This window comes from Buttiauxella sp. AC038 (genome assembly GCF_979253565.1).
The window spans coordinates 1,670,023-1,727,693 of record NZ_CEEDCQ010000001.1; the positions used below are offsets into that span (position 1 = coordinate 1,670,023).

46 protein-coding genes, 5 pseudogenes and 1 riboswitch (2 of these 52 only partly in view) are annotated in these 57,671 nt (G+C 49.6%); of the genes and pseudogenes, 34 read left to right on the plus strand and 17 right to left on the minus strand.

From position 1 onward, the window contains the following. Positions 1–1,037, plus strand: the 3' portion of a protein-coding gene (locus tag AC0IXI_RS08000) for a PQQ-dependent sugar dehydrogenase (protein WP_471682204.1). Its footprint begins 82 nt before the window's first position; the window shows 1,037 of its 1,119 coding nt (coding positions 83–1,119); its start codon lies beyond the left edge, outside the window; it ends in the stop codon at positions 1,035–1,037. Positions 1,038–1,041: 4 nt separating this feature from the next. Here AC0IXI_RS08000 and AC0IXI_RS08005 read toward each other — a convergent pair whose 3' ends face one another. Continuing rightward, a complete protein-coding gene (locus AC0IXI_RS08005; protein ID WP_471682205.1) occupies positions 1,042–1,668 on the minus strand; it encodes a glutathione S-transferase family protein in 627 nt (208 codons plus the stop codon). 249 nt (positions 1,669–1,917) lie between these two features. On the opposite strand from AC0IXI_RS08005, the gene dacC reads away from it, so the two are divergent. Continuing rightward, on the plus strand, positions 1,918–3,120 hold the full coding sequence (gene dacC / locus AC0IXI_RS08010) for a serine-type D-Ala-D-Ala carboxypeptidase (protein WP_134185293.1): 1,203 nt from the start codon (positions 1,918–1,920) through the stop codon (positions 3,118–3,120). Between the two features lie 135 nt (positions 3,121–3,255). Here dacC and deoR read toward each other — a convergent pair whose 3' ends face one another. After that, positions 3,256–4,020: a DNA-binding transcriptional repressor DeoR gene (gene deoR, locus AC0IXI_RS08015; protein ID WP_134185295.1), complete on the minus strand. Its 765-nt coding sequence runs from the start codon at positions 4,018–4,020 to the stop codon at positions 3,256–3,258. A gap of 71 nt (positions 4,021–4,091) precedes the next feature. After that, positions 4,092–4,700 (minus strand): undecaprenyl-diphosphate phosphatase, encoded by a 609-nt coding sequence (gene ybjG, locus AC0IXI_RS08020; RefSeq protein WP_471682206.1) that lies wholly within the window; start codon positions 4,698–4,700, stop codon positions 4,092–4,094. A gap of 199 nt (positions 4,701–4,899) precedes the next feature. Between ybjG and AC0IXI_RS08025 the strand changes: the two genes are divergently transcribed. Beyond that, positions 4,900–6,120, plus strand: a complete 1,221-nt coding sequence (locus tag AC0IXI_RS08025; protein ID WP_471682207.1) for an MdfA family multidrug efflux MFS transporter — start codon at positions 4,900–4,902, stop codon at positions 6,118–6,120. 82 nt (positions 6,121–6,202) lie between these two features. Here AC0IXI_RS08025 and AC0IXI_RS08030 read toward each other — a convergent pair. From AC0IXI_RS08030 to metG, 4 genes and pseudogenes are all read right to left on the minus strand, one after another. Next, positions 6,203–6,925, minus strand: a pseudogene (locus AC0IXI_RS08030) (ABC transporter ATP-binding protein); the annotation flags it as partial. A 59-nt stretch (positions 6,926–6,984) separates the two neighbouring features. Continuing rightward, a complete protein-coding gene (locus AC0IXI_RS08035) occupies positions 6,985–7,581 on the minus strand; it encodes a carbohydrate ABC transporter permease (RefSeq protein WP_424221299.1) in 597 nt (198 codons plus the stop codon). Between the two features lie 204 nt (positions 7,582–7,785). Further along, positions 7,786–8,721, minus strand: coding sequence for a TauD/TfdA dioxygenase family protein (locus AC0IXI_RS08040; RefSeq protein ID WP_471682208.1), 936 nt, complete (start codon positions 8,719–8,721; stop codon positions 7,786–7,788). A 329-nt stretch (positions 8,722–9,050) separates the two neighbouring features. Beyond that, positions 9,051–11,093, minus strand: a complete 2,043-nt coding sequence (gene metG, locus AC0IXI_RS08045) for a methionine--tRNA ligase (RefSeq protein ID WP_471683212.1) — start codon at positions 11,091–11,093, stop codon at positions 9,051–9,053. A gap of 155 nt (positions 11,094–11,248) precedes the next feature. Between metG and apbC the strand changes: the two genes are divergently transcribed. From apbC to AC0IXI_RS08065, 4 genes and pseudogenes are all read left to right on the plus strand, one after another. Continuing rightward, positions 11,249–12,361, plus strand: coding sequence for an iron-sulfur cluster carrier protein ApbC (apbC, locus tag AC0IXI_RS08050; protein ID WP_064512392.1), 1,113 nt, complete (start codon positions 11,249–11,251; stop codon positions 12,359–12,361). 173 nt (positions 12,362–12,534) lie between these two features. Further along, a pseudogene (locus tag AC0IXI_RS08055) lies at positions 12,535–12,636 on the plus strand (hypothetical protein); the annotation flags it as partial. Then, positions 12,635–12,790, plus strand: a pseudogene (locus AC0IXI_RS08060) (LytTR family transcriptional regulator DNA-binding domain-containing protein); the annotation flags it as partial. The pseudogenes AC0IXI_RS08055 and AC0IXI_RS08060, both read left to right, overlap by 2 nt. A 351-nt stretch (positions 12,791–13,141) precedes the next feature. Continuing rightward, positions 13,142–13,612 (plus strand): YehS family protein, encoded by a 471-nt coding sequence (locus AC0IXI_RS08065; RefSeq protein ID WP_064512387.1) that lies wholly within the window; start codon positions 13,142–13,144, stop codon positions 13,610–13,612. Positions 13,613–13,656: 44 nt separating this feature from the next. Here the strand turns inward: AC0IXI_RS08065 and AC0IXI_RS08070 are convergent, their stop codons facing one another. Next, positions 13,657–14,625 (minus strand): XdhC family protein, encoded by a 969-nt coding sequence (locus AC0IXI_RS08070; RefSeq protein WP_471682209.1) that lies wholly within the window; start codon positions 14,623–14,625, stop codon positions 13,657–13,659. 2 nt (positions 14,626–14,627) lie between these two features. Next, positions 14,628–15,200 (minus strand): nucleotidyltransferase family protein, encoded by a 573-nt coding sequence (locus tag AC0IXI_RS08075; RefSeq protein WP_471683213.1) that lies wholly within the window; start codon positions 15,198–15,200, stop codon positions 14,628–14,630. 202 nt (positions 15,201–15,402) lie between these two features. On the opposite strand from AC0IXI_RS08075, the gene AC0IXI_RS08080 reads away from it, so the two are divergent. The 4 genes and pseudogenes from AC0IXI_RS08080 to AC0IXI_RS08095 all read left to right on the plus strand — a co-directional run bounded on the left by AC0IXI_RS08080 (position 15,403) and on the right by AC0IXI_RS08095 (position 21,267). Continuing rightward, positions 15,403–18,192, plus strand: a complete 2,790-nt coding sequence (locus tag AC0IXI_RS08080; protein ID WP_413498618.1) for a xanthine dehydrogenase family protein molybdopterin-binding subunit — start codon at positions 15,403–15,405, stop codon at positions 18,190–18,192. Next, positions 18,189–18,743 (plus strand): (2Fe-2S)-binding protein, encoded by a 555-nt coding sequence (locus AC0IXI_RS08085; RefSeq protein ID WP_471682210.1) that lies wholly within the window; start codon positions 18,189–18,191, stop codon positions 18,741–18,743. Before AC0IXI_RS08080 ends, AC0IXI_RS08085 begins: the two co-directional genes overlap by 4 nt. Further along, positions 18,740–19,981, plus strand: a complete 1,242-nt coding sequence (locus AC0IXI_RS08090) for a cytochrome c (RefSeq protein WP_134185319.1) — start codon at positions 18,740–18,742, stop codon at positions 19,979–19,981. Before AC0IXI_RS08085 ends, AC0IXI_RS08090 begins: the two co-directional genes overlap by 4 nt. A 490-nt stretch (positions 19,982–20,471) precedes the next feature. Next, positions 20,472–21,267 (plus strand): annotated as a pseudogene (locus tag AC0IXI_RS08095) (carbon starvation CstA family protein). 96 nt (positions 21,268–21,363) lie between these two features. Here the strand turns inward: AC0IXI_RS08095 and AC0IXI_RS08100 are convergent. Together AC0IXI_RS08100 and AC0IXI_RS08105 are read right to left on the minus strand one after the other, a co-directional pair. After that, the gene (locus tag AC0IXI_RS08100; RefSeq protein WP_208326145.1) at positions 21,364–21,852 is read right to left on the minus strand and encodes a hypothetical protein; all 489 of its coding nucleotides are present in this window, start codon (positions 21,850–21,852) and stop codon (positions 21,364–21,366) included. 239 nt (positions 21,853–22,091) lie between these two features. Then, entirely contained in the window at positions 22,092–24,503 is a 2,412-nt protein-coding gene (locus tag AC0IXI_RS08105; protein WP_471682211.1) for a DUF3772 domain-containing protein, read from the minus strand. Between the two features lie 438 nt (positions 24,504–24,941). On the opposite strand from AC0IXI_RS08105, the gene fimA reads away from it, so the two are divergent. From fimA to sfmF, 5 genes and pseudogenes are all read left to right on the plus strand, one after another. Continuing rightward, a complete protein-coding gene (gene fimA / locus AC0IXI_RS08110) occupies positions 24,942–25,493 on the plus strand; it encodes a type 1 fimbrial major subunit FimA (RefSeq protein ID WP_154155513.1) in 552 nt (183 codons plus the stop codon). Between the two features lie 116 nt (positions 25,494–25,609). Beyond that, positions 25,610–26,305 (plus strand): type 1 fimbria chaperone FimC, encoded by a 696-nt coding sequence (gene fimC / locus AC0IXI_RS08115; RefSeq protein ID WP_134185325.1) that lies wholly within the window; start codon positions 25,610–25,612, stop codon positions 26,303–26,305. Positions 26,306–26,384: 79 nt separating this feature from the next. Then, positions 26,385–28,907: pseudogene (locus AC0IXI_RS08120) on the plus strand (fimbrial biogenesis usher protein); the annotation flags it as partial. Positions 28,908–28,924: 17 nt separating this feature from the next. Beyond that, on the plus strand, positions 28,925–29,929 hold the full coding sequence (gene fimH, locus AC0IXI_RS08125) for a type 1 fimbria D-mannose specific adhesin FimH (protein WP_134185329.1): 1,005 nt from the start codon (positions 28,925–28,927) through the stop codon (positions 29,927–29,929). Further along, entirely contained in the window at positions 29,922–30,440 is a 519-nt protein-coding gene (gene sfmF, locus AC0IXI_RS08130; RefSeq protein ID WP_064512363.1) for a fimbria assembly protein, read from the plus strand. Before fimH ends, sfmF begins: the two co-directional genes overlap by 8 nt. Positions 30,441–30,523: 83 nt before the next feature. Here the strand turns inward: sfmF and fimZ are convergent, their stop codons facing one another. From fimZ to AC0IXI_RS08155, 5 genes are all read right to left on the minus strand, one after another. Then, a complete protein-coding gene (fimZ, locus tag AC0IXI_RS08135) occupies positions 30,524–31,156 on the minus strand; it encodes a fimbria biosynthesis transcriptional regulator FimZ (RefSeq protein ID WP_134185331.1) in 633 nt (210 codons plus the stop codon). Positions 31,157–31,749: 593 nt separating this feature from the next. Then, entirely contained in the window at positions 31,750–32,496 is a 747-nt protein-coding gene (locus AC0IXI_RS08140) for a LuxR C-terminal-related transcriptional regulator (protein WP_471682212.1), read from the minus strand. A 322-nt stretch (positions 32,497–32,818) separates the two neighbouring features. Then, positions 32,819–34,258: a GGDEF domain-containing protein gene (locus tag AC0IXI_RS08145; protein WP_471682213.1), complete on the minus strand. Its 1,440-nt coding sequence runs from the start codon at positions 34,256–34,258 to the stop codon at positions 32,819–32,821. Positions 34,259–34,324: 66 nt separating this feature from the next. Further along, complete coding sequence (locus AC0IXI_RS08150; protein ID WP_471682214.1) at positions 34,325–36,631, minus strand: bifunctional diguanylate cyclase/phosphodiesterase; 2,307 nt, start codon at positions 36,629–36,631, stop codon at positions 34,325–34,327. Between the two features lie 376 nt (positions 36,632–37,007). After that, entirely contained in the window at positions 37,008–37,958 is a 951-nt protein-coding gene (locus AC0IXI_RS08155; RefSeq protein WP_471682215.1) for a transporter substrate-binding domain-containing protein, read from the minus strand. A 470-nt stretch (positions 37,959–38,428) separates the two neighbouring features. Beyond that, a riboswitch (TPP riboswitch) is annotated at positions 38,429–38,525 on the plus strand. Between the two features lie 36 nt (positions 38,526–38,561). Between AC0IXI_RS08155 and thiM the strand changes: the two genes are divergently transcribed. The 17 genes from thiM (at position 38,562) to AC0IXI_RS08240 (ending at position 55,580) form a co-directional block, all read left to right on the plus strand. Then, complete coding sequence (gene thiM, locus AC0IXI_RS08160) at positions 38,562–39,350, plus strand: hydroxyethylthiazole kinase (protein WP_471682216.1); 789 nt, start codon at positions 38,562–38,564, stop codon at positions 39,348–39,350. Continuing rightward, positions 39,347–40,156, plus strand: a complete 810-nt coding sequence (gene thiD, locus AC0IXI_RS08165; RefSeq protein WP_471682217.1) for a bifunctional hydroxymethylpyrimidine kinase/phosphomethylpyrimidine kinase — start codon at positions 39,347–39,349, stop codon at positions 40,154–40,156. Before thiM ends, thiD begins: the two co-directional genes overlap by 4 nt. Positions 40,157–40,334: 178 nt before the next feature. After that, complete coding sequence (gene fbaB, locus AC0IXI_RS08170; protein WP_064512351.1) at positions 40,335–41,387, plus strand: class I fructose-bisphosphate aldolase; 1,053 nt, start codon at positions 40,335–40,337, stop codon at positions 41,385–41,387. A 236-nt stretch (positions 41,388–41,623) separates the two neighbouring features. Further along, positions 41,624–42,778, plus strand: a complete 1,155-nt coding sequence (locus tag AC0IXI_RS08175) for a mandelate racemase family protein (protein ID WP_064512349.1) — start codon at positions 41,624–41,626, stop codon at positions 42,776–42,778. Positions 42,779–42,848: 70 nt separating this feature from the next. After that, the gene (locus AC0IXI_RS08180; protein WP_413498607.1) at positions 42,849–44,483 is read left to right on the plus strand and encodes an ABC transporter substrate-binding protein; all 1,635 of its coding nucleotides are present in this window, start codon (positions 42,849–42,851) and stop codon (positions 44,481–44,483) included. Next, positions 44,480–45,517, plus strand: coding sequence for an ABC transporter permease (locus AC0IXI_RS08185; protein ID WP_064512345.1), 1,038 nt, complete (start codon positions 44,480–44,482; stop codon positions 45,515–45,517). Before AC0IXI_RS08180 ends, AC0IXI_RS08185 begins: the two co-directional genes overlap by 4 nt. Then, positions 45,514–46,419 (plus strand): ABC transporter permease, encoded by a 906-nt coding sequence (locus AC0IXI_RS08190; RefSeq protein ID WP_064512343.1) that lies wholly within the window; start codon positions 45,514–45,516, stop codon positions 46,417–46,419. The genes AC0IXI_RS08185 and AC0IXI_RS08190 overlap by 4 nt, the downstream gene beginning before the upstream one ends. Continuing rightward, the gene (locus AC0IXI_RS08195) at positions 46,391–47,257 is read left to right on the plus strand and encodes an ABC transporter ATP-binding protein (RefSeq protein WP_471682218.1); all 867 of its coding nucleotides are present in this window, start codon (positions 46,391–46,393) and stop codon (positions 47,255–47,257) included. Before AC0IXI_RS08190 ends, AC0IXI_RS08195 begins: the two co-directional genes overlap by 29 nt. A 19-nt stretch (positions 47,258–47,276) precedes the next feature. Continuing rightward, a complete protein-coding gene (locus AC0IXI_RS08200; protein WP_134185607.1) occupies positions 47,277–48,050 on the plus strand; it encodes an ABC transporter ATP-binding protein in 774 nt (257 codons plus the stop codon). Between the two features lie 386 nt (positions 48,051–48,436). Continuing rightward, positions 48,437–48,973 (plus strand): fimbrial protein, encoded by a 537-nt coding sequence (locus AC0IXI_RS08205; RefSeq protein ID WP_134185350.1) that lies wholly within the window; start codon positions 48,437–48,439, stop codon positions 48,971–48,973. A 25-nt stretch (positions 48,974–48,998) separates the two neighbouring features. Beyond that, on the plus strand, positions 48,999–49,703 hold the full coding sequence (locus tag AC0IXI_RS08210) for a fimbrial biogenesis chaperone (protein ID WP_471682219.1): 705 nt from the start codon (positions 48,999–49,001) through the stop codon (positions 49,701–49,703). Between the two features lie 27 nt (positions 49,704–49,730). Further along, positions 49,731–52,250, plus strand: a complete 2,520-nt coding sequence (locus tag AC0IXI_RS08215; RefSeq protein ID WP_413498604.1) for a fimbria/pilus outer membrane usher protein — start codon at positions 49,731–49,733, stop codon at positions 52,248–52,250. Positions 52,251–52,262: 12 nt separating this feature from the next. Beyond that, positions 52,263–53,609: a fimbrial protein gene (locus AC0IXI_RS08220; protein ID WP_471682220.1), complete on the plus strand. Its 1,347-nt coding sequence runs from the start codon at positions 52,263–52,265 to the stop codon at positions 53,607–53,609. Then, complete coding sequence (locus AC0IXI_RS08225) at positions 53,581–54,282, plus strand: fimbrial biogenesis chaperone (RefSeq protein WP_134185356.1); 702 nt, start codon at positions 53,581–53,583, stop codon at positions 54,280–54,282. The genes AC0IXI_RS08220 and AC0IXI_RS08225 overlap by 29 nt, the downstream gene beginning before the upstream one ends. Before the next feature lie 53 nt (positions 54,283–54,335). Further along, complete coding sequence (locus AC0IXI_RS08230) at positions 54,336–54,791, plus strand: winged helix-turn-helix domain-containing protein (RefSeq protein ID WP_471682221.1); 456 nt, start codon at positions 54,336–54,338, stop codon at positions 54,789–54,791. A gap of 56 nt (positions 54,792–54,847) precedes the next feature. Then, the gene (locus tag AC0IXI_RS08235) at positions 54,848–55,123 is read left to right on the plus strand and encodes a hypothetical protein (protein ID WP_471682222.1); all 276 of its coding nucleotides are present in this window, start codon (positions 54,848–54,850) and stop codon (positions 55,121–55,123) included. Then, positions 55,113–55,580, plus strand: a complete 468-nt coding sequence (locus AC0IXI_RS08240; protein ID WP_471682223.1) for a hypothetical protein — start codon at positions 55,113–55,115, stop codon at positions 55,578–55,580. Before AC0IXI_RS08235 ends, AC0IXI_RS08240 begins: the two co-directional genes overlap by 11 nt. Positions 55,581–55,584: 4 nt before the next feature. Here the strand turns inward: AC0IXI_RS08240 and yegS are convergent, their stop codons facing one another. Next, positions 55,585–56,484, minus strand: a complete 900-nt coding sequence (gene yegS / locus AC0IXI_RS08245; protein ID WP_471682224.1) for a lipid kinase YegS — start codon at positions 56,482–56,484, stop codon at positions 55,585–55,587. A 230-nt stretch (positions 56,485–56,714) separates the two neighbouring features. Here yegS and AC0IXI_RS08250 point away from each other — a divergent pair, with 230 nt between their 5' ends. After that, positions 56,715–57,671, plus strand: the 5' portion of a protein-coding gene (locus AC0IXI_RS08250) for a threonine aldolase family protein (RefSeq protein WP_083962901.1). 153 nt of this gene lie beyond the right edge of the window; the window shows 957 of its 1,110 coding nt (coding positions 1–957); it begins with the start codon at positions 56,715–56,717; the stop codon falls past the right edge of the window.

Here is a 57,671-nt window from a genome sequence, read left to right on the forward strand (position 1 = left end):
TTGAGGTGTTACAAAGCAAGCTCGACCACCCATGGTCTTTAGCTTTTTTGCCTGACAACAAAGGGATGCTTATCACACTGCGTGATGGGCAATTGCGCCGTTGGCAGCCGGGTGAAGGGCTGAGTGACCCGATTGTTGGTGTGCCGAAAGTCTGGGCGCATGGACAGGGCGGGTTACTGGATGTGGTTCTGGCACCGGACTTTGAAAAAAGTCGCCGCATCTGGCTGAGTTTTGCCGAAGGCAACAGTGAAGACAAGGCGGGTACTGCCGTGGGTTATGGCACGTTGAGTAGCAATATGCAGCGGCTGGAGAATTTCAAAGTGGTCTTCCGCCAGGCGCCAAAACTCTCAACCGGCAACCATTTTGGCGGGCGCATGGCATTTGATGGCAAAGGCTATCTGTTTATCGCGCTCGGTGAAAATAACCAGCGCTCTACCGCACAGGATCTGGATAAGCTGCAAGGTAAAGTGGTGCGCCTGACGCAAGACGGAGAGGTGCCGCAGGACAATCCATTTGCAGGTAAGCAGGGTGCTCGTAGCGAAATTTGGTCTTACGGGCACCGTAACCCACAAGGGCTGACGTTTAACCCCGCCAATGGCGAGCTGTGGCTTAATGAGCATGGCCCACGTGGGGGCGATGAAGTCAACGTATCTCAGCCCGGTAAAAACTACGGTTGGCCGCTGGCAACCTGGGGCATTAATTACAGTGGTTTGCCGATCCCTGAAGCGAAAGGCGAAATTGTGGCAGGCACTGAACAGCCTGTTTATTACTGGAAGGTTTCCCCGGCGGTGAGCGGCATGGCGTTTTACAACGGCGACAAATTCCCGCAGTGGAAAGGGAAGCTATTTATTGGGGCGCTAAAAGAGAAAAACTTGATTGAGCTGACGCTTGCGGGCGATAAGGTCACGGATCAGAAGCGGTTGCTGGACGACCACGGGGCGCGTATTCGTGATGTACGCGTCGGCCCGGACGGCTATCTTTATGTCCTGACCGACGAATCTGACGGGCAATTACTAAAAATTAGCCCATCAGCCTAAGGTATTAACTTAGCGGAATCATCACGACTTTCTTGAATGCCGGGCGCTGGGTCAATTGCTGATACCAACGTTGCAGATTGGGAAAGTCATTCCATTGGATGTCGAGATTAAGAAGGTTGTAAATGCTCGGGCCAAGCGCAATATCGCCGGTACCGAACTCATCACCACCTAACCACGGCTGCTTCGCCAGTTCGGCATCAACCATGGCAAACAGCGTGTTGCACTGCGCGATGCTATCGACTACCAATTTTTCATCGCGTAATTCAGGCGCTGTTCGTACCAGGCTGAAAAACACGCCGCGATGTGGGCCTGCGAGGGCGGTTCCTGCCCAGTCCATCCACTTTTCACCGTGTGCTCGGGCGGCGGGTTCAGCAACCCACAACGACTCTTTACCATATTGCGCAGCCAAATAACGCACGATGGTATTGGATTCCCACAACGTCAGATTGGTTGCATCATCATGAATGCAGGGCACCAACGCATTAGGATTCATCGCCAGATATTCAGCATCATGCGTTTTACCAAATTTCCCGCCAGCAGGAATTGAGTGATACTCCACGCCTAACTCTTCCAGGCACCACAGCACTTTCTTCACATTAGTCGAATTGTCTCGGCCCCAAACAGTGATCATTTTGTTTCCTCATTCGTTGGTTTCCTCCTCAGTATGCCGTGCGCTGGTGAAGAAAACAGCACGTGAGTTAAACGGCAGGTAAAAAACTCGTCAACGTGGCGGCAAGTCACGCAGTTATCGAATAAACTTAAAAAACTTTACCAACACTATGTTTCATTATGTGGTTTCGCAAGTTAGCTTACTGGCAACTTGAACGATTGAGTAACGGCGTGCGTCGTGACTTTTTTAGAATGGATACTGGGTGGTGTTATGAAAACTTTGCAAATCCCTGCTTCGCTACGAGCATTACTGGCAGGTACAACCCTGCTGTTGATAGCCGCGCCTGCGGTTAGTGCAGAACAGACTGCTGATGCACCGCAAGTTGATGCTAAAGCCTGGATCTTAATGGATTATGCCAGCGGCAAAGTTCTGGCCGAAGGCAATGCCGATCTACAACTGGATCCGGCGAGTCTGACTAAACTGATGACCAGTTATGTGGTTGGGCAGGCTATCAAGGCTGATAAGATCAAGCTTACCGATATGGTCACAATTGGCAAAGATGCCTGGGCCACCGGCAACCCGGCGCTGCGCGGTTCGTCGCTGATGTTCTTAAAACCAGGCGACAAAGTCTCGGTTGAAGATTTGAATAAAGGCGTAATCATCCAGTCAGGCAACGATGCCAGCATTGCAATTGCCGATTATGTGGCAGGTAGTCAGGATTCTTTCGTCAGTTTGATGAACAACTATGCGCAAAAACTGAATCTGACCAACACTACCTTTAAGACCGTTCACGGCCTCGACGCACCTGGGCAATTCAGTACCGCACGTGATATGGCGCTGCTGGGCAGGGCTTTGATTCATGACGTGCCGGAAGAGTACGCCATCCATAAAGAGAAAGAGTTCACCTTTAACAACATCAAGCAGCCGAACCGTAACCGCTTGCTGTGGAGCTCCAATCTTAACGTTGACGGGATGAAAACCGGCACCACAGAAGGCGCAGGCTATAACCTGGTCGCATCGGCAACGTCTGGCGATATGCGTTTGATTTCCGTGGTGTTAGGCACCAAAACCGATCGAGTTCGTTTCAATGAAAGTGAAAAGTTGCTGACGTGGGGTTTCCGCTTCTTTGAAACCGTTACACCGATTAAACCGGATGCCACTTTTGTGACTCAACGCGTGTGGTTTGGGGATAAAAGCGAAGTGAATTTGGGGGCCGGGGAAGGTGGCTCTGTCACTATTCCACGTGGCCAGTTGAAGAATCTGAAAGCGAGTTTCTCGCTGACCCAACCGCAGCTTACCGCGCCGCTTAAGAAAGGCCAGGTGGTTGGCACCATCGATTTCCAGCTTAATGGTAAATCAATTGAGCAGCGCCCTCTGATGGTGATGGAAGCAGTCGAAGAGGGTGGTTTCTTTAGTCGGATGTGGGATTTTGTGTTGATGAAGTTTCATTCTTGGTTCGGCAGCTGGTTCTAATACCCTTCATATTTTGAGTTGCAGGGGTGTTGGCTACGGCCATTCACCCCAGTCACTTACTTATGTAAGCTCCTGGGGATTCACGTCCTTGCCGCCTACCTGCAATCTCAAACTATTTTGGGTATAGCTTATTTATTACCACTCGAGATGAATATTCTCCGACGCGGCAAATTCAACAAACGCCGCATCAGGCTCTTCGTTACTGATAATCAAATCAAAAGCAGCAAGTGGTCCCATACAGGCTGAGCGCACTTTGCCAAATTTACTGCTGTCCACGACCAGCACACGCTGTTGCGCCATCGCTAATGCCCAATTTTTTACTGGCAGTTCATCGAGATTAAAACAGGTTGCCCCGTGACGGGTGTGAATGCCTGCCGCCGAGAAGAAGGCGATATCCGGGCAAAAATTGTTCAGGCACTCCTGGAAGTTAATCGGCTTGAAAATCGCATTGCTGGAATGAAACTCACCTCCGCTCAAAATCACCCGGCAGCCTGGTTTATCTTGTAGCGCCAGGAAGGTGTTTAACGAGTAACACACCCCGGTAAATTGCAGCTCATCGTCCAGCGCTTCAATGATGTATGGGGTGGTGGTACCGCAGTCAAAAAATACCGTCTGATGTGGGCGAACCATTGCTGCTGCAAGGCGCGCAGCATGGCGCTTTTCGTCAATGCGGCGGGTTTTCTGATCGCTTAACAAATAATGGTTGGCGGTGACACTACGTGGCTCGAGCACCACATAGCCGCCCAATAACACCACGGGACCGGATTCACTGTTGAGGTCGCGGCGAATGGTCATTTCAGAGACACCGAGTAGCGCCGAAGCCTCTTTAAGATGAATTTTGTCGCTGCGTTTAAGCGCCTGAATGAGGCGGTTGATGCGTTCGTCGCGCCGGGTTTCCATGATGCCCTCTGAATATGAAAAACCCGGCATCGCCGGGTTTCGATTAACGCATCTTACCTTTGCAAAAACAGTTAGTCACGCACCCAGCCTTTGCGGATAGGCAGGGCAAAACAGAATCGATAAGCCTGATGCAGGCGGGTGTGAAGTTGCACCCCGAACCAGTTCCATGCCATTTGAGCCAGTAAACAAGAACACAGGCCCACCAGCAAACCACCGAGCATATCCAACGGCCAGTGCACGCCGAGATAAACACGCGACCAGGCAATCGCACAACCAATCACAAATAACACCACGCCCGACCACACACGGTGCCAGAACAAAAACGCCAGCGCGAAGGTGAAAATCACCGTGCCATGGTCACTTGGGTATGAGTCATCCGGCGCATGGTGTAGGAAGTTATAGCCAAATCCTGTCACGAACGGGCGGTCATGCGGGAAGCTATGGCCAATAATCCACGACAGCGAAACGCTGATGAGAATCGCCAGTGCAGTCTTAATCACCACCGCACGTTGGGCGCTCATATGGCGGCGTTGCCCCCATAGCCAGAGAATGGCAATCAACAACGGCACAATATTAATTAAATCTTTCGCGATAAAAATGGCGAGCTTAATCAGCCACTCAGGTGAGTCAGGTGTGGCATTAATCAGCAAAAAAAGTGTCTGATTGAGTTGTTCGATCATATCTATTTTGGTTCCTTTATCAGCCGGTTGAAGATGATGCCGTACACCATGCATCGTGACCATAGGACGACAGCCTACTTTGAGCTTCTTAAGAAAACCTTAAACAAACGAACGATTGTCTTGCTTAAATAACAATTCACTATCTACCGCGAGGGCAATTTATTACAATTCGCGCGTTTTCTTCTCTCTTGAGTTTCTCATGCAAAATAATAAGCGACTGGGTCGCCAGGCACTGCTATTCCCGCTGTGTCTGGTGCTCTATGAATTTTCTACGTATATCGGCAACGACATGATCCAGCCAGGCATGCTGGCGGTTGTCGAACAATACAACGCGGGAATCGAATGGGTACCGACCTCCATGACCGCGTATCTGGCAGGCGGCATGTTCCTGCAGTGGCTGTTAGGGCCGCTGTCTGACCGTATTGGTCGTCGCCCGGTGATGTTGACCGGCGTGGTGTGGTTTATCGTCACTTGTCTGGCGACATTGCTGGCGCAAAACATCGAGCAATTCACCATCCTGCGTTTCTTGCAGGGCGTTAGCCTGTGCTTTATTGGCGCGGTGGGTTACGCGGCAATTCAGGAATCTTTCGAAGAGGCGGTGTGTATCAAAATCACAGCGCTGATGGCGAACGTGGCGCTGATTGCGCCGCTGCTCGGCCCGCTGGTGGGTGCCGCGTGGATTCACTACGCGCCGTGGGAAACGATGTTTGTACTGTTCGCAGCGCTGGCGGCGTTCTCCTTCTACGGCTTACACCGCGCGATGCCTGAAACCGCCACGCGCCTGGGGGAAAAGCTTTCACTGCGTGATTTAGGGCATGACTACAAACTGGTGCTGAAAAACGGGCGCTTTGTTGCCGGTGCGCTGGCGATTGGTTTTGTCAGCCTGCCGCTGCTGGCGTGGATTGCGCAGTCGCCGATTATTATCATTAGCGGCGAAAAGCTTTCGACTTACGAATATGGTTTGTTGCAGGTGCCAATTTTTGGCGCATTGATTATCGGCAACCTGGTGCTGGCGCGGTTAACTTCTCGTCGTAGCGTGCGTTCGCTGATTATCATGGGCGGCTGGTGGATTGTACCAGGGCTGGTCGTCGCCGCAGTAGCCACCGTGGCGTCAACACATGCTTATTTGTGGATGACGGCTGGATTGAGTATCTACGCATTTGGTATTGGCCTTGCCAACGCAGGACTGGTGCGTCTGACATTGTTTGCCAGTGATATGAGCAAAGGCACGGTTTCGGCGGCGATGGGGATGTTACAGATGTTTATCTTCACCGTGGGTATCGAAGTGAGCAAACATGCCTATCTGTTCGGCGGTAACGGTTTGTTCAGCCTGTTGAATTTGCTGGGCGGCGTGATTTGGTTAGGTTTGATGTTTGTGTTCTTAAAAGATAAGACCGTCGGCAACAGAACGGATGCGTAATTTTCCGGGCTTGCGGTAAAGGCCAATGAGGATTCGTTACGTTCAGGGGAATGGTTCTGTACTGTTCCCCTGAACGCCAGCACTAATTAATCCGTGTGCCGCTGTGCTCATCAAACAGATGCGTTAGCTGAACGTTTGGCAGTAAGCGCATTTCACTCCCCGGTTTTGTTTGTATCCTGTCTCTGAAGACGGCAATCGCCTTTTGATTGCCGATATTAAGGGCAATCTGTGTTTCCGCACCGGTGGGTTCTACGACATTCACTACTGCCACCACGCCTCCTTGTGAAACCTGAGAGAAATGCTCTGGTCGCACGCCGTACAAGACTCGTTGCCCCTGCACGCCGGCAGGCACGTTGGCTAACGGCAGACGCAAACCATCATCGGTGACCACCGATTCACGGTCGACTTTGCCGCTTAGTAAATTCATGGAAGGGGAGCCAATAAACCCGGCGACAAAAGCATTGCGCGGGCGGTCGTACAGCTCAAGTGGCGTCCCGACTTGCTCGATGACCCCGTCTTTAAGCACCACAATCCTGTCGGCCATCGTCATCGCTTCGACTTGATCATGAGTCACATAAACCATGGTGGCGTTCAGGCGCTGGTGCAGCGCTTTAATTTCCGTTCTCATCTCGACCCGCAGCTTGGCGTCGAGGTTTGACAGCGGTTCGTCAAAAAGGAACACGCGCGGGTTGCGCAAAATAGCTCGCCCCATAGCCACACGCTGACGCTGGCCACCAGAAAGCTGGCCAGGTTTTCGCTTGAGCAACGAGGATAAACCCAGCGTTTGTGCCACTTGAGCGACGCGTTCATCGCTCCACCCCGCTTTGCCAATGATATAGCTCAGGACAAATACCCCGACAAGAATCACCACGGCGATCGCGCTGCCATAGCCCCAGTACGAGAAATTAAATGCCTGAATGAAGCCGTAATAGTTGGTGACTTCAGTGACTGTGCCTGGCCCGCAATCGCCCATAATGCTGTCGCAGGATTGGCAATCAGCGAATTAAGCGTGATCCCCCAAAGCTCTAACACTTGATGCAGTGGGCTAATATCCGGCGTGTAAATGATTTTCCAGATAAGCGCCACGATAATCGGTGGGAGCACCATGGGAATCAAAAATAATGTCCTGGCAGTATGCAACCACGCAGAGGTGCCATTTAATAGCAACGCTAAACCCAGCCCAATAATCACCTGGAATAACACGCTGACTAACGATAATTTTATTTGCGTAATAATAGAATTAAGAAAACGTGGATCGTCGAGAAGTTGCCGGTAATTAATCAGCGGATCGCTAAAATTAAATGTTTCCTGGGGATTAGTCAGGCTTAACGGTGTCAGGCTGGTAATAACTAATGCCATCGCCGGTAATAACGTAATCACCACCAGCAAAATAATCGACGGCATTAACCCGGCCAGCCAGGCGTTGCGCTGTTGGCTACGCCAGTTGGTTTTACCCTTCATCAAGGCTCCTTAGATTTTCGCGCCCGAGCGTTTGAGATCGGCAATCGACACCGTTGATAATTTGCTTACTCCGATAGGCCTGGGAATCAATATCGCTCCGACGTGTTGGTGAACCGTACCCCGCCTGAACTGCCCGCAGCGGCAATAGCCTCTGGGGTATCAAGTGTCGGGAACAGGTCGTCAGGTGGATTGTTATTGCGCGGCTTAGGCCACTTCGCTGACGGGAGATTGCGCGTCCGGGCGGCTCAAGGTGCGGCTACGGCTGCCATCAACGGCAACAGCGGCATCGCCCTCAATGGTGACGCGGCGTACGAGGCGCGGTTGCGTACCGTAATCATTGACCGCGTAATGCTGGGTGGCCCGGTTATCCCAAATCACTACGTCATCTTGCTGCCACTGCCAGCGCACGGTGTTTTCCAGTTGGATGACACAGTTTTGCAGCAGCTCAAACAGGCGTGCCGATTCACGGCTGCTAAAGCCGGATAAGCGTTTGAAGAAATGCCCGAGCAGTAGTGCCTTTTCGCCGCTGACAGGGTGCACATGGACAACCGGATGCTCAGCCTCATAAACCGCAGAAACAAAGACCTTACGGTGATGATCCAGGCGCTGCTGTTCGGCCACAATACGGTCTGCGCCATAGTCATAATCATTGCTGTGCACCGCTCGCAGGCTTTCAGCAAAGCGCTTTAACTCTTCAGGCAGGTTTTCATAAGCCGTCGCGGTATTTGCCCACACGGTATCGCCACCGTATTCAGGGATTTTGACGCCACGTAAAATAGAAATTTTTGGGAAGGCCTCAACGAAGGTGACATCGGTATGCCAGGAATCCGCTCTGCCGCCGCCTTTTGAGGCATCCAGTTCGAAGAGTTTGGTGCCGGTAGGCGCCGGAACGGTAGGGTGTGCCACCACTTTGCCAAACCGTGCACCAAATGCCTGGTGAGATTCGTCATTTAATTGTGTCTGCTTACGGAAAAAGAGAACTTTATATTTCACCAGAGCAGCTTCTATTTGTGAAAATATATTTTCATCGATGTCAGGTATTATTTTGAAGTCAACAATCTCAGCGCCAATATTTCCGGCAACGCGGCGAATAGTCAGATTTTTAAATTCAACGTCAGGATGTGAAGAATGAATTGTCATAGTGGTGGACCATTAATGGTGAAGTGAGTCCGCAGTATAAAAATTACAAATTGATAACTTAAATAACGATTATGCATAACTTAAAGATTTGCTGGTGGGAAAGCTTAGTTAATTTTTAGATATATACCCGTCATACTTCAAGTTGTTTGTGCGTTGGCTACGTTTGCTCGCCCAAATCACTTACTACAGTAAGCTCATCGGGACTCGCTCCCTTGCCGCCTTCCTACAACTCGAATTATTTTGGGTATAGACAGAAGGGGGGCATTATTGGCGGGAAATAAAAATGGCCCCCGGTTAGGGGAGCCATTAAAGATTTTACTGATATGCGATTACTTAACTGCCATACCCGCTTGCGCACCGCTATCCGGGCTTAACAGGAAGATATCTTTCCCGCCAGGACCTGCCGCCATCACCATCCCTTCCGAGATGCCGAAGCGCATTTTACGCGGTGCCAGGTTTGCCACCATAATGGTCAAACGGCCTTCCAGTGCGGCTGGATCTGGATAAGCAGAACGAATGCCGGAGAACACATTACGTTTCTCGCCGCCAAGGTCCAGCGTCAGTCGCAGCAGCTTGTCAGAACCTTCAACAAATTCTGCTTTTTCAATCAGCGCAACACGCAGGTCCACTTTAGCGAAATCATCAAAGGCGATGGTTTCTGCAATCGGGTCATCAGCCAGTGGGCCAGTCAACGGAGCGGCAGCCGCTTTCACTTCTTCTTTTGACGCTTCGACGAGTGATTCAACCTGCTTCATCTCAATGCGGTTATACAGCGCTTTGAAAGTATTCACTTTGTGGTTCAGCAACGGTGTATTGATGCTATCCCAGCTCAGTTCGCAGTTCAGGAATGCTTCAGCACGTTCAGCAAGCGTTGGAATAACTGGTTTCAGCCAGGTCATCAGTACGCGGAACAGGTTAATACCCATGGTGCAGATAGCTTGCAGGTCAGCATCGCGGCCTTCCTGTTTTGCCACAACCCACGGCGCTTGTTCGTCGACATAACGGTTTGCCACGTCTGCCAGCGCCATAATTTCACGCACGGCTTTACCGAATTCACGGCTTTCCCACGCTTCACCAATTGACTGCGCCGCATCGGTAAAGGTTTTGTACAGCGCCGGGTCAGCGATTTCAGCAGACAGTTGGCCGTCAAAGCGCTTGGCGATAAAGCCGGCGTTACGCGATGCCAGGTTAACCACTTTGTTGACGATGTCGCTGTTCACGCGCTGCACGAAATCTTCCAGGTTAAGGTCGATATCGTCGATACGTGAAGAGAGCTTCGCGGTGTAGTAGTAACGCAGGCTATCGGCATCAAAGTGGTTCAACCAGGTGCTCGCCTTAATGAACGTGCCGCGAGATTTGGACATCTTCGCGCCGTTTACCGTTACGTAGCCGTGAACAAACAGGTTGGTTGGCTTGCGGAAACCGCTACCTTCCAGCATGGCTGGCCAGAACAGGCTATGGAAATAAACGATGTCTTTACCGATGAAGTGATACAGCTCGGTAGTCGAATCTTGCTTCCAGTATTCGTCAAAGCTTGTGGTGTCGCCGCGTTTGTCGCACAGGTTCTTGAATGAACCCATGTAACCAATTGGCGCGTCCAGCCAGACGTAGAAATATTTGCCCGGTGCATCAGGAATTTCGAAGCCGAAGTAAGGCGCATCGCGGGAGATATCCCACTGTTGCAGACCAGACTCGAACCACTCCTGCATTTTGTTCGCCACTTGCTCTTGCAGCGCACCAGAACGGGTCCAGGCTTGCAGCATTTCGCTAAACGATGGCAAATCAAAGAAGAAGTGCTCGGAATCACGCATGACAGGCGTTGCGCCAGAAACAACAGATTGCGGGTTAATCAGCTCGGTTGGGCTGTAAGTTGCGCCACAAACTTCGCAGTTATCGCCGTACTGGTCCGGTGCTTTACATTTCGGGCAGGTGCCTTTTACGAAACGGTCAGGCAGGAACATGCCTTTTTCCGGGTCGAAAAGCTGAGAAATAGTACGGTTTTTAATGAAACCGTTCTCTTTCAGGCGGCCATAAATCAGCGTTGCCAGCTCGCGGTTTTCGTCGCTATGCGTGGAGTGATAGTTATCATAGCTGATGTTAAAGCCAGCAAAATCAGTCTGATGCTCCTGACTCATTTCGGCAATCATCTGCTCTGGTGTGATACCTAACTGCTGTGCTTTCAGCATGATAGGTGTACCGTGTGCATCGTCCGCGCAGATGAAGTTGACCGTGTTTCCGCGCATTCGTTGGTAACGGACCCAGACGTCAGCCTGGATGTGCTCCAGCATGTGACCAAGGTGGATTGAGCCGTTAGCGTACGGAAGTGCGCACGTTACCAATAATTTTTTCGCGGTATGAGCCATAGTAGAAATTGCATCTTCATAAATAGAAAAGGGCCTTAGATGTTAACTGAGAGCCGCCTTGTGGTAAACCACACAAGCTGAACAAGGAAATTTTATCGCGCCTGGCGGGTTCTGGTATGCTTAACAAACTGCAATGTCCGACAATAAAAACATAAGGAGCCGGGATGAATTCGCAATCCCCGTCAAGTCGTTCCCCCGAGCAGCTACGCGCTATGGTCGCCGGGACACTGGCCAATTTTCAGCACCCAACCCTCAAACATAATCTGACCGCGCTTAAAGCACTGCATCATGTCGCGATGTTAGACGACACGCTGCATGTTGAGCTGTTGATGCCATTCGTTTGGCGCAGCGGTTTTGAAGCCTTGCAAGAGCAGTGCAGTTCGGATTTGTTACGCATTACTGGGGCGAAAGCGGTGGACTGGAAACTCAGCCACAACATTGCCACCTTAAAGCGTGTGAAAAATCACCCCGGCATTAATGGCGTGAAGAACATTATTGCGGTGACTTCAGGTAAAGGCGGGGTTGGCAAGTCGAGTACTGCGGTGAACCTGGCGCTGGCGCTCATCGCCGAAGGGGCGAAAGTCGGGATTCTGGATGCGGATATTTATGGCCCGTCTATCCCAACGATGCTGGGTGCGGAACACGAACGCCCAACGTCTCCCGACGGCACGCATATGACGCCAATTCTTGCGCACGGACTGGCAACCAACTCCATTGGTTATCTGGTGACCGACGAAAACGCCATGGTGTGGCGCGGGCCGATGGCCAGCAAGGCACTGTTGCAGATGCTGCAAGAAACCATGTGGCCAGATTTAGATTATCTGGTGCTGGATATGCCGCCAGGCACCGGTGATATTCAACTGACGCTTGCGCAGAATATTCCAGTAACGGGTGCTGTTGTTGTGACCACGCCGCAAGATATTGCGTTGATCGACGCCCGTAAAGGCATTGTGATGTTTGAGAAAGTCGATGTGCCAGTGCTGGGTATCGTCGAAAACATGAGCATGCATATTTGCAGTAACTGCGGTCACAATGAGCCGATTTTCGGCACCGGCGGAGCGCAGAAACTGGCGGATCAATACCACACCAGATTACTGGGCCAGTTGCCGCTGCACATTACTCTGCGTGAAGATCTTGATGCCGGTAAGCCAACGGTTATCAATCGTCCTGAAAGCGAGTTCACAGCTATCTACCGTCAACTGGCGGGTAGCGTTGCAGCGCAGCTTTATTGGGACGGTGAAGTGATCCCAGCGGATATTGCGTTCAGAGCGGTGTAATTTAAAACCACCCTCATCCCGACCTTCTCCCTCAGGGAGAAGGAGCAAACTTTGTAGCCCTCTCTTGGGAGCTGTCTCTTAGTTACAACTTTGAAGAGGGGCCTGCCAATCCGGAGAAGGTTCCGTTCACCGTTTTCGGGAATTAAAGAGATAACTGAACGCACGGGTGAAAAAACAGTATGAAAGTGGCACAGGTGCTCCATCTGGAGTTGGATATCGGAGCCGACCATCATTTACCAGGCAGCCCGATCTCGTCTGAATATACCTGGCAAGCATCATCAATACCTGGTCAATATGGTGCATCTCAAAGAGATCCGCTTTGAGGATGGCGGGCAAGCCGAATTGATGCTGCGTGACGGGCAGTCAGTCCCGGTGAGTCGGCGTTATTTAAAGAGCCTGAAAGAAGCGCTGGGGCTTAAGACAGTGTAGTTTTTATCCATCCCCTGGCATAAATTGCACAAGTAGAGCAGTCATGCAGGTTATTACATTCTCTGAAGCACGTAATCGGCTCAAAACGGTTCTTGATGAAGACGACGAATAGGCCGCTCGCATGGTCCAATCACGCCAGGGATGATTATCTCTGGTGGCAGATGCAGGATAAAAAGACCTTAAAGCGCATTAACGACGCCGATTGACTGGTCTATAGCGTGAGCGACGAATACCTGACTATTTTTCAGTGCCGACTTCATTACTAAATCTGCGCGCGGCGGCAGAACGCTATATACTGCCCGCTTTCGAAATACCCCCGCTTTCAAGATTTAGAACGAGAGAATCACCACTATGATGAATAACGACGTATTACGCAGCGTGCGCTACATGCTGAATTTGGGCAACGACGACATGGTGAAAATCTTCGCCCTGACCGACACTGCCGTTACTGCCGAGCAGATTGTTACCTGGACCAAAAAAGAAGACGAAGAGAACTTTAAACTTTGCCCGGATATCCTGATGGCAAACTTCTTGAACGGCCTGATTTACTTCAAGCGCGGCAAAGACGAAAGCAAGCCTGCGCCAAAAATCGAACGCAAGATGACCAATAACATCATCCTGAAAAAACTGCGTATTGCGTTTGATTTGAAAACCGATGACGTGCTGGAAATTCTGACCTCACAAGAATTCCGTATCTCTATGCCAGAAATCACCGCGATGATGCGCGCACCAGAGAACAAAAACTTCCGCGAATGTGGCGACCAGTTCCTGCGCTATTTCCTGCGTGGTTTAACTGCTCGCGTACACGTAGCGAAGAAGTAAGATTTATTGCGGTGGATGTCGCTTGCGCACATCCACCCAAAAAATTATCCCCGCGCTTCATTCTTGCGCTTCACAATATCTGCCATCACCGCCAGTGCAATTTCCGCCGGAGTTTTGCTCCCCAATGGCAAGCCTATAGGGGCGTGAATGCGTTGTAACTGAGTCGGGTTTAATTCCGCTATTTTCTGTAATCGTTCCAACCGTCGCGCACTGTTCTTCTGCGACCCCATCGCCCCAATGTAAAACGCAGGCGTGTTCACCGCTTCCATCATCGTCAGGTCATCCATACGTGGATCATGCGTTAGCGCGACAATCGCCGTGTTGGCGTGGCAACTTTGTTGCTCGAGATAATTCGCAGGGAACTGCCTGAGCAGAGTAATCCCCGGTTTAAGCTGGGCGGCGAAATTCTCTAAGGCGTCTGGTCGACTCTCACAAACCAACACTTCGAAACCCAGTGAGCTGGCAAAATCGGCACAGTACAACGCAACGCTCGAGAGCCCTGCAATCAGTAAGCGCGGTGCTGCGGCAACATGCACGGTAATCTGCTGCCCGTTGCGCTCAACCTGGGTGATATCGGCAAATTCGGTAACTTCAAGGTGGCGACAAGGCTCAGGAAGCGTCAGACGTTTCTGCAAGGCAAAATGGCCACCTAGCGCTGCGGCCATCTTTTCCAGATACGTAATATTGCCAGGGGTGGCAGGGAGATATTCGACCAAAATATCCAGCACGCCACCGCAGGGCAGGGCAATTCCTGGCTCTAATCCGCCTTCGCCGTAACGCACAATCTGGCTGGCTTGCTGGTATTCACCCTGAGCAATACGCTGCAAAAAATCCTCTTCTACACAGCCACCGGAAAGTGAACCACAAAAACGATTGTCGGCTGTTGCCACCATTAACGCCCCTGGTGAGCGGGGTGAGGAACCGTAGGTATTTAAAACCGTACATAACCAGACGGGTTGTTGTTCCAGCCATTCACGAGCCTGGTGAATCACACTAATATCAAGGTGTTGCATGATTACTCACTCCTTTGAACCAGTTGTGATGGGAGATCAATATCGCGCTGGGAATCGGCATCTTTAATTTCGATGAGGTGCATGGACTCGCCACGTAACAACTCACGCGCGCCGTTGTCACCGGTTAACTGACTGAGTTTGCTGTACCAGTTATGGTCGAAGGCCACGGGATGACCCGGTTGCGTGCTAACGCATGGCCGCACCAGCGTGTGAGATTTCAGTGCATCAGCCACTTCCACAAACACAGCCGGTGGAACAAAAGGCATATCCGCAAGATGAATCAGCCAGCCTTGCCAGCTCGCATTTGCGCGAACACCGGCAGCGATCGACTCACCCAACCCAGAACTCTCAATCAGTGTAACGGGAACTTGCTGTGCGAGGCACACCGCTTGAACCTGGCTGTTTTCCGGCCGCGTCACTACATGCACTTGCAGGCCAGAAGCCAGTGCATTACGTAGCGTTTGCGCAAACACGCTGCTGCTGTTGAGCAACGCGTTAAGTTTATTGCCTTCGCCGCCCGCTTTTTTGAAGCGTTCGGCACATCCTGCCGCAGCAATAATAATGCCCGCTTTCATATTCAAGGGTGATTCCTCACTGCCTTCCTGATTACGCAATGCCATGAGTAATTTGCGCAACAATGTTTTTTTTATGAAAATGAGATGTTAATTCTCACATGATTTAGCTTAAATATATATACTTATATTCACTACGGAAATGTATAAGATCTACGCATAATTGTTTGAAAAAAGACAATAATAATTTTAAACGGGACGTTTTATGAGCAATTTTAATCCATCACGGCGCAGTTTTATTAAACGTGCGGTGGTTGCCGGAGTCGCGGTGTATCTTGCCCCTCTCTATAGCCGTGCTTATGCCGCGCTATTTGAACAAAAAATCCTTCACTCGCCGAACTGGGATGCCAAAAATAAGCGCATCCGTTTCCGAATCGACGGGAAATCAAAAGTGATGGGGCAGAAAGTCTTTGCCCGCGATATTCGCGCGGTAGACATGCCTCATTGGCCGCAGAAACAGGCTCACGCCTTTATTCTGCGCACCACCAAAGCCGACAGGTTGTTTAGCGGTATCGATCTCTCCTTATTGGACGATGATCTGAAACCCGATCGCCTGGTGACTGCCGAAGATCTGGTGCGTGATGGCCTGGCATTCCCGGCGTTCTACGGTGAAGACATGCTGCTGCCGACCGGCAAAACGCCGGCCTATCTTGGGCAAGCTGTTGCCATCCTGATTTACCACGATTTTGCCCGTTTCCGCTTTGCCAAAGACAAACTGAAATTTAAAGACGAAGTGATTCAGTACGGTGCCGAAACCGGCCCGCTGGAACGCGACCCGTGGGGCACATTCCGCTTTGTGCGCGTCGGCGGTGCCACCTCGCAAGACGACGATCATTTCTCCAGCCTGAAAGACATGCCGATTTTCCCGGTATCGATGAAAAAGCATTTGCCGGTCTGGCCTGAAGGGCGAGAAGGCGGCAAGCTGGATCAGGAAGGCATGTATTACGCGGGCATGATTGCAGATGAACTTAAGAACCCGCCTGAAGACTGGCTGGTGCTACAACGCCGCTACACCACGCAATCCATCGACACCGCCGCCCTTGAGCCGGATAATGCCAACGGCTGGTTTGATGAAGCGACACAAACGCTGCATATGGTGGTGCCAACGCAATCCCCGCAGGAAGTAGCTGACGAGATGCCGCGCATGCTGGCAAAACGAACGCAGCCGGTAAAACAGCTGATTCTCCATCCGTGTTACACCGTGGGTTATGGCTCCAAAGATCACTACAACTTCCCGTATTACGGTGCGGTTGCCGCAATGTATGGCGACGGTCACCCGGTACGTCTGGCGAACGACCGTTACGAGCAGTTCCAGAGCGCACTCAAACGCCACGCGTTCGATATGAATTACACCATCGCGGTAAATAAAAAGACCGGTATTCTGCAATCGTTTTTGGGCGATATGACCGCCAACGGCGGCGGACGCAGCAACTTTACCCCGTCAGTCTCAATGGTGGGCGCGACGGCGGCGCAGTCTATTTACTACTTCCCGAAAAGTGATTTGTCGGCGGTGGGCGTGGCTTCACGCGCTATCGACGCCGGTTCCGCGCGCGGTTACGGCACGCTGCAAAGTATGGCCGCTACCGAAATGATGGTGGATGAAATTGCTGACGAGCTGGGAATCGATCCGATTGAATTCCGTATGCGTAACGCGCTGAAATCTGGCATGAAAAACACCCAGGGTGCGATTCCTGCTGGTGCGATTCGTGTTGATGAAGTGCTGGCTAAAGCGGCGAAAAATGAAATCTGGATCAAACGTGCCGAACGGAAAGCCGAATTTGAGATGAAAAACCCTGGTAAACGCTACGGCGTGGGCTTTGGTTGCGTACAAAAAGACTTTGGTACCGGGGCTGAAACCTCCTTTGCGCGCGTAGAAGTCGGTGCCGATGGGCGTATTGTGCTGCATCACAGCGGTGCGGAAATGGGCACCGGTATGTCAACATCACAGTCCGTATTGTGCGCACAATGGCTGGGCAAACCGGCAGACGAAGCGCATTTCTCGGTCACCGACTGGAGTTCGCTGCCGATTGTCACCAGTGGTGACCCATACATTATGTCCCAGGAAGATCAGGACAAACTGGCTGCTAATCCATCCTGGTCACCGTCGTACTGTTCGCCATCGAGTGCCAGTAACTCAGCTTATTACTTCTCGCACAGCACGCGTGAAGCGGCGCGTTTAGTGTTCGAACACGGCTTGTGGCCGGCGGCAATGGCAATCTGGACCACCGGAATTGGCGGCGGCCAGGCAGCACCTTTAGTGGTGCGTATCGAAGACGCCCGCTGGGTAGAAGGCGGTCTAACCGCTGCCGGTATGGAAATTTTAAGCCTTGAGCGGGTGGCGAAAAAAGCCCATGAAATGGGGTTAATGACCGGCGCCGCGGTGCATGTCTTTAACCGCTGGCAATGGGCAGAAGCCGATTTCAAAATTGGCGAACAAAGCAAACGCCTGCCGATTGACGGCTTGTCGGTGCGTAACGGCAATGGCGAATTCGTAACGCTTGCTCGTGAACATGTCTACTATCCGCCAACTCAGCGTAACAACGCATCGGTGACCTACTATAGCGCCGTCGGCACACTCGCCGAAGTTGCGGTAAGTCTCGCAACCGGCGATGTCGAACTGCTGAACCATCACTCGATTATGGAGTGCGGCAATTTAATTGTGCCGGAATTGGTATCCGGGCAGTTGCAGGGCGGCCTGGCGATGGGTATCGGCCATGCGCTACACGAATATTTACCTCTCTATGAAGACGGACCGGGCAACGGGACATGGAACTTCAACCGTTATCACCTGCCGCGAGCCAGCGATGTGGCGGTCTGGAAACAGACTGGCGATATCCTCCCCGCACTTTCGGAAACTGACCCACCAAAAGGCATGGCTGAAGTCGTGATGATCCCGGTTGTTGCCGCGATTGTGAATGCGATTGCCGATGCCACCGGCCACCGTTTCCGTGATTTGCCCGTTCGTGCAGAAAATATTCGTGAGGTATTACCATGAGCATCAAAACTAAACCAATGACCCTGACCATCAACAACAAACCGTATGGCCCAATTGATGTGCCAGAAGGGTTGATGATGATCGATTTCCTGCACGAATATGTCTATCTGACCGGCTCTCGCCTGGGCTGCGGACAGGGCATTTGCCACGCGTGTGTGGCGATTGTTGATAACCCAAGCGGCACCAGCGAAGAAGTGCGCACCTGTATTACCGGTGCCCATTTCTTTAACGGCAAAAAAGTCCGCACCGTTGAAGGGCATGCAAAAGTTGATGAGCAGGGCGGCGTCGTAGAACTGTCGCCAATTCAGCAGTCATTCCTCGACCACTACAGCTTCCAGTGCGGCTACTGCACGCCGGGCTTTGTTAACGCAGCAACGATTTTTGTCGAGAAACTCAAACGTCAACCGATTGCACGTGAAGAGCTGGAAGGTGCGATTTCACATGCGCTGGAAAACCACATCTGCCGCTGTACAGGCTACGTTCGTTATTACGAAGCGGTGCGTGACGTGGTGCTAAAAACGCCGGGGCTTCTGAAGGAGACGGTGAAATGAAAAAACGTCTCGCACTGATTGTGCTGACAATTGTAGTCATTATTGTCGCCATTTTGTATTGGCGGGAATATCGCACTTATGACGGCCCGGTACAAAAAGTCACCGCCAGTAAAGATCAAATCGAACGCGGTAGTTATCTGGCCAAAGCAGCTGACTGTGCGGCTTGCCACACCGCTTCTGGTGGTGCTCCATTAGCTGGCGGCTACCCGCTGGAATCCCCATATGGCACGATTTACGGCAGCAATCTGACGCCTTCTGCCGATTACGGTATTGGCCGCTGGACGAAAGATGATTTCTACAAAGCACTGACCGAAGGCGTTACCCCAACCGGGCGTCATCTGTTCCCGGCTATGCCTTACACCTCGTACAAAAATATTTCGCGCAAGGATTCAGACGATATTTATGCTTATCTGATGACGCGCCCGGCGGTGGATGTTAAGACGCCGGATAACGAAATGGCCTTCCCGTTCAACCAGCGTATTGCGTTGATTGGCTGGAATATTATGTTCCATGACAAAGATCCGCTTCCTGCAATTTCAACGGGTGATTCACCGGACTGGCATCGTGGGCGTTATCTGGCTGATGTGCTTGGGCACTGTGGCGAATGCCATACCGAGCGCGGTTTACTCGGTCAGATGAAACTCGACAAAGCGATGCAGGGCGGAGAACTAGGGCGCTTTATGGCACCTGACATCACACCAAAAGCGTTAGCGCAGCGAGGCTGGACGCCGCAGGATGTACAGCAATTCCTCACCACTGGGATTGCCCCGCAAGGCAGCGCGTTTAGCGAAATGCATATGGTGGTTGACCTCAGTACTCAGCATTTGACGGCTGCCGATCAAAAAGCGATGGCAACGTATTTGATGGGCGAAGCGCCACCAGCGGCAGTGCCTGCAGCACTCGGTAACGGTAACGAAGCCGGACGGATGACATATCTCGACCAGTGCGCTGGATGCCATGCCCGTGAAGGCGAAGGCAAACCGCACGTGGCGGTGTCGATGCTGAACAACGCGACGCTGCGCCAGCCTGATGCCAAAAACCTGATTGTTTCGGTGCTCGATGGCCTGCCTGCGCAGAACTTCCCGAACGGGGAAAGTATGCAAAGCATGCCGGGCTTTGGTGAGCGACTGAACGATGAGCAAGTTGCGGAACTGGTGAATTACCTGCGAGTGACATGGGGTGGTTTGCCGGGGGATGTGACTGCCGAGCAGGTGAAGGCGCTGAGGGTGGAGAAATAAACTGGACGTTTATGCCTGAAGGGTGAATATTCCGTTCACTGAGCGTTCAGTGTTCCCTGTACTTATCGGAACGGTGAACGTGCAAAGGGTGCTACCGCAGCACCCTTTGCAATCCCGGCTCCCGGCGTTTAAATCGCTGCTTCGCAGTAAACCTCCGTTTTTCCTTTCAGTCCCTGGGTCGGTTGTGACTCGCTCCCGGCGATCACAACCTCTCGCCGTTCCCGACGGCTCGACCCGGCCTTACAGTCAAACCGGAGGCGATTTATGCCGGACTCAAAGGTCAACGCCAAAAGCTAAGGTCAACGTCAAAACCTAAAGTCAAAAACCGAATCGGTTTTGGCCTTGAGTCCCGGTATAAATTGCCCCAGCGTTACCCATAAGTCAGGGTTGAGCTGCCGGGAGCAGCGAAAGAGAGCGATCGCCGGGAGCGAGTCGCGAACGACCCTGAACGTTGGGGATAAGCTGGGGTTTACCGCGCAGCGGCAATTTAATCACCGGGCGCCAGGATTGCCAAGGAGAGGGCGTTCTCTCCTATCGCCTTTACGGGGTGTTTTTCGTCCGTAAAGTGTTGAATGCAGATGACTCAGAAATCACACCGTCACATATTCTTGAGGACGGCAAAGACTACGTCCCGACAAAAAATGGGTTAACTTCGGCAGTCACTTTGCCGCAATCGCGGCAGCAGGACCGTTAGGGCGGCTCAATACGGTTATCTGCCAAGCTTCTTATGGCTGCTTATCGGATGTGTGGTAGGCGGCGCGGTGCACGACACCGTAGTGCTTTTCGCCTCGATGAAACACCGCGGAAAGTCACTCTCAGAAGTGGCAACAGCGGAACTTGGCCCGGTGGCTGGCTGGTGTACCGGTCTTGCTATGCTATTTGTCATCACCATTACCATGGCTGGTTTGTCGATGGTGGTGGTGCATGCACTCGAACGTAACCGATGGGGCACGTTCGCTGTGTTTATGACTATCCCTGTAGCGATTTGCGTCGGGCTCTGGGAGCGTTGGGCATTGTTTGGTGTTTCTAACCAGCTAATGGCTTCAATTGGTCTGATGATTGGCACAACCATTATTCTGCGTATGTCAGAAAAACGCTGGTACGTGCTGACCTGCCTGGTGCCACTGTCTTATCTGTATGTGACGGTAAACTACGCGGCTTACTGGATGGTGAAAAACGTCTACTTCAATAGTGCAGCCAAAGGCTTCAACATTTTCAATGGGACGATTTCAATTGTGATGGTGCTGTTGGGGTCGGTGATTATGGTGGCATCGATTCAACGCTAGGTCGTGCTGTGGCGCGCTCGCGGGAATTCAGAACCTATTGAGTTGCTTTCCTGATAGTTAAACTTGAGGCTGGTCATCCCTGACCGGCCTTTTTACTTACTGAAAAATGACTGAATTAGCGTGATCGGCGCGGTATTGAATCTTCACGCGCTGGCCGTTCAGGGTGTATTCGGTATACGGGTACACTTCTTTCCAGCCTGCAGCTTTAAGTTTTGCTTCGACCTGGCTGGTAGTTAAGTCCATCAGATCTTTTTTCTCGAGTTTCTTCGCACTTGAGGTACTGGTGCTGCTGACTTGTTGCAGTGCGCCATGTTTATGCGGTGCAGACCATTCGCCACTCATTTCATCACCGCTACGGGTGAAGCTCAGGGTGTAGCCAGCGCCTTTCCATTCTGCGAAATCAGGATTGTTAATGGTTCGGGTCGCTTTTTTACCGTTAATTGTCACGGCTTTGTTGTTAACCACGACTTTTACTGAATCACCTGCGCCTTTCCAGCTACCGTTGGCCAAATCGAGTGCCATCGCTGCAGGAGACAACAACATTCCGCCCACCAGGGCTGCTACTGCTACGTTGAATTTGCTCATCATTAACTCTCTTATATATTAGATCTTCTTAATTATTACCCATTGGGAAAGTTTAAGAAGTGGAATGTATTTTCGTGGCGAGATAATGCTGCCGAGTGCGTTAGCAGTTGTTGATATAAATCAATTTCATGAATGTGTTTTCGGTAAGTATTCTTAAAAATAATGATTGGCCAATGAGAGCTGTTTTGACTCTTACATTCGAAAGCCACTGGCGCATGGACGGCCAGTGGCTTTGTTGATTATTCCTCTATTACAGCCTTAGTTGTCGGCTGTTCAAGGATCATCGTTTGTGTCTGGCTAAGGCTAATGCCTGCGGCGCGCAGCATTTTGAGGATCTCATAAAGCAGGTCACTGCGCGTTGAGCTAACCATTCGCGGGCTATTCACATAACCGGTAACACTCAGCACAATCCCGGTTGGCCCCAGTTCTTTAAAGCTGACTGAGGGCTGAGGGTTTTCCAGAATTGATTCATGCAGGTTATACGCCTCAAGCAGTAAATTACGGACTTGCTCAGGGTCGATATCCAATGGGAAAGTCAGAGATATAGTTGCCACACCTTGTGCATTTCCCATCGTGGCATTACGCACGTTTTGCGAAATTAGCTGCGAGTTCGGAACAATTACCGTTGATTTGTCACCTAATTGAATCTCTGTGGCACGTACGTTGATACGCCGAATATCACCCTCAACCCCGCTGATACTAACCAGATCGCCCACTTTTACCGGACGCTCGGTCAACAGAATCAAGCCGGAAATAAAGTTCTTCACAATTTCCTGCAAGCCAAAACCGATACCAACCGACAGGGCGCTGACTATCCAGGCCAGTTTGTTCCATTCAATACCGAGCATCGACAACGTGAGCATGATAATCAGCACGTAACCGACGTTGGTGAACAGCGTTACCAGCGAAGCACGCAGGCCGCGGTCCATATTGGTTTTTGGCAGGAAATCGTTATCCAGCCAGCGACGAGTAGAGCGCAGAACATACCAACCCACCACCAGACACAACACCGCATTAAGTGCATGTGCCGGGATGATGTTCATCCCTTCGAGACCTTTACCACCCCACATATCAGCGATTTTAGTCAGTAACTCCATTGGCGTCGTAGTGCCGAAGGTACCGTTAAGCAAAGCGACTGCTGCCATTACCAGCAGTGATGTCTTCCCAACCGCTGAGAACAGAGTCGCGGCAAGCGACAGATGGCGGTCGTTGAGACTTAGCGTGCTTTTAAGGATTTTCCCGCTGTGGGTTGACGGGGAGAATACTGCTTCACACAAATCCACCACGAAGTGAATCAGCAGATACAGGCTGCAAACAACCAGGCCAATCCACAACAATTCAAAGGTGACGAAACGGGCCAGTGGAATGTAGCCAATCAACAGTGCCAGCAAGATAACCAAAGCGGTGAGGCTGATGACGAGGTGAATAAGGCCCGCAACGGTTGAACGCGCTTCTGTTTGCTCGCCTTCAGCACGCATTTGCCTGCGTATCCGGTTGACGCGAACAGGTGCGATCAGGCAATTGAGCGCAACTAGCAAAGCGGCCAGACCATTACCAAATAACGTGGCATCAATACTCGCTCCAACCAGCGAGTTCAACTGCTCGATGATACCGAAGATAAATATGAAGGCTGCCAGTAAAATCGGGAATGACGCCAGCGTTTTTGCCAGCGGGTCGGCAATACCCGGCAGTCGCCAGGACGGGTGACTATTAGATAGCAATGCGATGCCAAGACCGGCAATCACCGCGGAAAAATAGGTCAGCTCGACCAGTTGTCCGGCAAACTCATTAACCCATGGTGAGGTATCAGGCAGGCGCGTGAAGGTATAGCACAGCAACTGCATGCTGATACCCAGCGTCAGCGTAGTACTTAAAGTTGTGAAACAGGCGAGGAAACTGCGGCGAAAACGGCCTTGCGGCAGCCAGCGAGGCAGAATCCAGTTCATTGGTTTATCCAGTCCGAAACGACCAAATACCCCAATCCCCAGCGCCAGTAACAGATAGATACCCGAACCTATTCGCCATTCATCGCTCCAGGCCTCGGCCCAGGCATCACTAATCTGAGCGCCAAATTCACCGAAGCGTACAGCGTCTTTGTCGTTGGGTTCGAATACGGGTGACCAGAATTTTTCGCCAAGAATACTGCCGGTATTCAGGGCAATTTGTGTTTTCAGTGCATCGCGGCGCAATCCAGAGATTTGCGAAGAGAGGTTTTGCGCGGCAACTGCAATGGCTTTGGTTTGCTCGATTTGTGTGGTGAGCAAAGTTTTACTGTTGTTCAGTTGTTTGCGTTGGCTTACAACTTGCGGTGTTTCGGCCAGTGCACCTGGTGCCGGTGCCGGTCCAAGAACATCCAACTGTGCCTGAACCTGAGTTAATTGCGGTGCCAGTGCAACGGCGAGCTTATCGGCTTCACTCACCAATTTTTGCGAATCGTCATTTAGGCTGGTGAATTGTTTATCGGTTTTTGCCGTGGACACTCGCTGCTTAAGTGAATCCAGGCGCTTTTGCAACGCGGGAATTACCGTGCTGGCATTGATCTTAACCGGCTCTTCACTGGCTGTTTGCCCAGTAGGGTCATCCGCATGAGACGGGAAAGACATCATCATTAAACAAGACAACAATGCCAGCAGCAGCGGCATTTTTAACATTTTGGGTATCATCAGGACAGATCCAGTGAATCAATAAATTAGCGGCTTAAAAAGAATTTACTAAGAATATCTTGAATTGGCGCTGAGTATACCAGGTTTTATCTGTTTCATTCACCCAGCGTCACCCTTCATGGTGCTTCTTCGTCAGCATCACTCATCCATCCGGAAGTCGTTGGTCGATATCTTAGAACTTAATAGGACATTACTGAGGCAAGATAAAGGTTTGTTACATGTTATTAAATGTTTATTTGACTTAAATTACTCATCGTCGAAGAGATGGTGTTTTAAATATTAATTTAGACTTCATTGATGACGATAAATAAATATCTCCTTATGGATTGAGGGGAGGGGATGGACTATCTATGGCCCCGGTTATTCACTGGAATAATGAAGGATGCATTATTCAATAAGGGTAATTAAATAATTAAAGGAATCTCGATGAAATTCAGCAAAATTGCGTCCTCATTGGTTGCAGGTATTGCATTAGTGAGCGGTGCAGCACAGGCCGACGTAGTGACTGTAAATGGCGGTACGGTTCACTTTAAAGGTGAACTGGTGAATGCGGCCTGTGCGGTGAGCACGCAGTCTTCCGATCAAACGGTGAAACTGGGCCAATACCGTACGGCGGCGTTTACTAAAGTGGGTGACACCTCCGCGCAGATCCCATTCACCATCGTGCTTAACGATTGCGATACCACAGTTTCCACCCTGGCTTCTGTCTCATTCTCAGGCCAAACTGACGGCACCGACCCTACGCTTCTGGCGATTAACTCGGGTGACAACAGCACCACGGCAGGCGGCGTCGGTATCGAAATCCTCGATAGCAAATCGAAAGTGTTGACCCCGGATGGTACTGTCTTCTCCACCGCGCAGACACTGATTGACGGGACGAACACCCTGCCGTTCACCGCGCGCTATAAATCTACCGCAGCCATCGCAACAGCAGGCCAGGCCAACGCTGATGCGACATTTGTAATGAAATACGAATAATCAAATTTTGTAGGGATAACGCAAGCCTCAGAAATGAGGCTTCTTTTATTGACGAACAGAAATTCATTATTTCTGAATTAAAGATTTAATAATAGTAATAATGATGGTGCCGTGTAATGACGACTTTATTTAAACAATGCTCGGCCATAATGCTGTGCCTGTTAATGCTGTGCTTTAATGCGCAAGCTGCCGGAGGCGTTGCATTGGGTGCGACACGGGTTATTTATCCTGCCGAGGCAAAACAAACTTCGCTCTCAATTAATAATAGCGATAGCAAAGAACGCTTTCTGGTGAACTCGTGGATTGAAAATAGTGCAGGTGCCAGAGATAAAAGTTTTATTGTCACGCCTCCACTTTTTGTTAGTGAGCCCTCGAGCGAAAATACACTGCGGATTATTTACGCCGGGCCAGCGTTGCCCACAGACCGCGAAACTATTTTCTGGATGAACGTGAAAGCGATTCCTTCGGTCGATAAAAATAATCTCGAAGGCAGCAACGTACTGCAACTGGCGATTTTGTCGCGCATCAAGCTGTTTGTGCGCCCTAAAAACCTGCAAATGCAGCCAGAAGAGGCGCTGAAACAACTGCGCTTTAGCCGCAACGGCGAGCAACTGAGTATTCACAATCCTTCACCGTATTACGTCAGCACGGTCAATCTTAAAATTGGCAACGAGAAACTGGCTAATACCATGGTCGCGCCAAAAAGCGTGTCGCACGTGGTGGTTTCGACCGCGCTAAAAGGTGCTATCTCCTTCCAGACCGTCAATGACTATGGTGCGGTGACGCCTGTGCAAGCGGGCGTAATGCTGTAATGCAGGTAATCTGTGCAACAAGGATATCTGGCAGATGATCAACAAGTCAGTCACCCCGCTTGCGGCGATGATAATGGCCGCGCTATGGCCGGTAATCAGCTCCGGGGAAAGCTACTTTAACCCAGGGTTTTTGTCGGCAGAAGATGCCGCAATGGCGGATTTATCGCGTTTTGAAAAAGGCAGCCATCAGGCACCTGGTGTCTATCGCGTGGACATCTGGCGTAACGATGAATTTATCTCGACCCAGGATCTCCGTTTTATTGCCAGCGACGTCAGTGGCGGAAAAGCAAAATCGAGCGGCCTGGTACCGTGCCTTGACACTGACTGGTTGAAGCGGCTGGGACTGAACATGCTGGCTTATCCGGCGCTTGCGAAGTTTAAGTCCGGGGAATGTGTACCGCTCGCGGTGCTGATCCCTGATTCCGAGACAAATTTTGATTTTGCCAAACTACGCCTGGATATCAGCTTGCCGCAGGCATCGCTGCTTAACAGCGCCCGGGGCTATATACCGCCGCAGGAGTGGGACGAAGGGGTTCCGGCAGCGCTCCTCAACTACAGCTTTACCGGCAACCATGGCAGCGACGACGATAACTATTATTTAAGCCTGCAAAGTGGCCTGAACTACGGAGCATGGCGGCTGCGTAACAGCGGTGCCTGGAACTACACTCGCGCAGATGGCTACCACACTAACAGCTGGAACAACATCAGCACCTATGCGCAACGGACGATTATTCCACTCAAAAGCGAGCTGGTATTAGGTGACAGCAACACAGGTAGCGATGTGTTCGACAGTCTGGGATTTCGCGGGGCGCGGCTCTATTCGGCTGACAGTATGTACCCCGACAGCCTGCAAGGTTACGCGCCAACGGTACGCGGTATCGCGCGTACCCACGCCAAAATCACCATTCGCCAGAACAGTTTTGTGATTTACCAAAGCTACGTTTCACCGGGTGCATTTACCATCAGTGACCTCAATCCCACCTCTTCCAGCGGCGACCTGGAGGTCACTCTCGAAGAAAAAGATGGTACTCAGCAAAAATACACCGTGCCTTATTCCACCGTCCCGTTATTGCAACGGGACGGGCGGCTGAAATTCGATCTGGTGACCGGGGATTTCCGTAGCGGAAGCGACCAGCAGGATACGCCATTCTTCACCCAGGTCACGCTGATTGCGGGTTTACCCTACGGTTTTACCGCCTATGGCGGTACTCAGCTTGCCGAAGACTACACCGCTGTGGCGCTGGGGGCTGGGAAAAACCTCGGGGAGTGGGGCGCGCTTTCAATGGATGTTACCCACGCTCGCAGCCGACTTGCAGATGACAGCGACCATCAAGGTCAGTCGCTACGATTCCTGTACGCCAAATCCCTCAGCGGTTACGGCACTAACTTCCAGTTGTTGGGCTATCGCTATTCCACGCGTGGTTTTTATACGCTCGATGAGGTGGCATACAAAAATATCGAAGGCTACGAATACGCCGACGAAGCGGATGGTGGACGCAAAGATGAGCCGGTTGTGCAGAGCTACCACAACTTGCGTTACAGCAAGCGCGGGCGATTTCAAATCAACGTTTCTCAATCACTGGGTGATTACGGGTCACTCTATGTTTCAGGCAGCCAGCAAACTTACTGGGAAACCAACCAGAACAACACATGGTATCAGGCCGGATATGCCAGCGGCTGGCGCGGGATGAGTTACTCACTTTCGATGTCGTGGAGCAAATCCGTCGGGATCGCCGATAGCGATCGCATTATGGCCTTTAACCTTTCGGTGCCATTTAGCACCTTGCTGGGGCATGGCTATTCGCGCACCAGCACCATCGATCACGCTTACGCCACTTTTGCTGTCAGTAACAACTCAGATGGCGATGCTACCGTGCAAACAGGTATCGGCGGAACATTACTTGAAGACCGAAACCTCAATTACAGCGTCACTCAAGGCCACAGCGACACTAACGGATACAGCGGAAGTGCCACGGCTAACTGGCAGGCTACCTACGGCACATTGGGGCTTGGCTACAACTACGACCGCGACCAACATGACTACAACTGGCAGGCTTCTGGCGGCGTGGTGGGTCACGCAGATGGCATCACGTTTAGCCAGCCGCTTGGTGACACCAACGTGTTAATAAAAGCGCCGGGAGCCAGCGGGGTTGGCGTCGAAAACCAGACCGGGGTGAAAACTGACTGGCGCGGTTACGCGGTGATGCCTTACGCCACGGTATATCGCCACAACCGTATCGCTCTCGATACCAACACCATGGACAACCACACCGACATTGAAAACAACGTCAGCAGCGTGGTGCCAACGGAAGGCGCATTGGTGCGTGCGGAATTTAAGGCGCGTGTGGGCGTGCGGACAATCATCACCGTAACCCGTGGTGGGCGAGCGGTACCGTTCGGCTCTGTGGTGCGCGAAGAAACCACGGGCATCACCAGTATGGTTGGTGATGACGGGCAAATTTACCTCAGCGGCTTGCCACTCCAGGGAAAACTGCTGATTCAGTGGGGCGAGGGTAAAGGATCACAGTGTTTCGCACCATTTACATTACCGCCAGAAAGCCTGACTCAGGCGATCGTCGTGGCGAGTGCGACCTGTTCATAGGATTCAGGGATCTGTTTATGAAATTGATGACATCTTTAGCAGGGGTGGCGCTGTGGATATGTGCGCTCCCGGCGTTTGCCACAGTCTGCCAAAACACCAATGGTGTGCCAGCGGATATTTTTTACGATCTGTCTGACGTATTCACCAGCGCAAACAATAACGTCGGGCAAATCATCACCCTTGCAGAAAAGTCGGGTTGGATCGGTGTCAATGCCACTTGCCCGCAAGGAACCACCGGCAACACCACGATGCGCAGTTACGTGAGTACCTTGCCGGTGCAAGAAGTGATCGGCGGTTACCAGTACATCAAGCTCAATGATTATCTCGAAGGAGCGATGAGCATCACAGACAGCTACGCCGGTCAATTTTATCCGCCACGCAACTATATTCAGATGGGAACCCACAACAATGTGTCCAAACAGCAGCCGTTTCCGGTTCAGGATTCGAAGCTGGTTTTTAAACTCAAAGTGACACGGCGCTTTATCAATATGGTGCCGATTCCACGGCAGACCATGTTTACGGTATATGTCACGACGCGGAACACCGACCCACTCACCACTCCGGTTTATACCATTAGCTATAGCGGCAAAATTGAAGTGCCGCAAAGCTGTGAAATCAACGCCGGGCAAATCGTTGAATTTGATTTTGGCGACATTGGTGCCGCGCTATTTAGCCAGGCCGGAGCCGGGAATCGACCGCAAGGTGTGACGCCGCAAACTAAAACCATCGCTATTAAATGCACCAATGTGGCGGCGCAGGCCTATCTTTCTCTGCGGGTGGAGGCAGAGAAGGCGTCCGGTAATATGATGGTTTCAAATAATAACGATCTCGGGTTTATCGTCGCCGATAGCAGCGGAACGCCATTTATTCCTAACAATTTGGGTAGCAAAATCAATTTCCGTCTTGACGATGCAGCTGCGGCGCAAGTGGGGATTCGGGCCTGGCCGGTAAGCGTGACAGGGAACAAACCGGCGGAAGGGCCGTTTAGTGCGCGGGGCTATTTGCGGGTGGATTATGACTAAAATTGCAATGCTGCTGTGGTTGGCGGCAAGCCTTGTGAGTCATGCTCAGGCCGACACTTCGCTCGGTGCCATCAATATAGAACTGCGTGGCAACGTGGTGGATTTCAGCTGTTACGTCGAAATTGGGGATGACAATAAAACAGTGCAGCTTGGGCGTTGGCCGACCAAACAACTGCGCACCGCAGGCAGCACTACGCAAAGCATGCCGTTCACGTTGAAGCTTAACGGCTGCCCACCGGGTGCTGCGTCCATCACCTTTTCTGGAAAGCAAGCCACGGGCAACGCCGGCTTGCTGGGGCTTAATAACACGAGTGGGGCGACAAATGTGGCCGTCGAGTTGCGCGATAAAGATAAAACCCGCCTGCCTCTTGAGGAGGCAAGCCAGGATGTGCCAGTTGATGCTAACGGAAATGCGGAATTAACCTTTTTTGCGAATTACATCGCGCTTGCCGATAACCCACAAGCCGGGCAAGCCGACGCAGATGCTACGTTTATGATTAGTTATTATTAGAAAACCTCTCAGGCATCATTAAATTAAATAAAAACCGGACGTCAACCCGGTTTTTTGATTTAAAACAGTGATTGGGCGTGCAGTTATAATAGCTCTTTTACTCGGGCGTAATCGATAAGTTCGACAATCGATGATACATGCAGCTTGGAAAATATATTAGATTTATGTGCGCTGATGGTTTTGTTACTCAGCAGAAGTTGTTCGGCAATTTCTTTATTGGATAGACCATTGGCCAGGTAACGTAATACGGTTATCTCTCTATTAGATAATGGCGTATCGTCAGTAACTCCGCTGCGTGAACCCGGATTACTGATTAACTCCAGCGTTTCGGAGGGGAAAAATGAATACCCTGCAAGCAACATTTCAACCGCATGATAGATATCCTCCTGCTCCTTCCTTTTACTGACAAACCCATTTGCACCGGCCTGAATAGCACGGCCCGCATAAAACCTTTCAGACTTGGAAGATAAGAATAATATCCGAGTGTCAGCCTGTATGCTCTTGATTCTTTTTAATAAAGTGAAGCCGTCAATAGATGGCAGTTCAATATCGAGAATCACCAAATCGACAGGGTTAGAGCGCATATAGTTAACTACCTCCCGGCTATCGTCAGTTTTCATCACCACATCAATATTTTTATTTTTCTGTAGCAGTACCTCTATCGACATTCTGACAATAGGGTGTTCGTCCATAATAATTACGGATGCAGGTTTCATATTCTTGCCTCGAATTTTTTGAGGAACATATCGCATTGACGCAAAGTCACTGGCGGCGAAAGTGAAAAGGTGTTTCACTATTTCGTATTTTATAATGTATGCAAGATACTCCCTTGAACTTAAACACTTCCTTCATAAGTGCTATTTTCTAATTGCTACGAGTGAAACAAAGAGAGTTATTTCAGTAAGAAAAACAAGCTATTCATATTAGATAAATGAATAGATTGATTATACAGCCATATTATTTAAGAAAAAGGCCACTGTTATGCTCGGGGAATAATACTGTGATTAAATTCTAATTAAATTGGTTAATTAATTGTTATTTGGGGAATGCATCTGTGTTAAGTGAAATATTTGGGAAAAAAGATTGTTTTGAACATGAAGAATAGTGCGAAGTATCGAATGTTTACTATTTGTTATCCGTAGCACAGAGTGATTACGTGGTTAATCGTCGGGAAGCGGCATAGTTTGCGGGAAACTGATTTTCCAGGAATAGTTGTAATTGTTAATAAATAGATCTCATTTAACAAAATTGAAACATTGAAAATAAGTCGTTTCCTGGCTTTCACTCGGAAGGCGGTTAGTTAGCGCGGCTACACTTTAGCGGATGACGTGCAGGACAATTTATTCAGCAAATGTATCAGTGATTTGTTGTTCCCTACTCCAATACGTGCGGCAACCCGCCCAAGGGTGTAAACCACAGAGTGGTAGGGTTTGTGAAATGACGCGGCAATGGTTTTCAGCGACTCTCCTTTTGCCACGGCCAGCAGAATATTCCATTCACGCTTTGAAAGTGGGACTGAGTGTGACCCATTCTGAGCAATGGACCAATCTTGCCGGGCTCGCTTTTGAGTCAGCAGAATAAGAAGATCGGTAATTCTTAGTCGCCGTTCCACCACAGGGAAGATTGATGACGCATCAATCAGTCGGGCGACTTCCATACAACGGCAGGCTGTCAGTTGCATCATATTCAGGCGAGGCCAGGTTTGTTGCCATTGCCTGATCATATTTAGCACATCAATTGCTGGCTCGCTTACGCCATCCAGATCGATGAACACTCGCGGTTGTGGGGTTTGTTGAAGCATCACTTCAGCCTCCTCCAGGTTTACACAGACGTGAGTTCGCTGGAACTTAAAAAAGTGCTCAGTCAGTGCCAGCGACAAGTAGTAGTCACTGGTCACAAGTATGATATCGAGTGGTTCCGGCAACTGCTTTGCATACATTTGCTGTTGTAGAGACTCAATGCGGTCAAAGACAATTGGGGCCAACCGGCTATGAAAATGTGTCAGATCGCCATTTTTGATGCGTCGAAATCTACGTTTGCGCGCGGCTATGTACAAATCTTCAGTAACCCGCAGCACAAAGAAAAGGTTTGTGGATAGTGATTCGGGCGTGAGTCAGTGGTGCATCAATCATCATTTCCATATTTTTTCATCAACAGCACCTGTCAGTGCTGAAATATACTCTTTGTCAATACCGCTGATAATCGTAAGTTAATTTTATATAGCTTACGATTATATCGTTGCGATAAATCCTGACATGAAATAATGATGTTAGATATTAGAATTGACTTAAGTAAATATAAGGGGTTTCTTAAAACAATAACCAAGGGAAGGGAGGTGGGTATTTATATCCAGACGGTTACCGCCTGGATATAAATGTCTATAATAATGACGGTGTCAAATTTTGGTTAGGGAGCATTTTTTCGCAAGGTAGGTACTCCTGCCATTGATTGCGCCCATTATTTTTTGCTTGATACAAAGCCAGGTCAGCATATTTAAACAACGTCTCATATTTTTGCCCTTCAGACCAGGCGGCCATACCAGCGCTAATTGTTAGTGGGAACGGCTCATTATCAATAGAAAGAGGGTTTCTGGACAGTTCATTAACAATGGTATTAGTTAATTCCTGGTGATTTATCTCAGGAGTATTAGTGAGCAACAGGGCAAACTCTTCACCGCCTACGCGTCCAAATAATTGACTCTCGGGGATACACTGTTTTAATCGCTGGCAAAAGGCAACGAGAACCTTATCTCCCTTTTGATGCCCCCATACGTCATTTATTTTCTTGAAAAAATCAATATCAATTAAAACCATTGAACAGATATCGCCCTTGTTCAATGACGACGTAATAGCCTCAGCTGCTTTAGTAAATGCCCGGCGATTGAGAATACCGGTCAAATCATCGTGATTAGCAAGTTGGGATAGCTTAGAAAAAAGTTTATCTCGTTCAGAAATGGCAACCGCAATTGTAAGCGCGCAAAGCGCCAATACTGCGACAATCGTCCTGACTGCAGAGATGTAGATATTCTCGGAAAAATGTAGATAACCATGTGTAGAGTGAATGATCCACATAAAGAAGAATGCACCATTCATACTGATACCAAAGGTTGTTAAAAATAGATTACCTGAAAGTGCCAACCATATTATTGTTGGAATGATTAATATAGACGCCATCAGGAAATATATTTTGTCTTTTATAAAAACAAAGGCAAACAATAATAAAATAGACGGGATAATATGTAAGGATGCATTAAAAAAATCATTTGCGAAAGATTTAAGTATTCTTGGGGCTGCCAAAATGACTGGTAAAAACACTATGAAATCAAGCGACTCGTTTAAATACCAATAAAATGCTGTCTGTAAAAAAGCATTATCATACAGAGCAAATAATGCCCCTGATCCTACTAACGAACCTATGATAAGAGAGGGTTGGCAGAGCAATAACCATTGCGGAACGCTATGCAAGCTACCCAGCCATTCGCCTTCTTCAGTACGCGTAGCAAAGCGTTGCAGGGTAATATAACCTATTGAAATTGTGATAACATTTGCAATGGTCATCAATAAAACCTGGTTAAGGCTTGTACCGATTAATAAATCTGGCAACACCATGCCGGCGCAACAAATTAAATAATGTTGCCAGTTAACATGTTTGTAGAAGCGTAATAACACACCAATGGTTATAGCATTGGTCAACCAAACTAAAGAAAATGGGCCATTAACTCTTTCAATAATACCTATGAAGGTTGTCAGCGTAGTGACTATAAATAATGTTATCATTGGATAACAATTATAGAAAAATTTCTTCAGCGTAAGTATCATTTCAGGTTACTTCCCAATCTAACTATCAACACATTAGAGAAATATATGAATTCAAGTGTCTATTAATTACGACCATAGAGACTCAATTGGGACAGGTTTCCCGGTATGATATCCCTGCAACCACTCTATTCCCATCGATATTAGCATTTGTTTTATTTCTTCATTTTCAACAAATTCCGCGACAACTTCCAGACTTTTAAATTTTGCCGCTTCACAGAATGACATGACGATTAGTCGGTCAAACTTATCTTCAACAACATTGCGAATAAAGGAGCCATCTATTTTCAGTATGTCGACATCTAATGTTTTTAGACGAGAGTAACTGGATGCTCCTGTACCAAAATCATCAATCGCAATTTGGCATCCCAGTTTGCGTAGCTCCTGCAGAACACGGGATGCATTAATACTATCGATAATATCTGACTCTATGATTTCAAATATTATGCGATCAGGACGTATTAAATAGTTCTTTAAAAGAACATTCAGTCTATCCAGAAAATCTTTTCTACATAGCGACTGAGGTGTCAAATTGATGGAGAAACGAGTCTCAGATTCAGTTTTATTTAGGGATTGCATAAATTGAAATGTTTGTTCAATAACGGTCAGATCTACTTCTGCAAGCAATCCTGCTTCTTCAGCCACTGGTAGAAAAGTATCCGGGAAGAATATCTTGTTATTGATTGTTTTCATTCGAATAAGAATTTCATAATACTGGCTGCTGTTTTTAGTTGAAACTATTGGCTGAGCAACGAGCATAAATGATTTACGGTCTATCGACTTTTGCAGAAGATGGCGTATAGCTCCCGAACTGATGGTTTGATCACCGGGGTATATGACATTAAGTGCTTCAGCTTTACCTTGCTTTAGCGATTCATAAGTACGGGCATTAAGCTGGCCCACGACATAAGAAAGGTTATTGATGCATTTTCCGTATTCCATGTACGCGATGCCAAAATTGAGGCCCAGCTCCATTTCTTCCCATGAAAAACGGAAAGATGACATTGCTTTATAGTAAGGATGAATAATATTGTCATCAACTTTGTTAAGGCGCAGAAGAAGCCCATATCCAGGGCTGTAATACATTTTTTCATTATCCAGAAGCAATGGGCTTAAATAAGAAGAAACAGCCTTAACGAATTCGAAGCGAAACATTATTCCATGAGTTTGTGTTAGCGTGTTTAATTCTGGACATTGAATAATACATAACCCAGCATGTGGGTAACGAACTATATCATTTTTTAAAGCAAGAAGATTAGGTAAACCAGTGTGGGGCTCTGATAAAGAAATTCTCTTGAGGCTTCTTATATATTTTAAAATGCGTGTAACCAATACACCAACAATAACAATTGTTAGTGAAAATGTAAAAAACATAGAGCAGGTTAAAGCCAAATGGCTAACATAATGACTAAAAGTAAACTCATTGTTTATTGATATGTAATTATCAATGTAGTCACTCAATAAAATGAGCATGACGACCCAAATAGGGGACATTAGTGCATGGCCGAGACAAATTGCCCCCCAGAGCATTACCGGTAAAAGCCATACAATAGTGTAATCTGTATATATTAAAGTATCGCCTTGTAAATAAATCAGACAATACATGATTCCGACTACCAACAAGGCCCAGAGTAATTGATAAATTGCCCGCGGCCCAGAAGTGATTAATTTTTTTAATTGTTTTAAGTAATTGAAAAACCATAGCGGCTGGTAACAAGCCCTAAGAATGAGATAACAAAATGGGGTGCCTGTAATACAGGATGTCAACATCCATTGCACATTAATCAGTGTTGGGATACTAAGAATATTGACTTCTGATATGAAATGAAATTTTAGTAATAACCACTGTTGAATGACTGTAAAAATAAGGGTGTTAAAACATATCAACCAAAGTATGCGCTGGGCACTAAGGCTACTGCGTCCGAAACTGACGGCCCCACGCTTACCAGCAGCATAAAAATAGACTTTAGTACTGATTAAAGCCGCTATGAGTTGAGATATTGTGCCAAGGAGGTGGGGTAAAGGCTGTGTATGAACACTATACAGGGCAAACAAAATGAGAACAGGAATTGCTTTTTTGTTATACAAAATGAGCAGCGCGGAAATTACTGGCAACGTGAGATCGTAGAGCCTGATAGTTGTACCAGAAATCTCAATGCTATTACTCAGTTTATCCGCAAATGAATACAGAAGAGCAAATGAAAGGCAGAGCACGATGTATTTTTTTAAGTTTTCAGGGCGTGCCAAATGCATCAATGGAAAATTTTTCCATTGATTGAATACTGTACTTTTGCTGATCTTTGAGTTTCTTTTAGTTAACTCAGTTTCCATGACCACAGGTGTGTACATTTTTACAAGAAAACTTCTAAGCCCCATGGTACTTACTCTCAATGATTTACTTTTCGATTATAAACAGTCTAATGATAGCCATGAGGTTTTAATCTTATCCGTGATTCATTCAACAAACACTAAACCAATAAGTTGCTATTAATTTTCATATAAATTTTAGTAACTAGTCAACCGGAATATATGATTAACCAAAAACAAATGTTATTAACATGCTGCGAATGTTGTTTTATGATGCTTATATGTTTTATTAAAGTTTAAAAATGAGTTGATATATTTTCATTGAGTAATAGTGTGAAGCATAAGTAAGTGAATTGAAAATATATCCAGAAATAGACATTTCTTTAGCAAGGTTAGGATTCTAATACATTCCTTAAGTCACCTGATGTCTTGAGCAACTAATTATTTATCGCCCTGTTCTTAAACAATCGTCAAATTGCGTTAATACTTTATCCATTTCTTTTGAGTAAGGAGTTTGTAAGTTTAGCTTTAAATAAGGAATCGGTTTATTAAACCAGACATCATGGATCTTACCAAAATCTGGTGATTTTCTAATTTTACAAAGACTCTGATTTACCAGTGACTTAAATTCTTTGTCATCGTGCGGCAGTAGTATGACAAAGAACTGTGGTTTCCCAACACCTTTATCGCTAATTGAAAATAAATTTTTATCGCTATGAGCCTCAATGATTTCTTTTAATGAAATATCGTTGATAAAAGCAGCCGATGTTTTGCCACTGCGCATCAGTTCAAAAGCTTTTTCCATGGTTGGAGTCGTAATAACGAATAAATTGAGATTCAACTCACGATTGGTCTGGTTAAGCGCAAGAGCATCAACTGATCCCGAAGTTACACTAACAGTATGACCCGCTAATTGATCAATGGATGATATCTTTTTGTTCTTTAAAGTTGCGAATCGTGTATATGAATAAGTATAGGGACTTGAATAGTCTGCAATCGTTTTCCATTCAATAACGTTAGCATTAACTGAACAGATCATATCTACCTTTTTCTCACGCAATAATTCATCTCTTTCTGGTAGATATTTGTTCTCAATATAATTAACTTTTAAATCCGGTATGTTCAGATGTTTGCTGATATCACTAACGATAACGTTACATAAATCGATAACATAACCAACAACTTTGCCATCCGATGCTACATAAGAAAAAGGTGGGGCATCACGATAGGCGATGTTTATTTGATGAGTTTTTGTGATGCTCTCTATTGTCTTTGAAAGCTGAGCTTGAGCAACAGAGACAAACAGCCCAGAAACAAGAAAAACACACATATTTAACCAATTGAATATTTTAGCACTGCTGTTTTTATTAAGTAAAACTTTGTTATCGATATTCATATAGGATGTTAATTTTATGTTTTTTATAAGAAAAGATCATAGGTAATTATATGTTTCTAGTTATACACATAAAGCATGCTGTTGCCAATTTCATTATAACGAATCAGATAGTTCCGAGGAGTGATTTAGTATGTTTTAAATACATTGCGATCATTTAATGGTCAAGTTATTTCAATGTGTTAACAGTGTTTTGTGAGATTAAATAATCCATGGAAATAATTTTACTGGTTGGTAAAAAATAATAAATGATGAACTCGTTAACTATGCTCAATTAATTTTTTAGATTTATGTTAATAGGTGTGGGGCGGTGTTTTCATTAATAGTCAAATCCTGATAAAGATGATGCTTGAGAGAGTTGGTCACTATTTCACTGTGCGCACTTAGATTAAGAACTTGTTTGTCTGACTTCCTGCTGGCATTATCCTGAGCAGGGATTAACGGAGCGTTAATCGCAAGTATTTGATTTTGAATTAAATGACTCGGGGTGCCCTTCTTTGTGAAGGCTGAGAAATACCCGTACCACCTGATCTGGATAATGCCAGCGTAGGGAAGTCAGATGCCTGCCAGGTCATCTCTTCTTCACGCCGGGCAGGAGCTTTTAATATGCAGCCTGACCTGCTACCCGGCCACCTTGCCGCGTCGGTTTTACACAATTTACATCAAGCTTCTCCTTTGGTTCACTGCATGACTAACGATGTGGTGCAGAGTTTTACCGCCAACGTGTTGCTCGCTATTGGCGCGGCTCCGGCAATGGTCATTGAGCCAGAAGAAGCCGCACAATTTAGCCCTATAGCCTGCGCTCTACTCATCAATATCGGCACACTCACCTCTGAGCGCAGTACCGCAATGCTTGCTGCCATTCATGCTGCGAACCAATCTTCTATCCCCTGGGTGCTCGACCCCGTGGCCGTCGGTGGCCTGGAGTTTCGTACACAATTTGCACGCGCGATCCTTGAATTAAAACCGGCCGCAATTCGTGGTAATGCGTCGGAAATCATGGCGCTTGCGGGCGAGCACAGTGGTGGGCGAGGTGTGGACAGTTCTGAAGAGGCGCTTTCAGCTCTACCCGCGGCACTTAAGCTTGCCCAGATTACTGGTGCGATTGTTGCGGTAACAGGTGAGGAGGATTACGTCACCGATGGGGAAAATGCCTGGAGCATTGCCGGTGGCGGCGTGTTGATGACGCGTGTTGTTGGCACAGGATGTGCACTTTCCGCAGTTGTTGCTGCCTGTTGTTCATTGCCTGGCTCCCGGTTAGACAATGTCGCTTCCGCCTGCCAGTTTATGAAATGTGCTGGCGAACAGGCAATTGCTGCAAGCCGCGGGCCTGGTAGTTTCACTCCAGCCTTTCTGGATGCGCTTTACGCACTAAATGCGGAGGCTCTGGTATGAAAGGAGTTAAACGCATTAACGCGCTAACTATTGCAGGAACCGACCCAAGTGGTGGCGCGGGTATCCAGGCTGACCTTAAAACGTTCTCGGCATTGGGCGCGTATGGCACCAGCGTTATTACCGCGCTGGTTGCACAAAACACACGTGGAGTGCAGTCGGTTTATCGTATCGAACCTGTGTTTGTCGCCGCCCAGCTTGATTCTGTGCTCAGCGATGTGCGTATCGACACCATTAAAATTGGTATGCTGGCTGAAACCGATATCGTTGAAGCGGTGGCGGAGCGGTTGGCATTTTACCAAGTCAAAAACGTGGTGCTCGATACGGTGATGCTGGCGAAAAGTGGCGACCCGTTGCTTGCGCCCTCTGCGGTAGAAAGCCTGCGTCGTCGGCTGTTGCCGCAGGTGGCGTTGATCACTCCGAATCTGCCGGAAGCCGCCGCGCTGCTGGATGCGCCTCATGCCCGGAATGAACGCGAAATGAAAGAGCAGGGGGATGCGTTGCTGGGGATGGGATGCAAGGCCGTGCTGATGAAAGGCGGTCATCTTGATGACGCTGAAAGCCCAGATTGGTTGTTTACTCGAAGTGGAGCGCAGCGTTTTACTGCACCACGTGTGCAAACGCGTCATACGCATGGTACGGGCTGCACACTGTCCGCCGCACTTGCGGCACTTTATCCACGCTATAACGACTGGCCTCAAACTATCACTGCGGCGAAAAAGTGGCTGTCTCAGGCATTAGAACAGGCGGATTCGCTGGAAGTGGGCAACGGAATTGGACCAGTTCATCATTTTCACGAGTGGTGGTAATGGCGTAAATCTCCGCCGGGCATAAAACGTTACACCATAAAACAAACCGATAGTGCTCCCGTAGGTGGCGAATACCGTGAGTCACGGCCAGGATTATGTCTGCCTGTTTTAACAAAAGCAGGCCAGGAGAATCCATCCTCAGCGGGCAGGGTGCTCGCTGAATTTACGGGAGCGTATTATGACTGATATTGCGCAGCTGCTTGGCAAAGATGCCGACAGCTTGTTACAGCATCGTTGTATGACTATTCCGGCAGACCAGTTGTATCTGCCTGGTTCGGATTATGTAGACCGCGTGATGGTGGATAACAACCGCCCGCCTGCAGTGCTACGAAACATGCAAACGCTGTATAACACCGGGCGGCTTGCTGGCACTGGCTACCTTTCCATTTTACCGGTCGATCAGGGTGTTGAACACTCCGCTGGGGCATCGTTTGCGGCAAACCCTCTCTACTTTGACCCGAAAAACATAGTTGAACTGGCGATTGAAGCGGGCTGTAACTGTGTCGCTTCAACCTATGGCGTGCTGGCCTCGGTATCGCGCCGTTACGCGCACCGCATTCCTTTCCTCGTCAAACTTAACCATAACGAAACGCTCAGCTACCCAAACACTTTTGACCAGACGCTGTACGCAAGCGTTGAGCAGGCGTTCAATATGGGCGCGGTGGCAGTGGGGGCGACCATTTACTTTGGTTCGCCAGAGTCACGTCGCCAAATTGAAGAGATTTCAGCGGCGTTTGAACGCGCACATGAGCTGGGGCTGGTCACTGTTCTTTGGGCATATCTGCGTAACCCGGACTTTAAAAAAGACGGTGTGGATTACCACGTAAGTGCCGATCTCACTGGCCAGGCAAACCATCTGGCCGCCACTATTGGTGCGGATATTGTGAAGCAGAAAATGGCCGAAAATAACGGGGGTTACAAGGCGGTAAACTTTGGATACACCGACGACCGCGTGTACACCAAACTGACCAGTGATAACCCCATCGATCTGGTGCGTTACCAACTGGCCAACTGCTATATGGGTCGCGCAGGGTTGATTAACTCGGGTGGTGCCGCTGGAGGTGAAACCGACCTGACAGATGCAGTGCGTACCGCTGTCATTAACAAGCGTGCGGGTGGCATGGGGCTGATTCTGGGCCGCAAAGCCTTTAAGAAATCTATGTCTGAGGGTGTTAAGTTGATTAATGCTGTGCAGGATGTGTATCTGAACAGCAAAGTGACTATCGCCTGATTTTCTGCGTATTGCTGGCGGGTTAGCGCAGCGACGCCCGCCGAAAACTTCCCCACATCCATCAGTTACCTTCATCACAGTTCCATAACATTTTGTGAAAAGCATCACGCCCCCCTGGACATATGTCCAAAAAATCACGCGCATTTAAGCACCTTTGAACGAGGCGGAGGTGAATTTTTACGCATAGAGTAAGTGATGAAACGCTGTTTTAAATTAACAAAGGGACAATAACAGCCGTGAAAATAGAATCCGTAAACGTAACCGTTTTTACTTACCCAACCCGCCGAGTTTCTGACAGTGCAGGTCACTCTCATCCTGGCCCGGAAAGCCTCGCGAAAATGGCGATGCTGACGATCACCACCGATGAAGGTGACTGTGGTTACTCTTTCGCGCCACCGGAAGTGGTGCGCCCTTATGTCGTCAATGCCTTCTTCCGTAAAGTGCTGGTCGGGCAAGACCCGTTTAACCGCGAGCGCATCTGGCAAGACCTGGTGCACTGGCAGCGTGGCAGCGCACACCAACTTACCGAACGTGCGCTCTCGTTTGTTGAGCAAGCACTGTGGGATTTAATTGGCCGCAAACTGAAAGTGCCGGTCTACAAATTGCTTGGTGGATTCCGCGACAAAGTGCCGGCTTACGGCAGCACCATGTGCGGCGACGAACTGGAAGGCGGTTTATCTACGCCAGACGAATTCGGCCAGTTCGCTGAAAAGCTGGTCGCTCGCGGCTATAAAGCCATCAAACTTCACACCTGGATGCCACCGGTTGCCTTCGCTCCAGACCCCAAAATGGATGTTAAAGCCTGTGCCGCCGTGCGTGAAGCCGTTGGCCCGGATATCGATTTAATGCTTGATGGCTACCACTGGTACAGCCGCAGTCAGGCGCTCTACATTGGCAAGGCGCTGGAAAAACTCAACTTTGCCTGGTTCGAAGAGCCGATGGAAGAAGAGAGCATGGCGTCTTACGTCTGGCTTTCTGAGAACTTATCTATCGACGTTGTCGGGCCAGAAAGCCTCGGCGGCAAACACCATAGTCGTGCAGACTGGGTAAAAGCCGGCGCGTGCGACATCCTGCGTGCGGGGGCGAACGGCGTTGGTGGCATTTCACCAACCATGAAAGTTGCCGCACTTGCTGAGTCCTTCGGCATGGACTGCGAAGTTCATGGCAATGGTGCGGCAAGCCTCGCAGTAGTGGGCGCAATTCGTAATTGCCGCTGGTACGAGCGTGGTTTACTGCACCCGTTCCTTGAATACGATGAGCCAGCAGCGTACCTGAACAGCATCGTTGACCCGATGGATGCCGATGGTTTTGTGCATTTGCCACAGCGTCCGGGCCTGGGTGAAGACATTAATTTCTCGTATATCGAAACGCATACCGTAAGCAAAGACTAACAGCCGTAAAAATAATAAGCCCGGCGCGAAAGACGCCGGGGAATACTGACCCTACAAAACGGTATCTATCATGAATCGAAGCTCCCGACTGGGGGCGTGGCTGCTCACGCTCCTGTTCATGTTCGGTAGTAGCTCGGTGATGGCGAAAACGCCACCTGACCAGCTGATCATCGGCATGAATATGAATAACCTGCTCACTCTCGATCCGGCCGCCATGACCGGTAACGAAGTGGTGGGACTGGTGGTAAACCTCTATGACTCGCTGGTGGAGTTAGACCCGGCGAAACTCACCAACGTGCGCCCGGCACTGGCAACCTCCTGGGATATCTCGGAAGATGGCAACCGCCTGACGTTCCACCTGCGTGATGGCGTGAAATTCCACTCTGGTAACGAACTCACCGCAGACGACGTGGTGTGGTCAATGCGCCGCGTTTTACACCTCAATTTGGCGCAGGCATCAGTATGGAAATCCTACGGTTTTAGCAAAAAGAACGTTGATGAGCATGTCAAAGCACTGGACGCTTCAACGGTTGAAATCACGCTGCCTAAAGCCAACGACCCACAGCTGGTTATCTATTCGCTGGCCGCACTCGGAAGTATCGTGGTGCTGGACAGTAAAACGGTAGAACAGCATGTACAAAACGATGACTGGGGCAATCGTTGGCTGACGACCAACGAAGCGGGTTCTGGGCCATTTAGCCTTGATGTGTGGCAAGCAAAAGATGTATTGCGTATGAAGCGCAACCCGGATTACTGGCGCGGCGCGCCTAAACTCTCCCGCGTGGTATTCCGTCACTTCCAGGAGTCGCAAACTTTACGGCTGATGATCTCCAAAGGCGATCTGGATATTGCCAGCAACATGGCGGTATCTGACGTAAACGCCTTGCGAAAAGATCCCGATTTGACCGTCGATGCCGTAAAAAAAGGCACCATTTATTACGTTGCCATGAGCATGAAGGAAGCGCATTTCGCCAACCCGAAAGTGCGTGAAGCTGTGCGTTATCTGATTGATTATCAGGGTATCAATAAAGCATTGATGCCGGGATACGGCGTGCTGCATCAGCGTCCAATTCAATCAGGTATGCCTGCAACGCTTCCGAACCCAGGCTATGCGCTGGATATTCCACGGGCCAAAAAACTGTTGGCTGAAGCTGGTTATCCTGACGGGTTTGATACCACGCTGCGCGTGTTGGCGGACCAACCCTTCCTGAATATCGCGATTGCGGTGCAATCCACGCTGATGCAGGCGGGAATCAACGCGAAAATCGTAACCGGCACGGGCAACCAGATTTACGGCGCAATGCGCGAGCGTAAGTTCGACATGTTGGTTGGGCGCGGCGGCAGTGGCGTAGAACCGCATCCGCATTCCAGCCTGCGCTCTCTGGTCTACAACCCGGATAACAGTGACGCGGCTCGTCTGACTAACTTCCAGGGTTGGCGTACCAGCTTCTATGACAAAACGCTGAACCAGCAAATCGATAAAGCTCTGGTGGAGCGTGACCCAACTAAGCAGCGTGAAGAGTATCAGGCGATTCAGACCCGTTATGACGAGTTGATCCCTGCATTATTGCCGCTTTCACAAATGGTGGATTCGGTGGTGGTACGCAACGAAGTGCAGAACTACCAGCCGCACCCATCAGCCACCACTTTCCTGCGTGATGTTTATAAAACGCCTGCTGCTGAAAATGGGGAGAACAAAGGATGAGCATGATCTTGCTGGCTCCGGGCGGCCGTGTCCGGCGTTTTTCAAAGCGCTTAAGCCAGGTGCTGGTCACCTTGTTTGGGTTACTGCTGCTTACCTTCTTTATTGGCCGCGTCATGCCAATCGACCCGGTGCTGGCGATTGTCGGCCCGGATGCAGACCAAAGCACTTATCAGCAGGTTTATCACCAGTTAGGGTTTGATCAATCGCTGGCTACTCAGTTTTGGATTTACCTTGGCGGTTTGCTGCATGGTGATTTGGGCAATGCGCTGCTGACTGGGAAACCGGTGGTTGACGACATTCTGCGTGTCTTCCCGGCAACGCTTGAACTGGCGACGGTGGCGATTATCGTCGGTGCGGGCCTTGGTATTCCGCTTGGCGTCTGGGCAGCGGCTCGCCGTAACAGCGTGGTCGATTATGCCGTGCGTATCATCAGTCTTGCGGGTTATTCCACGCCGATTTTCTGGGTTGGGATGATGGGACTGCTGCTGTTTTACGCCTGGCTGGGTTGGGTGGGCGGCGCAGGGCGTATTGATTTAGGGCTGGATGGCATTGTGCCGCGCCGTACAGGTTTGCTGTTAGTGGATGCGTTGCTGGCGGGAAACAGCGCGGTGTTCTTTAACGCGCTAAACCATCTGATTCTTCCGGCTTCTCTGCTGGGCTTCCATTCGCTGGCCTATATCAGCCGCATGACGCGCAGCTTTATGCTGGCTCAACTGTCGCAGGAATTCATTATCACCGCACGCGTCAAAGGGCTGACCGAGCGCCAGGTTATCTGGAACCACGCGTTCCGCAATATTCTGGTGCAGTTGCTGACGGTGGTGGCGCTGGCCTACGGCTCTTTATTGGAAGGCGCGGTGTTAATTGAAACTGTGTTCTCGTGGCCGGGTTTTGGTTCTTATCTCACCGGTAGTCTGCTGCTTGGCGATATGAACGCGGTGATGGGTTGCGTGCTGGTGGTGGGAGTGATCTTTGTGTTGCTGAACCTGCTGTCCGACATGCTCTACCAACTCTTTGATCCGAGGACAAAATCATGACTGTCTCCTTTGGAACACCACAACTCACCGCCGCCGACGAGCGTTCATTACGCTTCAAACGAGCCGGTCTGCGGGCTGTTGGGTTTATTGGCAAAATGGCGCGCAATCCACTGACGGCGATTGGGGGAGGGATTGTTTTCCTGTTGTTGCTGGTGGCAATTTTCGCCCCATGGATAGCGCCTTTTAACCCGCTGGTGCAGGATTTGAATAACGCGCTAACCGCACCCAACGCCACGCACTGGTTTGGCACCGATGAGTTTGGTCGCGATATTTTTAGCCGCCTGGTTTACGGCTCACGCATCACGCTTTACATCGTATTACTGGTGTCGATAACCGTAGGTCCGCTTGGCTTGTTGCTCGGAGTAACCGCCGGTTATTTCGGCGGAAAAGTCGATATGGTATTGATGCGTGTAACTGACATCTTTATTTCGTTCCCAAGTCTTGTACTGGCACTGGCATTTGTTGCGGCACTCGGCCCCGGCCTTGAGCATGTTGTGATTGCAATTACGCTCACAGCCTGGCCGCCGATTGCTCGCCTTGCGCGTGCGGAAACCCTTTCATTACGACAAGCTGACTTTATCTCTGCCGTCCGCCTGCAAGGGGCTTCGCCGGTTCGTGTGCTGTGGCGTCACATCGTGCCGCTGTGCATGCCGTCGGTGATTATCCGCATTACGATGAATATGGCGGGCATCATCCTGACTGCCGCAGGTCTGGGCTTCCTGGGCCTTGGCGCGCAGCCTCCAGAGCCGGAGTGGGGCGCGATGATCTCCAGCGGGCGCACTTACATGATGGAGTGCTGGTGGGTAGTAACGATTCCGGGGCTGGCGATTTTAATCAACAGTCTGGCATTCAACTTCTTGGGAGATGGCTTACGTGACATCCTCGATCCTCGCAGCGAATAACTCGCCGCAACTGCTTGATGTACGCGACTTGAATGTGACATTCGTTAATGGTCGCCAGCAAACCCACGCGGTGCGTGGTGTTTCATTCCAGCTCGGGCACGAGAAACTAGCCATCGTTGGCGAGTCCGGCTCCGGGAAATCCACAGTGGGCCGCGCGCTTTTGCAACTTCACCCTAAAAAAGCGCAGATCACCGCCGATCGTATGCAATTTGGCGATGTTGATCTGCTTAATGCTACTGACGCACAAATGCGCAATGTGCGTGGCAAACGAATTTCCATGATTATGCAGGACCCGAAATACTCACTGAACCCGGTGATGTGTGTGGGGGATCAAATCGCTGAAGCCTGGCTGACGCACCACCGCGTCGGCCATAAAGAAGCGAAGCAGAAAGTGCTGGAGATGCTGGAAGTGGTGCGCATTCGCCAGCCGGAGCGCGTCTATAACCTCTATCCGCATGAAGTTTCCGGCGGCCAGGGGCAGCGTATCATGATTGCCATGATGCTTATCACTGACCCTGAAATGGTCATTGCTGATGAACCGACTTCAGCACTCGATGTTTCAGTGCGCCTGCAAGTGTTGGCGCTGCTCGATGATTTGGTACAGTCGCGCGGGCTGGGGCTGATTTTCATCAGCCACGACATCAACCTGGTGCGCAGTTTCTGCGATCGTGTGCTGGTTATGTATGCAGGGCGCGTTGTGGAATCTATCGCCGCAAATGATCTCGATAATGCGCAGCATCCCTATACTCAAGGGCTTATCAGTGCCTTGCCGGATATGGATATGCGCCGGTCACATCTACCGGTTCTACAGCGCCAGGCTAGTTGGCTAACGGAATAAGGAGCAACGTATGTCATCCATGATTGAAGTCAGCCAGCTTAATTTAACCTTTGGTGAAGGGGCGAAAACTAATCAGGTGCTATTCGACGTGAATTTTAACGTCGGACATGGTGAGATTTTTGGCCTGGTGGGGGAGTCGGGCTCCGGGAAAACCACGGTGCTGAAATGCCTGGCGGGTTTATTTACCCACTGGCAGGGCAAGTTGGTGATTGACGGAACTGAACTCGAGCACAAAATCAGCCGCGAGCGGTGCCGCATGGTGCAAATGGTATTTCAGGACCCCTACGGTTCGCTACATCCGCGCCACACTATCGGCGACATTCTGGAAGAACCGTTGCAAATCCAGGGATTCACTGACCGCGACCGGCGTATCAATATGATGCTCGATAAAGTTGGTTTAAACCGCGCTTTTCGCAGCCGATATCCGCATCAGCTTTCCGGTGGCCAGCGCCAGCGTGTGGCGATTGCGCGTGCGCTGATACTTGAACCGGAAGTGCTGCTACTTGATGAGCCTACTTCAGCATTGGATGTTTCGGTGCAGGCGGAAATTCTCAACTTACTGTCGGATTTACAGCAAGAATCGAAACTTACCTATTTAATGGTGACACACGATTTAGGCGTCATTGCACATTTATGTCATCGCGTGGGTGTAATGCAACATGGGAAGATTCTTGAGTCACTCAGTACCGATAATTTAATAAGCGGTGCGGCACAAAATCCTTATACCCAAATGCTGGTGAATGCCAGTCGCCAATATAGTCGGGAGATGGCAAGTCAGGTGGCTCAATTTTAATTAATACTGGCTTCCATAATACCGCGCGTCAGGTTACCCCCCTGGCGCGTTTTTTATTGTTAAGATTAATAATTCTGCACCATTCACCTTTCGAATTCCTTTCTTGATAATCATCATAACCGCATGAATTTTATGAATTCACATACTCTTATATAAGATGTTTTTCTTATATAAGAAAGGTGGAAAAGATTATTCAGAAAACAAATCTAGGAATTTTCCTAAGAAGCAATAATATGCCCATACCTTATGCAGTGTTTCTGTGTAAGGTGATATATCTCACTCTCAACTGCTTAACCTTATCTGTTTATTTATCAGTAACAGGCTTATTTGCTCTGGGATTCCGCACTGCACGATAAGGACAAAAGCAACACAACAAGGATAACAAGATGAAAGCTTTATTACCTGTAGTATTCGGCACGGCAGCCTTATTAAGTGGAGCGACTTTCGCGGAATCAACAAATACTATTACCTTCAAAGGTGAGATCACAGAACAAACCTGTTCGGTGACCGTTAACGGTTCAGATGCTCACCCTGTCGTACTGTTGCCTACCATCTCTAAAAGTGAGCTTAAGGACGCTGCCTCTTCGGCAGGGCTGACCACGTTCACCATGGGCGTCAGTGGATGCAGCGTAGACAGCTCCACATTAGAGATTAAAACCTTATTTATCGGCACTAACGTCACCAGTAGCGGAAACCTTGCAACCAGCGGTTCGGCTAATAACGTTGAACTGCAATTGCTAACGGATGCATCGGGCAGCACGGTTATCGACCTAAGTAACCCAATGGCTGTTGCAGGGATATCTATCCCGGCAGGAGAACAGTCCGGTGAACACGACTACGCCGTGCGTTACTTCTCGCCAACCGGCAATGCTACTGCGGGTGATGTTGTCGCCGCAGTGCAGTACGCGATTTCTTATCTTTAATAGTGCACGGCGTAGGGAATGAAATATGAGTTTAGGGAGAAGTTTGCTGACATTTGCCCTGCTGGGTGCCTGTTTAAGCAGCCAGGCAAGTGTGGTGATGACGGGCAATCGTGTGGTGTATCCAGCAGATGCAAAGCAAGTTAGCGTGCAGTTAACCAATCAGGATGACTTTCCGAATGTCATGCAAGCTTGGCTGGATAGCGGCGATGAGCAGTCAACACCGAAAACCGCGCGAGCACCTTTTATGCTGACTCCTCCTATGTTTCGCATGGCCGCGCACAGTGGCCAAACCCTGCGCTTGCAGTTTACCGGCGCGGATTTGCCACAAGATAAAGAGTCAGTGTTTTGGCTCAATACCTTGCAAATCCCGCCGGTGGCTAAAGGGAGTGAAGCATCCAATCAGATGATCGTGATGCTGCGCAGTCGTATGAAAGTGTTCTGGCGTCCTGCTGGATTACAGGGCTCGCCGGACACCCTGGACAAAACGACTATCGCTTCGGTTTCAGGCCACCAACTGAGCCTCACCAACAACAGCGGCTATTTCACCTCGCTGGCGCGAGTGGTGGTGACGGTGGCGAACAAACCCGTGGCGTTAGGGGGCGAAATGATTGCTCCAGGTGCGACAAAAGTATGGACATTAGCAGGAGCACCTTCGAGTAAAACCGTGCAGATGACCTGGATTAACGACCAGGGCGCTTATCTGAGCGGCACGCTTCATTTGAAGAACTAGCGGTCTTGTAGAAAAGTAAAAAACACTATGGAAAGACATCACTGGCTGAGCATCTGCTTGCTGGGCGGAGCGGTATTGCCGCTGTATGCCAAAGCGGAAAGCTACACCTTCGATAACGCGTTGTTGTTGGGCAGCGATTACGGGCAAGGACTGGCCCGCTTTGACCAGGCGTCATCGGTTGCACCTGGCCGCTATTTGGTTGATATCTGGCTAAATGGGCGCTATGTCGCCCGTGATGGAGTGGTGTTTGGTGGTGAGGGTGAGGAGGTCGCTCCTTGCTTACCGCTGATTTTCTATGAGCAAAATGGCGTTCTGCCATTAAGTCCGGCGAGCACCGAAACCTGTTTAAGCCCGGCAAAGCGCATCGCGGGGGCCAGTTACACGTTTGATAGCGCGCAGTTGCGGCTGGATATTGCCATCCCCCAGGCTGAAATGGTGCAGGTGCCGCACGATTACGTCGCCCCCGAGCAATGGCAGGCGGGGGAAAGTCTGTTGTTTACCAACTACAACAGTAACTTTTATTACAGTGATGCCGGTGGAAGCCAGAGCGAATATGGTTGGTTGGGGCTGACGTCGGGTATTAACTTTGGTTTATGGCAACTGCGCCAGCAATCCTCAGCAAGCTATAGCCGTTATGGGGATAAAAAACGCTACCAGTGGGATAACTTACAAGCCTGGCTACAACGCCCGGTTGCGGCGCTGCAAAGCACGTTGAGTGCTGGTCAAAGTTATAGTGGTGGCAACCTGTTTAGCAGCATGGCGTTTACTGGCGTCAAACTGGAAACCGACCAACGGATGTGGCCTCAATCCCGCCAGGGATATGCGCCAGAAATTCGCGGTACCGCGGCCAGTGCGGCTCGTGTGGTAGTCAGCCAGAACGGGCGCACATTGTACCAAACCAATGTGGCACAGGGGCCGTTTGTGATTAACGACCTTGCCAGCACCGCCTGGCAGGGGGATTTGCAGGTTGATGTGATTGAAGTCGATGGCAGCCGCAGCCAGTTTACGGTTCCGTTTTCAGCTCTACCGCTCTCTTTACGTCCTGGGGTCTGGCGCTATAACGCGGTTATCGGGCGTGCGCGTGATTACGATACGGATGACAACTGGTTCGGTGATTTCACCCTTGAACGCGGTATCGCCAATAGCCTGACGGCTAACGGTGGTGTTCGTCTGGGGAAAGAGTACGCCTCCACGGTACTGGGTGGCGTCTGGGCTTCAGAGCTTGGGTCGATTGGTGCGGATGTGACGGCATCATCTGCGCAGCTCCCGGAAGGCAAACAAACGGGCTGGCGTTCACAGCTTTCCTGGAGCCGGTCATTCAACTCAACCGGTACCAACGTGGCACTGGCAGGCTACCGCTATTCCACTGCTGGGTACCGTGATTTCAGTGATGTGTTGGGTGAACGAAATGCTGCTAAAAGCAGTGATATCTGGCGTTCCGATACACTTTCACAGCGCAACCAGTTTACAGCCACCGTTAACCAGCAATTGGGTGACTATGGCTCGATATGGCTTTCCGGTTCGGTGATGGATTATTACGGCGAGCGCGGGCGCAATACACAGCTTCAGTTTGGTTATGCCAATCAGTGGCGACAAATTAGCTACAACCTGGCCGCGAGCCGCCAGCAAACATTCTGGCGTGATACCACGCGACGTGCAGATGGGCAGCCAGGGCAGAATGTCAGGCATGGGCAGGCGGAAAATATTGTCACACTGACATTCTCTGTGCCGCTGAAGTTTGGTACGGGTGAAGATTATCTCTCGCTTTCAACTAGCCATAGTAAAACCAGTGGCACGAGTTATCAGGCTTCGCTTGCGGGCTCAATCAGTGAGGACGATAGCGCAAGCTATGCCGTTTCTGCGGGATACCAGAACGCATCGGGCGAGGCTGCACAAAAGAACTGGAGCGCCTCGCTGCAAAAAATGACTTCGTTTGGCACCTTGAACGGCAGCTATTCACAAGCCGAAAACTATAAGCAATGGTCGGGAGGAATGCGTGGTGCAGCAGTTGTGCACCGTGGCGGCGTGACGCTTGGACCATGGCTTGGCGACACCTTTGCGCTGGTGGAGGCTAAGGGAGCCGAAGGGGCTCGCGTGAGTAATGGCCAGGGCGCAGCCATCAACGCTCAAGGCTTCGCGCTAGTGCCGTCGCTAACACCTTATCGTTTTAATAATGTTCAGTTAGACACCCGTAATATGGCGGCCGACATTGAGCTTGAGGATAACCAACAACGCGTTGCACCGTATGCCGGAGCCGCAGTGAAGTTATCGTTCTCAACGATAAAAGGAACCGCGGCGTTGATAGATGTCACTACTCGCCGTGGCTCGCTCCCCCAAGGTGCGGAAGTCTTTGATGAACACAATCAGGTTGTCGGGATGGTGGGGCAGGCAAACCAAGTGTATGCCCGTTTACCGGCAATGAAAGGACAGTTAACCGTGCGCTGGGGCGATGGCCCTGATGAAAGGTGCGCATTTAAATATCAGTTAACAGATGACGACCCCCAGCAGGCGATGATCGCGCTAACTGCCCAGTGTTTGGACGCGTAAGGAAACCATTAAGTGAAAATCAGGACAAAACTCGCGATCGTCATACTGATGATGTTAAGCGCTACGGCGCAGGCGGCATGTGAATACATTATTTACCCGTATACCGGTGCGAACAGTCAATTCGGTTCACATCGCCTGAGTTCCGCCAGCGATGGCAAAGCTGAAGCCTGGTGGGGTCTTAGTGGGGCCGATGCTAAGAACGGGCAACTGACCGGCGTGAGTAAATCGATTGATGTCAGCAGCAATAATATTTTCCAACCGCCTGGTACGGTGCTGGCGGCAGCTGGGGGGATTCCTTTTACCCAATATGCACACAAAGGCGGGTGGGACCCTGAACTGGTGTTTTTCCGCTGTACGCCGGATACCGCAGGCCAGCTTTACCAGGCGTTTTCCACCAACGGGGATGACGCTTATGCCGGGTGGTATGAAGCGCAAGATGTGCCGGGGGCTTATCTGACGCTTGCCAGAAATGTGGCGATGCGAATTACGCTGGAAGCGACCGGACAGGTATTCACGGATATCTGGCAGCAGATCGCAATGACTAACCTTGATACGGATAAAGACGGCAACTTTTTAATTAAAGCCAAAAACTTTTCGCCGATTCGTGTGGAGCTGATCAAAACAGCGGATACGCGATATTTTATTAGCTCGGCTGCGACTTACACTTTTGCCGGGGTAAACCCGAATGCTTATGTTGTGTTTCGCGGGCCAGGGCTCGACTCGAATGGCATCAAAGTGGGCCAGGCGCATCGTGGCGGTAACTGGGCTGGCTGGTATCACGAATGGCCGTCGGTGATTAGCCTCTACAATAATGGGATTACCGTGCGGCGAGGGGCGATTTGTCAGGTGATCCATTTCACACCTTTTGTGCAATTACCGCGAGTTAGTGCCACGGATATCAGAGCAGGGCGTAGCGTCAGTGCACCTTTCTCACTGGAGTTTACTTGCGAATCCAACGTGGTTTCAGGAGTTGTCACCAACAAGCAGAACGTCGCACTCGGGTTTCTGGCTCCTGAGGCGAATGTCCTGGCAGCACAAAAATATGGCCTGACTAGCGGGAGTGCGGTGACTCACTTACTTGACGATGCTTACGGCGCACCGGGTCATGCGCGGGGTGTTGGCGTCAGAATATTACGCAATGGTTTGCCGATGAACTTCTTGACCACCGACGTTGCTGGAACAGGCGCAAGCGCCGGTTGGGTGCCTGTTTTGGGTGGCTCGCAGGTAAAAACCGGAACACAGAGTGGTGTTGATAGTTACCAGGAAACATTTGAAGCGCGTCTTGAACGCTTCTCAAGTGATCAACTGGAAACAGGGAGGTATCAGGCTCATGCCCAAATCCTTATGCGTCTTCAGTAGACTGCTGTTTTTGTGGCTATGTTTAGCCTTACCCGTACAGGCGGTGGTTAACCTGAGTGCCACGCGGGTGGTTTTTGACAAGGGAGCGGTGAACCAATCCATTACGCTTGCCAACAGTGCCGATTATCCGGTGATGGTGCAGGCGTGGATTGACGATGGTGACCCTCAAGGTCTCCCGCAAACTGCCGAATCGCCGTTTGTAGTACTGCCGCCCATTTTTCGCCTTGCGCCGCTTGAGCAGCGTTCTATCAGGCTGCTAACCAGCGCTAAAGGTTTGCCAGATGACCGTGAATCTCTGTTTTGGCTAAATATTTATGAGATCCCGCCTAATCAGTCAGAGGTACAAAATGAAAAAATCCTGTTGGCATTTCGTACGCAGCTGAAAGTGTTTTGGCGTCCAGTTGGAGTGGGGCGGTTGACCGAGGATGCGGGGAATCAATTACGTTTTACGCGCTCGGGTGAGGGAGTGACGGTATCCAACCCAACACCCTGGAATATCTCTTTGGCCGAGGTAGAAATAGCCGGGTATTCTGCTTCGGGAATAACCTTAAGTCCTTTTTCGCAGCAACCGCTCTTTACGTTTAATAAGGTAGATTTACAGGATGGTGTAGTTAAATTTGTCATAATAAACGATGAGGGAAATCAGTGGGGTTATGCTTTGTCGATTAAATAAACAGATCTAATAAGCCTTTTACACCCCCCAGATCTGAATGCGTAAGGAATAGCGTGAATAAACAAATTATCTTGAATGGCGTGGCGGCCTTTCTACCTGAAAAGCACAGGATTATCGCTATTAATAGCGACAAGCCACCCCTGTCACTGAGTATACCTGCGAGCAGATGCCTGGCATTGTTGGTTAATTATCAAGGGGAAGTGGTTCTTCGGGAACGCTTTTTCCATGAAGTCTGGGTGAGTAATGGAGCCCAGGTAACCAATAATACCTTCTATCAAAATATTTCCCTTTTGCGGCGGGCATTTAAAGAGTTTGGCCTTAATGAGGACTATATCGTCACCGTCCCAAAGGTCGGGGTCAAACTTGAAAATACGTTGAAGATAACCCGCAGCGAAGAAGGCGAAAACATTGTTACGGAGCTACCGCAACCTTCTACACCTGTGCAAACACAGCCGCGTAAGGTCGTGCAACGTTTGTCTTCTTCGCTCACCAGGGGTGGTTTGGCGTAAGTGCAATGGTGCTAGTGCTCTGTTTAGGTGGGGCGCTTTTAACCTGGCAAGCCAGCATGGATAACCGCTTCACAGAATTTAAACCGCTAATTACTCAGAGTAACTGCAGCTATTTTGTGAATTCCGATACCACTGACTATAAAAAACATCGTTTATTTGTGCGTGATTTTAAATTGAGTTGTGAAGATTTTCATTATGTCTATTTAACGGCTTATAACAATTTTGCCCGTTTTTCTGCTGTGGCCTGCGAAGGTCCATTTAGTGCCTGGCGAAAGAACCACTGTGTCACACATTATGTTATAGCGGATAATGGAAATGCGTTTGAAAAATAATACTTCATGGTTATTAGTAGGCTTACTGATCATCACATCCTGTATCGCGGCGGTTAAGATATATCTGTATTGGAAAAATACGCATTTTAGCTGCACTGGCGAATTAATACTTCATCGTAAAGACAATGTTGCAAATGTTACGATGCAATATGTTTTTAATGGTGATACCGGGGCGGTGCTGCTACGGGGTGAGGTTATATTGAACAACAATCTGGTTGAACAAGTGAGTCAGAATGTATTTTTTGATTTTCAGCGTAAGGGAAATGATTATTTTCTCATTTCAAAGTCAGTGACGGATTCAACCGGAAGCCCAACGGATATCCCATTATTAAAGAGAACATTTCCGCTCTTCTATTTAGAACCCGATGCGAAGTTTTTTCTTAATATCAAACAACTGACTGGCTCCAGCTGGCTTTTCACAACCAGCCGATCGCCTTCTTTGCTATGCAGTAAGTAACTCGTCAGCCTAACAGCAGGCAGTTTGGTGGCAGGCGGCAGCTTATCGCATTGGGATGTATATCAATGCGGAACTTCTGGCTGGTCAGCGGCTCGCCATCAAGGTTAAAAGTAATGTCGTGCGGGGCGGTTATCTCGAACCAGGATGAACGCCCATCAATAATATTTGGATTGTCGCCAGGTTGCGTCAGCGTTTTAAAAATTGCTGGCAGCAACTCTTCGCCAGTAAAAATACGCAACTCTAATAAACCATCATTAATCAACGCCTGCGGGCAAAGTTCCTGCCCACCGCCCGCCTGGCGGCCATTGCCGATACCGATCACCAGCGCATCGCCTTGCCACTCAAAATCTTGTCCACGAATTTCGCAGCGGTCTGGTTTGAGCGTGTCCAGGCGAATCAATCCGTGAACAAAATAAGCGATACCACCGAGCGCAGCTTTCAGCTTTTCAGGTGTTTCAGTGGTGATGCGTGTACCAAAACCGCCGGTTGCCATATTAATAAACCAGGCCGATTCGTTCACTTGTACCAGGTCGATAGGCACGCCTTTGCCGACTATTGCCAGCTGCAATGCTTTATCCAGCTCCTGCGGAATGCCTATGCTGGTGGCAAAATCGTTGGCAGTACCGAGTGGTAAAATACCTAATACCGGGCGATGTTCCGGAGCGAGTTGCGCCAGCGCGGTTGCCACTTCGTTTATCGTGCCATCGCCGCCGCCAGCAATGACGGTATCGACACCCATACGAGATGCTTCTTCAACGTAACGAATCGCGTCACCTTGTTCCCAGGTAACGCGGATGTGTAACGTGTAACCCTCGTCACGCATGACTTTTACGGCGCTACGCAAGATGTCGTTGTTGGCACCTTTGCCGTTCAGAATGACGAGTGATACGGGAAACTGCTCCATGGCGGACCTCTGGAAATGTAGTTGAATTCAAAGTGTATCTTATGTGAAGGATTTGCGGGTAAGAACAGACTGAGTCTGCGGGGTTCAGCGATGAATAGTTCGGGACAAAGCATATTATTGATAAATGACATACATAGAGTTTTATGCGTAAGTATTATATCTGACGGCTTTCAACGCATTGAATAACTAAAAATACACAACAACATTCACTCAATAAAAAAAGAAATATGATGATGAACAACATTGAAGAAGAACGTGGGCGTCTCAGAGCGTCCTGCACTGTCGAATTAAAGGGATTTTCTCAATCGACGCCAGCGCAGATGTTTCAGGAAATGGCTGAATGGGCGCAGTCTAATGATGTAACCCATGACGTTTATGGTGAAGGTGCATTCATTCAACACTTTGAAGCGAAAGTGGCAAAACTGCTGGGCAAGCAATCGGCCGTATTCATGCCCAGCGGTGTTATGGCGCAGTTGATAGCAGTAAATATCTGGTGCGAGAGAAAGCGACTGCAGCGCTTTGGGGTACATGCATCTTCACATCTCCTGCTTCACGAAAAGCAATCCTATCAGGCTTTAATGCAGTTGCATGGCGTGACGGTAGGACATCGACTTCGGCCTATTGTGGAGGAAGACTTGTCAGCTGTTGCTGAGCCTCTGGGTTGTCTGGTCGTAGAGTTACCAGCACGTGAGATTGGCGGGCAACTACCGGAGTGGGAAGAACTGGAGGCGCTGAAAAAGAGTGCCGCGCAGTCAGGTACAACTCTGCATATGGATGGGGCGCGCCTGTGGGAAACCAAAGCCTATTACCAACGGTCATATGCCGAAATTGCTGATGGTTTCTCGTCAGTCTATGTCTCAGCCTATAAAGGTCTCGGCGGTCTTGCTGGCGCACTGCTGGCAGGCGATACCGACTTCATACAACAGGCACGCCTCTGGCAAAGACGATTAGGCGGCAACCTGGTGACGCAAAGTCCAATGGTGATATCTACCGCGATGCGTTTTGATAAGCAATTAGCCATACTTGAGTCTTGTTATCAGCGGACATTGAGCCTGGCCGCCTGCCTTCAAACAATACCGGGCATTCGTATTTTGCCGCGCACTCCTCAGGTAAATATGTTTCATGCGTATTTTGACGCAGAAAAAACAGCATTACTAAATGCACGGGATGACATTGCCCGTCGGCAT

Coding starts and splice junctions, on each gene's coding strand:
- AC0IXI_RS08035 (WP_424221299.1), bottom strand. CDS start 7,581: ATGAAGGGTAAAACCAACTGGCGTAGCCAACAGCGCAACGCCTGGCTG.
- AC0IXI_RS08200 (WP_134185607.1), top strand. CDS start 47,277: ATGATTGAAGTCAGCCAGCTTAATTTAACCTTTGGTGAAGGGGCGAAA.
- fimC (WP_134185325.1), top strand. CDS start 25,610: ATGACGACTTTATTTAAACAATGCTCGGCCATAATGCTGTGCCTGTTA.
- thiD (WP_471682217.1), top strand. CDS start 39,347: ATGAAAGGAGTTAAACGCATTAACGCGCTAACTATTGCAGGAACCGAC.
- AC0IXI_RS08215 (WP_413498604.1), top strand. CDS start 49,731: ATGGAAAGACATCACTGGCTGAGCATCTGCTTGCTGGGCGGAGCGGTA.
- AC0IXI_RS08075 (WP_471683213.1), bottom strand. CDS start 15,200: ATGAAAGCGGGCATTATTATTGCTGCGGCAGGATGTGCCGAACGCTTC.
- AC0IXI_RS08205 (WP_134185350.1), top strand. CDS start 48,437: ATGAAAGCTTTATTACCTGTAGTATTCGGCACGGCAGCCTTATTAAGT.
- AC0IXI_RS08005 (WP_471682205.1), bottom strand. CDS start 1,668: ATGATCACTGTTTGGGGCCGAGACAATTCGACTAATGTGAAGAAAGTG.
- AC0IXI_RS08025 (WP_471682207.1), top strand. CDS start 4,900: ATGCAAAATAATAAGCGACTGGGTCGCCAGGCACTGCTATTCCCGCTG.
- AC0IXI_RS08040 (WP_471682208.1), bottom strand. CDS start 8,721: ATGACAATTCATTCTTCACATCCTGACGTTGAATTTAAAAATCTGACT.
- AC0IXI_RS08145 (WP_471682213.1), bottom strand. CDS start 34,258: ATGATACTTACGCTGAAGAAATTTTTCTATAATTGTTATCCAATGATA.
- fbaB (WP_064512351.1), top strand. CDS start 40,335: ATGACTGATATTGCGCAGCTGCTTGGCAAAGATGCCGACAGCTTGTTA.
- AC0IXI_RS08180 (WP_413498607.1), top strand. CDS start 42,849: ATGAATCGAAGCTCCCGACTGGGGGCGTGGCTGCTCACGCTCCTGTTC.
- thiM (WP_471682216.1), top strand. CDS start 38,562: ATGCAGCCTGACCTGCTACCCGGCCACCTTGCCGCGTCGGTTTTACAC.
- AC0IXI_RS08080 (WP_413498618.1), top strand. CDS start 15,403: ATGAGCAATTTTAATCCATCACGGCGCAGTTTTATTAAACGTGCGGTG.
- AC0IXI_RS08090 (WP_134185319.1), top strand. CDS start 18,740: ATGAAAAAACGTCTCGCACTGATTGTGCTGACAATTGTAGTCATTATT.
- fimZ (WP_134185331.1), bottom strand. CDS start 31,156: ATGAAACCTGCATCCGTAATTATTATGGACGAACACCCTATTGTCAGA.
- apbC (WP_064512392.1), top strand. CDS start 11,249: ATGAATTCGCAATCCCCGTCAAGTCGTTCCCCCGAGCAGCTACGCGCT.
- AC0IXI_RS08100 (WP_208326145.1), bottom strand. CDS start 21,852: ATGAGCAAATTCAACGTAGCAGTAGCAGCCCTGGTGGGCGGAATGTTG.
- ybjG (WP_471682206.1), bottom strand. CDS start 4,700: ATGATCGAACAACTCAATCAGACACTTTTTTTGCTGATTAATGCCACA.
- AC0IXI_RS08105 (WP_471682211.1), bottom strand. CDS start 24,503: ATGTTAAAAATGCCGCTGCTGCTGGCATTGTTGTCTTGTTTAATGATG.
- sfmF (WP_064512363.1), top strand. CDS start 29,922: ATGACTAAAATTGCAATGCTGCTGTGGTTGGCGGCAAGCCTTGTGAGT.
- AC0IXI_RS08065 (WP_064512387.1), top strand. CDS start 13,142: ATGATGAATAACGACGTATTACGCAGCGTGCGCTACATGCTGAATTTG.
- dacC (WP_134185293.1), top strand. CDS start 1,918: ATGAAAACTTTGCAAATCCCTGCTTCGCTACGAGCATTACTGGCAGGT.
- AC0IXI_RS08150 (WP_471682214.1), bottom strand. CDS start 36,631: ATGGGGCTTAGAAGTTTTCTTGTAAAAATGTACACACCTGTGGTCATG.
- fimA (WP_154155513.1), top strand. CDS start 24,942: ATGAAATTCAGCAAAATTGCGTCCTCATTGGTTGCAGGTATTGCATTA.
- AC0IXI_RS08235 (WP_471682222.1), top strand. CDS start 54,848: ATGGATAACCGCTTCACAGAATTTAAACCGCTAATTACTCAGAGTAAC.
- AC0IXI_RS08210 (WP_471682219.1), top strand. CDS start 48,999: ATGAGTTTAGGGAGAAGTTTGCTGACATTTGCCCTGCTGGGTGCCTGT.
- yegS (WP_471682224.1), bottom strand. CDS start 56,484: ATGGAGCAGTTTCCCGTATCACTCGTCATTCTGAACGGCAAAGGTGCC.
- AC0IXI_RS08070 (WP_471682209.1), bottom strand. CDS start 14,625: ATGCAACACCTTGATATTAGTGTGATTCACCAGGCTCGTGAATGGCTG.
- AC0IXI_RS08190 (WP_064512343.1), top strand. CDS start 45,514: ATGACTGTCTCCTTTGGAACACCACAACTCACCGCCGCCGACGAGCGT.
- fimH (WP_134185329.1), top strand. CDS start 28,925: ATGAAATTGATGACATCTTTAGCAGGGGTGGCGCTGTGGATATGTGCG.
- AC0IXI_RS08185 (WP_064512345.1), top strand. CDS start 44,480: ATGAGCATGATCTTGCTGGCTCCGGGCGGCCGTGTCCGGCGTTTTTCA.
- AC0IXI_RS08225 (WP_134185356.1), top strand. CDS start 53,581: ATGCCCAAATCCTTATGCGTCTTCAGTAGACTGCTGTTTTTGTGGCTA.
- deoR (WP_134185295.1), bottom strand. CDS start 4,020: ATGGAAACCCGGCGCGACGAACGCATCAACCGCCTCATTCAGGCGCTT.
- AC0IXI_RS08155 (WP_471682215.1), bottom strand. CDS start 37,958: ATGAATATCGATAACAAAGTTTTACTTAATAAAAACAGCAGTGCTAAA.
- AC0IXI_RS08085 (WP_471682210.1), top strand. CDS start 18,189: ATGAGCATCAAAACTAAACCAATGACCCTGACCATCAACAACAAACCG.